The following is a 57068-nucleotide window of genomic DNA, read 5'->3' on the forward strand; positions in this document are numbered from 1 at the left end:
GCCCCGGCCGGAGGCCGCCGACGTCCCCGCCCCGGCCCGCTCCGCGCCGTCCGTGCCGCCGCTGCACCGGGCCGAGCCGGTCGACGTGCGGATCCCGGCCATCGACGTGCGGGCGCGGGTCGTCCCGGTGGGCGCCGACGCCGAGGGGCACCTGGAGGTGCCGCCGCTGGACCAGCCCACCGTGGCCGGCTGGTACCGGCACGGCGTCACCCCCGGCGAGACCGGCAACGCCGTGATCGTCGGGCACGTCGACTCCGCCGCCGGCCCCGCCGTCTTCTTCGACCTAGGCCGGCTGCGGACCGGCGACACCGTACGGGTCACCCGCGCCGACGCCAGCGTCGCCACGTTCGCCGTCGACGGCGTCGGGTCGTACCCGAAGGACCGCTTCCCCACCGACCTGGTCTACGGGCCCAGCGACGCGACCGGCCTGCGCCTGATCACCTGCGGCGGCCGGTTCGACCGCGACAGCGGCAACTACGTCGACAACGTCGTCGTCTTCGCCACCCGGGTGCCGTGACCCCGGATCCGCCGGAGCCGAGTACGGTGTCCGCGCGGATGCCGGCGAGGCGGAGGGGGACGGGTGGCTCGGCGGGTGAGGGAACGGGTGGGTCTGTCGGCCGTGTTCGACCGGCTGCTCGGCCGACCGGTGCCGGGACAGCGCGGGCCGGAGTCCCGACGGTCCAATCCGGACGCCGTGGTCGAGTGTGCCGTCTACGTCGCCGGGCGGCGCGAGCCGGGCCGCCCGCACTACGCCGACGCGTACGCCCGCAGCCGTCGTGGCCGCGACGCCTTCGTCTGGCTGGGTCTGCACGAACCGGGCCCGGCGGTGCTGGCGGCGGTAGGCCGCACCTTCGGGCTCGACGACCTGACCGTCGAGCAGGCGCTCGCCGACGGCCACCGGCCCACGGTGCGGCGCGACGGCGACGTGACCCTGCTGGTGCTGCGCACGGCCGGATACGTGTTGCACACCGAGCTGACCGACACCTCCGAGGTGATCGACACCGGTGACGTGATGGTGCTGCTCGGCGACCGTTTCGCCATCACGGTGCGGCACGGCGCCGCGGGCGCGCTCACCTCGGTCCGCGCCGAGGTGGAGCAGCGCCAGGCGGTGCTCGCGCAGGGCCCGTGGGCGGTGGCGTACGCGGTCTGCTCCCGGATGGTGGACCTCTACCTGGAAGTCGCCGGGCACGTCGAGCGGGACCTGGAACGCATCGAGGAGGCCGTGTTCGCCCGCGACCGCTCGGCCGACATCCAGCACATCTACCAGCTCAAGCGGGAGGTGGTGGAGTTCAAGCGGGCGGTGCAGCCCCTGCAGGTGCCGCTGCGTTCGCTGCTCGACCAGCGGCCCGACAACCCGCCGCGTGAGCTGCACCGGTGGTTCGTCGACGTGGACGCCCGGCTGACCCGGGCGGTGGACCGGGTCGCCGCGTACGACGACCTGCTGAACTCGATCCTGCAGTCCCGGCTGGCACAGCTCGCGGTGGACCAGAACAACGACATGCGCAAGATCGCCGCGTGGGCCGCCATCGCCGCGACCCAGACCGGCATCGCCGGGGTCTACGGCATGAACTTCGCCAACATGCCGGAGCTGGGCTGGCGCTACGGCTACCCCGCCGCGCTCGGTCTGATGGCGCTGACCGCCCTCAGCCTGTACCGCCTCTTCCGCCGCTCCGGCTGGCTCTGACCAGCCCGACCGCCCGATGGCAGGGCTGATCCGCGCCCGCCCGGCCGGGCCGATCCGTCCCCGTGCGGCCGGGCCGATCCGTCCCCGTGCGGCCGGGCCGATCCGTCCCCGTGCGGCGCGGTCAGTCCGTGCCGGGCGGGCCGTCACCGAGCGCGAGCGCGCGCAGCGGGACGGGCTTGACCGGCGCCTGCGCGGTGAACGCGCCGACCTCCTCCGGTCCCCGGCCCGTCAGCGTGGAGATGAGCTGGCAGAGGCCCGGCTGGCAGGACCGGCCCTGGCACAGGCCCATCCCGGCGCGGGTCACCAGCTTCACCGCGTTGGCGGTGCCCAGGTGCGGATTGGCGCCCAGCGCGCGGCGCACGTCGCCGGCCCGCACCTCCTCGCAGCGGCAGAGCACGGTGTCGTCGGTGACCAGGCTGCCCAGGGCCGCGCGGTCCGGCGCGAACCGGTCGAGCACCTGGGTGACGAACCGTCGCCGGCGGCGCAGTTCCCGGCGCACCGGGCCGGCCAGCGTCGCGGCCCGGCGCTCGTCGAGCAGCCCCAGGTCGCGCAGCACGCCGAGGGCGGCCAGCCGGCCCTCGACCGCCGCCTGCTCGGCGCCCGCGACGCCGGTCAGCTCGCCGGCCACCGCGATGCCCGGCACCGAGGTACGTAGCCACTCGTCGTGCCGGACCACCCAGCCGCCCGCGGGGGAATCCCAGGTCACCGCGCAGCCGGCCTGCCGGGCCAGCTCGACGGAGGGGACGAAGCCGTACCCCAGCGCCAGCACGTCGCAGGGCACGTCCCGGTCGGTGCCGGGGACCGGCTGCCCGTTGGGGCCGACCTCGGCGAGGGTCACCGTGCTCAGGTCCGGGTCACCCTCGGCGCGGCGGACCACCGTGGCGAACCGGACCGGCACCCCCGCCCGGCGCAGGACGCGCAGCGCGCCGACGCCCTCGGCGATCTTGCCTCCCGCACCCGCCACGGCGGCCAGCCCGGCCGGTCCGGGCACCAGGTCGCGGCGGCGTTGGATCAGCGCGACCTCGACCACCCGGGCGCCGGCCCGCACCAGCTGGGCGGCCACGACCAGCAGCAGCGGGTGGCCCCCGGCCAACACGAACCGGCCGCCCGGCAGCAGGCCCTGCGCCTTGACGAACGTCTGCACACCGCCCGCCGTGAGCACTCCCGGCAGGGTCCAGCCGGGAAACGGCACCGGCAGGTCGTACGCGCCGGCGGTGAGCAGCACCGCCCGGGGTTCGAGCAGGCGGACCCCGGCCGGGCCGTGCGTGGCGACCCGGTAGCGGCCCGGCGGGGGCTGCTCGCCCGCGTACCCGTCGAGGCCGGCCCGGGTGCCGAGGACGCCCCACACCGTGGTGTCGGCGAGCCACCGTACGCCGGGCGCGGCGGTGGCCTCGGCCAGCAGCGCCCGGCCGGCGGAGGAGGGTGCGGCCGGCGGGGTGAACCCGGCCGGCGGGCGGCGGTAGATCTGCCCGCCCGGCAGCTCCTGCTCGTCGACGACGGTGACGGCGGCGCCGTGCCGACCGAGGGTGGCGGCGGCGGCCAGGCCGGCCGGGCCGGCGCCGACCACCACCACGTCGGGCGCGCTCACCGGGGCACCGCCGTGCGCACCCGCATGTCGGCCCGTACCCGGATCAGGCAGGACCGCTGGCAGGGCACGTCGTCGACCGTGACGACGCACTCGAAGCAGATCCCCATGTTGCAGTAGGGCCCGCGCCGGACGCCGCCGCGCGTGACGCCGACGGCCCGCTCCCCGGCGGCGAGCAGCGCGGTGGCCAGCGACTCGCCCGGATGGGCGGACACCGGCCGCCCGTCCACCTCGATGGTGACCGGCGCGGGTCGCCGCATCGCGGTGCGCCGGGGCGCGGGCGCGGATGCCGACGGGCGGTGTTCAGACAAAGTTCAGCGCTCCGAAGCGGGCGGGTGAGTAGTCCTCGATCGACCGGTCGGCCTCGCCGGTCACGACCATGGCGGCGAGGAGCCGGGCGTAGGTGAGGCCGAGGGTGAAGGCCGAGCCGCCGGTGGCGACGTAGAGCCCCGGCCGGCGCGGGACCGCGCCGAGCAGCGGCAGGTGGTCCGGGGTGAGCGTGGTCATGCCCGTCCACGTCCGGATCACCGGCAGGTCGAACACGGCCGGGACCACCCGGGCGGCGTCGGCGTTGCCGACCAGCGACTCGTAGCGCAGCTCCGGGTTGGTCTCCAGGTCGACCCGGCCGGCCCGGCTGACCAGCTTGGCCGGCCAGCCGCCGCCGATGAGCACGTTGCCGTCCTCGGTCTGCTTCATCGACAGCCGCCGGCCGACGTGCTGGATCAGGTGCGGCAGGAACGGCCGGCCGCGGGCGGTGGCGCTCATCGTCAGCCCGACCGGGAAGACCGGCAGCCGGACGTCGGCCATCGCGGCCAACTCGGCGGTCCAGACCCCGCCGGCCAGCACCACCGTGTCGGCCAGGTGGGTCTCCCCGGCGGTGTCCCCCGGCCCGGTCCCGGTGCGCAGTTCCCAGTGCCGGCCGCGCCGGTGCAGCCCGGTGACCCGGCAACCGGTGCGCAGCACGGCGCCGTGGCGACCGGCGGCCCGGGCCAGCGCCGGGGTGACCAGCCGGGGGTTGGCCTTGCCCTCGCCGGGCACGTGGCCGGCGGCGAGCACGGTGTCCGCCAGGTACGGCGCGAACCGGCGCAGCTCCGCGCCGGAGAGCACGGTGACGTCGAGGCCGTACTCGCGCTCCAGGGCCGCCTTGCGGTCCAGCACGGCGATCTCCGCCGGGGTCTCGGCGAGCATCAGCCCGCCGGTGCGCGACACCCCGCACCGCTCGCCGAGCTCGTCCTCGATGCCCGCCCACGCCCGCACGGCGTCCAGGTGCAGCGGGAGCGCGCGGGCCGCCGCCCGGGCCGCGTCGTCGCCGTGCTCGACCATCCGGAACTCCAGCTGGAAGTGCAGGCTTCCCGCGTTCTGCCCCGAGGCGTGCCGGTTGACCTGGTCCTTCTCCACGAGCAGGACCCGGTTGCCGGCGCGGGCGAGGTGCCAGGCGGTCGCGCAGCCGAGCAGGCCGCCGCCGATGACCGCGGTGTCGTACGCGGTCACGGGAGCAGGTCGAGCTGGGTCATGGTGGCCCGGACGCGGTCCCGTTCGGCGGGGGTCAGCGGGAGCAGCGGCGCGCGGACGTGACCGGCCGGCACGCCGCGCAGGGTGAGCGCGTACTTCATGATCGCCTGGGCGTTGCCGAAGCGGGCGCCGTAGTCCGGGCCGAACCAGTCCTCCATGATCACCCGGTCGCGGGCGCCGAGGACCCGGGCCCGGTCGAGGTCCCCGGCGCGCAGGGCGCGGAAGAAGTCGGGGTGGTCGGCGCCGAGCACCGCGCCGGCCCCCATCAGCCCGTCGCCGCCGATCGTGGTCATCAGCTCGATGCCCACCTCGTTGGTGGGGATGCCGAAGTAGCGCACGCGGTGCCGCAGGGCCACCAGGCTCCGGACGAAGCCGCCGAAGTCGGGGGTGGAGTTCTTGACCGCCACCACCGTGTCCAGCGCGCTCAGCTCCACCAGCAGGTCGGCGTCCAGGTCGACGCCCGTGCCGCGGGGCCAGTTGTAGACGCAGAGCGGCAGGTCCACCGCCTCGGAGACGGCCCGGTAGAAGGCCACGACCTCGGCACGGGTGGGCACCACGTACGGCGGCGGGGTGAGCAGGATGCCGTGCAGGCCGGCGTCCCGGGCGGCCTCGGCGTGCCGGATCGCCTCCGCCGGCGTGTACGCGTTGCAACCGCCGAGCACCGTGAGCCGGTCGCCGACCCGTTCGGCGGCCGTCCGGAACAGCGCGGCGCGCTCGGATTCGGTCAGGCTGAACCACTCGCCCGTGGTCCCGCCGACGATCACCCCGTGCAGCCGCTCGGCGGCGAGCCAGTCCAGTTGTACGCGCCAGGCGGCGAGGTCCAGCTCGCCGGTGGCGGTGAACGGGGTGGTGACGGCCGGGAGGTAGCCGAACCAGTCGACGCTGTCACGGTCCACTGCGGGTCCTTTCGACGGGCGGCGTCGTACCGCCCACGTGCGCGACGCGGGCCGGGTGACGTGCCGGATGGGTCAGGGGGTCGGCGGGGTGACCGCGATGATGAGCCGGGCCCGCTGGTCGCTGGCGTTGCGGTAGAGGTGGGGCAGCCGGGAGTCGAAGGTGATCGCCTCGCCGGTCTTCAGCACGTACTTCTCGCCACCGATCTCGGCGACGACCTCGCCGGTGACGGCGATCGCGCACTCGGTCGAGGGGTGCGCCCACGGCTCGGTCGAGCTGGCGTCGCCGGGCGCCAGCTCGGCTTCGAGCACCTCCAGGTCGCCCCGCCCCGGCGTGAGCCGGTCGTAGGCGATCTGCCCGGGCGGAGCGGCGAGCCGGGACCGCGAGCCGGGCCGGCTGATGTGCACCAGCGGGGCGTCCGGCTCGGAGAACAGCGCCGCGATGGAGGTGTCGAAGACCTTGGCGAGCTTACGCAGGGTGGCCAGGCTGGGGTCCGTGGCGCCGTTCTCGATCTGGCTGAGCAGGGCGGGTGAGACGTCGGCCGCGGCCGCGAGCTGGCGCAGCGTGAGGGAGTGCTGCTGGCGCAGGTCACGGAGCTGGTCACCGAGCATGCGTCTTTCCTCGTTCCGAAAACAGGGTGGCTAGAAATGTTTGACGTGACTATACGCCGCTGTCTAGCATGGTCAAACATATGGTGAACGTGTTTGGCGCTACTAGACAAGCCGCGTCGAGGCACGAACCGGACGGCAGTTGCGTCCGGGTACATCCAACCCCATGACGGCACCACGGCGAAGACCGCGAAGCCGCCACGGTTGGCACCAGCGGCCCGACCTCGGCGTCCCGGCGTCGCCGGGCCCGACAGCCCCCAGAGCCCGTCCCGCGCGGGCCGGCCCATCACGAAGGTAGGAACAGCATGTCGGTGTCCCCTCGCCGGCTCCGCGTCGGAGCGATCGCTCTGGCGGCGCTGGCCATAGCCTCCAGCACCGCGTGCAGCGCGGGCGGCAGCGGAGGAAGCGGTAACGGCGGTTCGGCCAAGACCCTCACCGTCAACACCTCGTTCGTCCTCAAGACCCTCGACCCCGGCCGGATCTACGAGGCGACCGGCCTCACCGCCGTGCACTCGCTCTACGACACCCTGCTGACCTTCGAGGGCTCGGACGTCAGCAAGCCCGTCCCGGCGCTGGCCGAGTCGTACGAGGCCTCGCCCGACGCCAAGACCTTCACCTTCAAGCTGCGCGAGGGCGTGAAGTTCTCCGACGGCACCGCGCTGACCGCCGACGACGTGGTCTTCTCCCTCAACCGGCTGAAGAACGTCAAGGCCAGCCCGGCGGTCATGGTCAGCGGCCTGACCTTCGCCAAGAGCGACGAGCGGACCGTGGTGGTCACCTCGGCGACCGCCGACCCGAACATCCCCGTGGTGCTCGCGATGCCCTCGACCGGGGTGGTCAACTCGAAGGTCGCCAAGGAGCACGGCGCGACGGACGCCGCCGACGCCGCGAAGAGCGACACCGCGCAGCAGTACCTCGACACGAACTCCGTCGGCAGCGGCCCGTACGTGCTGAAGTCGTACGACCCGTCGGCGCAGGTGGTGCTGGAGGCCAACCCCAACTACTGGGGCACCAAGCCCGAGTTCAGCCGGGTCGTGCTGCGCAACATGGACGTGCAGACCCAGAAGCTGACCATGCAGCGGGCCGGCGGCTCCGAGATCGCGCTGGACATCTCCGGCAAGCTGCTGGAGGGGCTGCCGGGCAGCCTGAAGACCTCCGGCGTGCAGGACACCGTCTACTTCCTCTTCCTCAACGCCGACCCGGCCGTCTCTCCGGTGACCTCGAACGCGAAGTTCAACCAGGCGCTGCGCGCCTCCCTGGACTACGAGGGCCTCGCCGCGCTGTACGGCAAGGGCGCCGCCCCCGGCGCCGGCCTGGTGGCCCCCGCGTTCCCGGGCGCGCTGCCCGCCGCCGAGCAGTCGAAGCGTGACGTGGCGAAGGCCAAGGCGTTGCTCACCGAGGCGGGGCTGACCAACCCGACGGTCAAGTTCAACTACCCGGCCATCACCTACAAGGGGGTCGACCTGGGCACGGTCGCGACGAAGGTACAGGGCGACGCCGCCGAGGCCGGCATCAAGCTGGAGCTGACCCCGCAGCCGCTGACCACCTTCCTCGACGAGATGCGGACGGGCAAGATGGCCCTCGGGTTCACCCCGCAGAGCCTGAACTACCCGGTCGCCGACTCGCTGATCAACAACATGTCGCCCGGCCAGGCCACCGCGCTGCGCTCGGGCTGGACCGTCGAGCGGGCCGACCCGGCCGTCGTGGCCGCCGGCAAGAAGGTCACCGCGACCCTCGACCTGGCCGCCCGGGCCGACGCCATGCAGGAGTGGCAGCGGGCGATGAACGCCGCCTCGCCGTACGTCGTCCTGGCCAGCAACTCCTCCACCGTGGTGGCGAGCAGCGACCTGACCGGCACGGACTACACCGCCGCCGGCTGGCAGGTCGACCTCGCCGCGGTGGGCCGGGGGTAGTCACTCCATGACGACGACAGTCGACGACGCCGGGCCGGGCACGGTCACCACGACCGTGTCCCGGCCCCGGCCGCACCGGGCGCTGCTGTTCTTCCTGCTCAAGCGGGTGGCCATCACCGCCGGGCTGCTGCTGGGCGTCACCATCGTGACGTTCGGCCTGGTCACCGTGGTGCCCGGCGACCCGGTCACGGCCAACCTCTCCGACCAGGCGCTCAACGACCCCGCGACGGTCGCCGCGTTCCGCGAGAAGTGGGGCCTGGACCAGCCGCTGTACGTGCAGTACCTGCAGTATCTGGGCAACCTGTTCCAGGGCGACCTCGGCATCTCCCAGCAGACCGGCCGGACCGTGGCCGACGACCTGTTGCAGTACGTGCCGGCGACCATGGAGCTGGCCATCCCCACGATGGTGCTGGCGCTGCTCATCGGCACCGGGATCGGCATGCTCGCCGCCGTGCGCAACGGCCGGATCACCGACCAGCTGATCCGCGTGGGCGCGCTGCTCGGCCTGTCCACCCCGCCGTTCTGGCTGTCGCTCGTCGTGCTCTACGTCTTCTTCTACCAGCTCGGCCTGGCGCCCAGCGGCGGGCGGCTCTCGACCGACTTCAGCCCGCCGCCGACGGTGACCGGCATGTACACGGTCGACGCCGCCCTCGCCGGTCAGTGGGACGTGGCCTGGGACGCCGCCCAGCACCTGATCCTGCCGGTGCTGGTGCTGACCAGCCTCACCGTGGCGATGCTCGTTCGGTTCGTCCGCTCGTCCATGCTGGAGGTGCTCCAGCAGGACTACATCCGGGCCGCGTACGCCAAGGGCCTGCCCGCCCGGGTGGTGTTCCGCCGGCACCTGCTGCGGGCCGGTCTGGTCCCGGTGATCACGGTCTCCGGGCTGGCCTTCGCCTCGCTGCTCTCCGGCACGGTGCTGGTGGAGAACATCTTCGGCTGGCCGGGCCTGGGCCAGTACGCGTACCGCAGCGCGACGGCGCTGGACCTGCCGGCGATCCTCGGCGTCAGCCTCTTCGTGGCGCTGGTCTACACGCTGGTCAACCTCACCGTCGACCTGCTGTACGGACTCATCGACCCGAGGATCCGGCTGTCATGACCACACTCGCACCCGATCCCGTGGCGCCCGACCCGAAGGCGACCGACGCGCTGGCCCGGCGCCGGTTTCTGGGCCGGCTGCGCGGTCGCTCGACCGGGCGGCCGATCTGGCGGCAGCCGATCGCCGTGGCGGCCCTCGTCATCCTCGGCGGGTGGCTGCTGGTGGCGCTGTTCGCCCCGCTCGTCGCGCCGTACGACCCGTTGGCGCAGAGCCCCGACGCCTACGCGCCGCCGTCCGGCACGCACTGGTTCGGCACCGACTCGCTCGGCCGGGACGTGTTCAGCCGGGTGGTCCACGGCTCCCGCCTGTCGATCCCCCTCGCGCTCGCCATCGTCTCGCTCGCCCTGCTGATCGGCGGCCTGCTCGGCCTGGTCGCCGGCTACGTGGGCCGGTTCGTCGACGAGGCGCTGATGCGCCTGACGGACCTGGTCTTCGCGTTCCCGCAGATCATCCTGGCGATGGCCGTCACCGCCGCGTTCGGGCCCAGCACCCGCAACGCCGTCCTCGCGCTGGTCATCGTCTCCTGGCCGGTCTACGCCCGGGTCATCCGCAGCGCCGTGCTCACCATGCGCGGCGAGGACTACCTCAGCGCCGCCCGGCTGCTCGGCATCGGACCGCTCCGCGCGCTGCGCCGCGACGTCCTGCCCAACAGCGTGGGGCCGGCGATCGTGCTCGCCACCCTGGAGCTCGGCAACGCCGTGCTGCTGCTCTCCGCGCTGTCCTTCCTCGGCCTCGGCCCCCGCCCGCCGGCCGCCGAGTGGGGCTCCATGGTGGCGCTCGGCTCGCAGGACCTCTCCATGTGGTGGGTCAGCGTGTTCCCCGGCCTGGCCATCCTCACCGTGGTGATGGCCTTCAACGTGCTCGGCGACGCGCTGCGCGACCGGATCGACCCCCGCTACGCGAAGGGACGTTGAGAGATGCCACCCCTGCTCGAGGTCGACTCCCTGGCCGTCACCCTGCCCGGCCCCACGGGGCCGCTGCCGATCCTGCACGACGTGTCGTTCACCGTCGGCGAGGGCGAGATGGTCGGCATCGCCGGGGAGAGCGGCTGCGGCAAGAGCCTCACCGCGCAGACCCTGCTCGGGCTGCTGCCCAACGGCGCCAAGGTCACCGGGTCGGCCCGGTTCGCCGGCACCGAACTGCTGGGCCTGGACGCCAAGCGCTGGCAGAAGGTGCGCGGCGCCGGGATCGCGATGGTCTTCCAGGACCCGACCGCCGCGCTGCACCCGATGCTCACGGTCGGCCGGCAGCTGACCGAACACATGCAGGTCCACCTGGGCCTGGACCGGCGGGCGGCCGACCGGCGGGCGGTGGAACTGCTCGAGCAGGTCCGCATCCCCGACCCGCAGCGGGCGGTGCGGGCGTACCCGCACCAGTTCTCCGGCGGCATGCGGCAGCGGGCGGCCATCGCGATCGCCCTCGCCGCCCGCCCCCGGTTGCTGATCGCCGACGAGCCGACCACCGCGCTCGACGTGACGGTGCAGGCCGGCATCCTGGCGCTGCTGGACCAGCTGCGCGCCGAGACCGGGCTGGCCGTCGCCTTCATCACCCACGACCTCGGGGTGCTCAGCGCGCTCACCACCCGCGGGTACGTCTTCTACGCCGGGCGGGTGGTGGAGACCGGGCCCACCGGGGCGCTGCTCACCGCGCCGCGCCACCCGTACACGGCCGCGCTGCTGGGCGCCCGCCCGCACGGCACCCAGTCCGTCGGCACGCTGCGTCCCATCCCGGGCGGGCCGCCGGCGCCGGGGCAGGCCCCGCCCGGATGTCCGTTCCAACCCCGGTGCGGGTACGCCGAGCCGTCCTGCGGCACCGCGCCTCCCCCGCTGTCCCCCGCCGGCGCCGACCGGTCGGTGGCCTGCGTGGTCCGTCCGTACCTGGAGGTGGCGGCATGAGCGAGCCGGTCGGCTCGGGCAACCTGCTCGAGATCAGCGACGTCGAGGTGGAGTACAAGGCGCGTGGCCGGGGGCCGGTCCGGGCCGTGGCCGGGGTGAGCCTGGAGGTGGCGCCCGGCCAGATCGTCGGCCTGGTCGGCGAGTCCGGCTGCGGCAAGTCGTCGCTGGCCCGGGTGGCGGTCGGGCTGGCCGCGCCGAGCGCCGGGACGATCCGCTTCGCCGGCCGCCCGGTCACCCCGCTCGGCTGGCGGCGCCGGCCGACGCCGCAGGTCGGGCTCCAGATGGTCTTCCAGAATCCGTACGCGTCGCTGAACCCCCGGCGCACCATCGGCGCCCAGCTCCTCGACGGGGTGCCCGGCACGGTGACCGGCGCCGCCCGCCGGGCGCGGGTCGCCGACCTGCTGGACCGGGTCGGCATGCCGGCCGGGGCGGCGGAGCGGTACCCGCACCAGTTCTCCGGCGGCCAGCGGCAGCGCCTCGCGATCGCGCGGGCGCTCGCGCCGGAACCCCGGATGATCATCGCGGACGAGCCGGTCACCGCGCTGGACGCCTCGTCCCAGGCCCAGGTGGTCAACCTGCTCGTCGGGCTGGTCCGGGACCTGGACATGGGCATGCTGTTCATCTCGCACGACCTCTCCCTGGTGCACGAGATCGCCGACGTCACGGCGGTGATGTACCTCGGCCGGATCGTCGAGACCGCGCCCACCCGGCAGCTGTGGCGCTCGCCACGGCACCCGTACAGCCGGGCGTTGATCGACGCGGTGCCGCAGATCGGGCCGCACCCGCAGCTGCCCAGGACACTCGCCGGGGAGGTGCCCGACCCGGCGCACGCGCCGACGGGATGCCGGTTCCGGCCGCGCTGCCCGCACGCCTTCGCGCCGTGCGGCGAACACCCGCCCACGCTCGACCTCGGTGGCCGCAGCGCCGCCTGCTGGCTCAACGACCCCACGGTGGCGCCGTCCACCGTGCCCGCCGCGTAGAGGACTCCGCATGCACATCCCCACCGAACAGGTCCTGGTCAACCTCGCGCTCTACGACGGCGTGCGGGACGACGTCCAGCGCGACAGCGGCGTCTGGATCGGTGCCGACGGCACGATCCGCGCGGTCGGCCCGGTCGACGACGTCCTCGCCGAGGCCGGCGGCGCCCGGGTGGTCGACCTGCACGGCGACCACGTCATGCCCGGCCTGACCAACATGCACGTCCACCTCTCGCTCGGGCTGCCCGGCCACTTCGGCGACGAGGTGCACCGGTCGAACCTCGCCGAGCTGGTGCTGCTGATGGCCGACTCGGCGCGGCGGACCCTGCACTCCGGGGTCACCACCGCCCGGCTCGTCGGCGAGAGCCGGTACGCGGACTTCGCCCTGCGCAAGGGGATCGAGCGCGGCGCGGTGGACGGCCCGCGGATCTTCACCGCCGGGCACGCCCTCTGCTGCACCGGCGGGCACGGCTGGGAGGCCGACGCCCTGGAGGCCGACGGGGCGGACGGGTTCCGCCGGCTGACCCGGCAGCAGATCCGGGCCGGCGCCGACCTGATCAAGGTGTGCATCTCCGGTGGCATCGCCGGCGAGTTCGAGTCGATCGACACCCCGCAGCTGCTCGACGACGAGCTGGCGGCGGTGATCCGGGTGGCGCACGACTGGGGCCGCAAGGTGACCGCGCACGCCGGCCCGGCCGAGTCGGTGCGCCGCGCCGTGGAACTCGGACTGGACTGCGTCGAGCACGGCTACGAGCTGACCGACGAGGTGACCCGGCTGATGGCCGACCGCGGCGTCTGGTACGTCCCGACCATCGTGGTCAGCCGCTGCGAGCAGTTCTTCCGCGACGCCGGCGTGCCGGGCTGGCTGATGGACCGCGCCCTGTCGGCCGGTCCCCGGCACTGGGAGAGCCTCCAGCACGCCATCCGCAACGGGGTGCCGATCGCGCTGGGCAGCGACATGCCGCCGCACGCCGGCTACGACGAGACGACCGCGACCGTGCGGGAGCTGGAGTTCATGGTGGACGCCGGGATGCCCGTCGCCGACGCGCTGAAGTCCGCCACCATCCGCCCCGCGCAGTGGCTGGGCCAGGCCGACACGCTCGGCAGCGTCGAGGTGGGCAAGCACGCCGACCTGCTGGTCCTGCGCGACGATCCCACCCGCTCGGTGTCCGCGCTGCGCACCCTGCACGCGGTGCTCAAGGGTGGCGTCGCCTACCGCGACGACCACGGCCGCCTCGGCGTCACCCGATGACGACGATCACCGAGGTCGCCGACCGGTACCTCGCCGCGCTCGCCGAGCTGGACCCGCAGGCCGCCGAGGCGGCGGGGCGTACCCCCGACTCGCACTTCGCGGACCTCTCCCCCGACGGCTTCGCCGCCCGCGCGGATCTGGCCCGCGACACCGCCACGGCGGCGGCCGGCGCCAGCGCCGACGGCACGGCGCAGCGGGCGCTGGCCGGCGCGCTGCGCGACCGGCTGGCCAGCGAGGTCGACCTGTACGACGCGGGCTTCACCACCCGGCTGCTCGCCCCGCTGGCGACGCCGGTGCACCTGGTCCGGCAGGTCTTCGACAATCTGCCCCGTAGTAGCGCGGAGGACTGGGCGGTCGTCGCCGCGCACCTGCGCCGGGTGCCCGCGGCCCTCGGCCAGTACGCCGAGACGCTGCGCCGCTCGGCCGGGCGGGGGCACCTCGTCGCCCGCCGGCAGGTGCTGGCCGTCGCCGACCAGTGCACCGCCTGGGTCACCTCCGACGACTTCTACGGCCGGCTGGTGGCCGGAGGGCCGGATGGGACGCTGGCCGGGGAGCTGGCCGCCGGGGCGCGCTCGGCCGCCGCCGCGACGGCTGACTTCGCCGCGTTCCTGCGCACCGAGCTGGCCCCACGCGCCACCGACACCGACGGCGTCGGCCGCGACCTGTACGCCGTCACCGCGCGCAGCTTCCTCGGCGCGAGCGTCGACCTGGACGAGCTGTACGCGTACGGCTGGGAGGAGCTGGCCCGCACCGCCGCCGAGCAGCGCGCCGTCGCCGCCGAGCTGGGCCACCCCGACGTGGCGCGGGCGCGGGCCGCGCTGGACGCCGACCCCGCCGGCCGGGTGCCGGTCGGGCCCGACCTGGAGCGGTGGCTGCGGGAGCGCACCGAGCGGCTCACCGACGCCCTGGACGGCACGCACTTCGACATCCCGGCCGCCACCCGCCACGTGGTGTGCCGGATCAGCCCCGCCGCCTCCGGCGTCATGTACTACACCCCGCCCGACGCCGCGTTGACCCGCCCGGGCGGGATCTGGTGGTCGACGCCCCCGGGCGAGTCGACGGTGCCGGTGTGGCGGCACGTCGGGACGCTCTGCCACGAGGGGCTGCCCGGGCACCACCTCCAGCACGCGATCACCCTGACCACCGCCGAGCTGCACCCGTGGCAGCGGTCGCTGTGCCAGGTGCACGGCTACGCCGAGGGCTGGGCGCACTACGCCGAACGCCTCGCCGACGAGCTGGGCCTCTACGCCGGGCCCGCCGAGCGGCTCGGGATGCTCGACGGGCAGATGTGGCGGGCCGCCCGGGTGGTCATCGACCTCGGCCTGCACCTGGACGTGCCGGTCCCGGCCGGGACCGGCCTCACCGACGCGCGGCGGTGGACCCCCGAGCTGGCCGTGGACTTCCTGACCCGGGTCGCCGGGCTGGATCCGGCGACCGCGCGCTTCGAGGTCGACCGGTACCTCGGCTGGCCGGCGCAGGCGTTGGCCTTCAAGGTCGGGGCACGGCTCTGGCAGCAGGCCCGCCGGGAGGCCGAGCGGCGCGAGGGCGCGGGGTTCGACCGCAAGCGGTTCCACCACCGCGCCCTGCGGCTCGGCCCGATGGGGCTCGACCCGCTGCGCGCCCGCCTCGCCGAGCTCCCCTGATCCACCGTCACCCCCCGACACCCCCGTCCGCCCCGACCGGAAGCGAGCCCCGATGACCGTTGACGATCTCACCGCCGCCATCACCGACATGTACCGGTCGTTGGGCGACCGGGCGGCGTTCGACGCCCGGCTGCACCCCGACCTGACGATCTGGGAGTCCGACGCGCCCGACCTGCTGGACGGTCTGGCCGCCCTCGACGAGCTGCGGGACCGCCGGGCGGCGGCCCGGGGACCGGCCGCGCCCCCGACCTCGGTCGCCCCCGAGCAGTTCCGGGCCGAGGAGTGGGGCGACACCGGCCTGGTCCGCTACGTCCTGCGCGCCCGGTACGCGGCCGGGCAGCCTGACGACTGCTTCCGGGTGACGGACGTGCTGCGCCGCGACGAGCGGGGCTGGCGGATCGTGCACCACCACGCGGAGGCCCTCCGATGAGCGCCGAGGAACCGGTCACCGACCTGTACGACCTGCGGGTCGTGGTGGAGCGGATCGAGGGCCGCTCCGTCTGCGGCCTGCGGCCGGGTGACCACATCGACCTGACCGAGTCGAACCGGCTCAGCATCCCGACGGGCAAGCACTTCTGCCTGTACGCCCTCGCGGCGTGCCTGCCGCTGCTGCCGGCCAAGCAGCGGCCGCTGCCGCCGGAGGACTGGCTGGCCCGGGACAGTCACGTGGCCTGCCCGGACCCGGACGAGCGGGTCATCATGCGCATCGAACGGACCGCCCGGCGGCAGATTCCCACTGGAGACCTGACGTGAGCACCGACGACGGACGCCGACTGGTCGGCATCGGACTGCAGTCCGACAAGAGCGCCGACGAGTACGCCGCGCTGGCCGAACTCGCCGAACGGCACGGCTTCGACGTGCTGTCGGTCTTCGGCGACCTGATGTACCAGCCGCCGTTCTTCCCGCTGCTGGTGGCGGCGCGGCACACCCGGCGGATCCGGCTCGGGTCGGCCTGCCTCAACCCGTTCACCATGCACCCGGTGGAGATCGCGGGGCAGGTTGCGGCCCTGGACCTGGCCTCGGACGGGCGGGCCTACCTCGGGCTGGCCCGGGGCACCTGGCTCGACCAGGTCGGGGTGGCGCAGGCCCGGCCGCTGCGGCGGATCACCGAGACCGTCGACGTGGTCCGCCTGCTGCTCTCCCGCGACGACCGGGGCTATCAGGGCCGGGAGTTCACGGTGGCGCCCGGCACGGCCCTGCGCTACGCCCCGGTCCGCGCCGACGTGCCCGTCCTGGTGGGGACGTGGGGCCAGCAGACGGCCCGGTCGGCCGCCGCGTTCGCCGCGGAGATCAAGGTCGGCGGGTCGGCCAATCCGGCGATGGCCAAGACGATGCGCGCCTGGCTGGACGAGGCCACGCCCGCCAGCCGGGCCGGCGACCCGGTCGGCGTGGTGCTCGGCGCCGTGACCGTGGTGGACGAGGACGGCGCCCTGGCCCGTCGGGTGGCCCGTACGGAGGTGGCCATGTACCTCGCCGTGGTCGCCGCCCTCGACCCGAACGTCGACATCGACCCGGAGCTGCTGGCGCGCATCCAGCAGCACGTCGCCCGTCAGGAGCACGACCTCGCCGGCGCGCTGATCGGCGGGGACCTGCTCGACCTGTTCGCCTTCTCCGGCACCCCCGAGCACGTCGCGGCGCAGGCGGCGGCAGTGTTCGACGCCGGGGCGACCCGGGTGGAGTTCGGCACCCCGCACGGGTTGACCCCGGCCGGCGGCGTCGACCTGCTCGGCCGCCGGGTGCTGCCGCTGCTGCGGGGATGACGCCGTGGGGGGGGCGGGCGCGCACCGACCCGCCCCCCCCACGGGCCCACCGCCCACTTTCATCGACAGTCGATTTCTTTCGCTCCTAGATCCGACTCTTGCAATGACAAGTCCACTGCTGCACGATGACCCTCGATACCTTTCCGTGCCGGAGGGAGCAGGGCCATGGCGGTGTCACGCCGGAGACTCATCGGATCCCTCGCCGCGGGCTCGGCCCTCGCCGCCGTCGCCCCGACCGACCTGGTGTCGGCCCTGCGCGGCACGGCGTACGCGGCCAGCCCGCCGGGCGACGTCGTCGGCAAGGTCTCCGTCGGCTACCAGGGCTGGTTCAGCTGCCCCGGCGACGGCGCGCCCATCGGCGGCTGGTGGCACTGGAGCCGGGACCGGTTCCAGCCGCCCTCGCCGGCCAACACCACAATCGTCTCCTGGCCCGACATGCGGGAGTACGCCCGCGGCTACACCACCGCCTACCCGCCGCTGGGCAACGGCCAGCCGGCGCGGCTCTTCTCCTCGTACGACGAGCAGACCGTCGACACCCACTTCCGGTGGATGCGGGAGCACGGCTGCGACACCGCCGCCCTGCAACGGTTCAACCCGTTCGGCGACGAGGGGCCGACGCGCGACGCCATGACGGTCAAGGTCCGCGGCGCGGCCGAACGCCACGGCCGCAAGTTCTACGTCATGTACGACGTCACCGGCTGGACGGCGATGCAGTCGCAGATCAAGGAGGACTGGCTCAACCGGATGTCCGCGCACACCGCCTCCCCCGCGTACGCGCGGCAGAACGGCCGGCCGGTGGTCTGCGTCTGGGGGTTCGGCTTCAACGACGACGGCCGCCCCTTCGCCCCCGCCGCCTGCCTCGACGTCGTCAACTGGTTCAAGGCCCGGGGCTGCTACGTCATCGGCGGTGTGCCCACCTACTGGCGGCAGGGCGTCAACGACTCCCGGCCGGGCTTCTCCGAGGTCTACCACGCCTTCCACATGCTCTCGCCGTGGATGGTCGGCCGCACCGGCACCCTCGACGGGCTCGACTGGTTCCACACCAACGTCAACGTCCCCGACCTGGCCGACTGCGCCGCGCACGGCATCGACTACCAGCCCTGCGTGATGCCGGGCGACCTGTCGGCCGGGCACCGCCGCCACGGCGACTTCTACTGGCGGCACCTCTACAACATGACCCGGCTGGGCGCCCAGGGCCTCTACGTGTCGATGTTCGACGAGTTCAACGAGGGCAACCAGATCGCCAAGACCAGCGAGACGCAGGCGACCACGCCGGCGGGGGCGGGCATCCGCGCGCTGGACGAGGACGGCGTCGCCTGCTCCGCCGACTACTACCTGCGGATCACCGCCGACGGCGGCCGGATGTTCAAGGGCCAGCTCGCCCTGACCCCCGTACGGCCGACGCCGCCCGTCGTCGACGGCCCCCCGGCGCCCGGCGCTGACCTCGCCGCCGGCCGGCCGGCGTCGGCGAGCAGCCAGAACGGCGCGTTCGCCGCCGGCAATGCCGTCGACACCGATCCAAACAGCTACTGGGAGTCCACCAACGGCGCCTTCCCGCAGTGGTGGCAGGTCGACCTCGGCGCGGCGCACGCGGTGAACCGGGTCGTGCTGGCCCTGCCGAACGGCTGGGAGGCGCGCACCCAGACGCTGACGGTGCAGGGCAGCACCGACGGCGCGACCTTCCGCACGCTCGCCGGGCCGGCCGGGGTCCGGTTCGACCCGGCCACCGGCAACACCGCCACCCTCACCGTGCCGGCGAGCACCGCCCGGCACGTCCGGGTGACCGTCACCGGCAACACCGCCTGGCCCGCGGCCCAACTCGCCCGGGTCGGGGTGTACGCGGCGGCCGGCACCGACCTCGCCCGGGGCCGTCCGGTCGCGGAGAGCAGCCACGTCCAGACCTACGGCTGCGCCAACGCCGTCGACGGCGACGCCCACAGCTACTGGGAGAGCGCCGGCAACGCGTTCCCGCAGTGGATCTCCGTCGACCTCGGCGCGAGCATCCCGATCGGGAGGATCGTGCTGCGGCTCCCGCCCGCCGCCGCCTGGCAGCGGCGCACCCAGACGCTCGCGGTCGAGGTGAGCCCGGACGGCGCCGCGTGGCGCACCCTCGTCGCGCCGGCCGGCCGGGTCTTCGATCCAGCCACCGGCAACCAGGTGACGCTCACCGTCGCGGCGACGCCGGCGCGGCACGTGCGGGTCCACGTCAGCGGCAACACCGGCTGGCCGGGGGCGCAACTGTCCGCGCTCGAGGTCCACGCCGCGTAGCGGCGACGCGGGGCGCCACCGGCGTCGCGCACCATCCCCTCGGCGAGCGCGGGCGGGTCGCGGGACCCGCCGCCGTCGTCGCCGTCGAACCCCCGTCCCCAGGGAGAGTCCCCATGTCCCGGAACAGGATCCCGGTGCCCCGGTGGTCGTCGCGGCGAGCGTCGCGGCGCCCCTCGGCCGCGATCGGCGCCACCCTCGCGCTCGCGACCGCCCTCGGCGTCCTGGCCGGCGCGCCCGGCCCGGCCACCGCCTCCCCCGCCGGTGCGGCGCCCGTGGTGACCCGGGCGGGCCTCGATCCGCGACTGGTCGCCGGGCGCGGCGCCGACGTCGGCTTCGTCGAGCAGGAGGCGGAGAACGCGACCACCGACGGCGAGGTCATCGGCCCCGACCGCGCCGCCTACACGCTGCCGGCCGAGGCCTCCGGCCGCCGCGCGGTCCGGCTGACCCCCGGACGGTACGTCGAGTTCGTCCTGCCCCGGGCGGCCAACGCGATCACCGTGCGCTACAGCATCCCCGACGCCCCGGGTGGCGGCGGCATCACCGCCCCGCTGCACGTGGCGGTCAACGACCGCCGGGTCCGGACGATGACCCTCACGTCGCAGTACGCCTGGCTCTACAACCAGTACCCGTTCTCCAACGACCCGACCGCCGGGCTGCTGCACCCGGACTGGTGGATCACCGAGTGCTCGTGCGTGCCGGCGGCCACCACGCCGTACCCGAGCATCCCCACCCCGTTCCGGCCCAGCCACTTCTACGACGAGCAGCGGCTGCTGCTCGGCCGGACGTACCGGGCCGGCGACCGGATCCGGCTCACCGCCCCGGCCGGCAGCAACGCGGCGTGGACGGTGATCGACCTGCTCGACTCCGAGCTCGTCGGCCCGCCGCGCGTCCGGCTGCGCGCCGCGAACGTGCTGGCCTTCGGCGCCGACCCGACCGGCCGCCGTGACTCCGCCGCCGCCCTGGACCGGGCCATCGCCTTCGCGCGGCGGGCGGACGTGCCGGTCTACCTGCCGCCCGGCACGTACCAGGTCAACCGGCACATCATCGTCGACGAGGTGACGATCGAGGGCGCCGGTAGCTGGTACACGATCATCAAGGGGCGCGAGGTCGCGCTGCCCACGCCCGCGCCGGACGGCTCGGTGCACACCGGCGTGGGCTTCTACGGCCGCAGCGCCGCCGACGGCGGCAGCCGCAACGTGCACCTCTCCGGCTTCGCCGTCGAGGGCGACGTGCGCGAGCGCATCGACACCGACCAGGTCAACGCGATCGGTGGCGCGATGAGCGACTCCACCATCGACGGCCTGCACCTGCGCCACACCAAGGTGGGCATCTGGTTCGACGGGCCGATGTCCAACGTGCGGGTCACCAACACGATGATCGTCGACCAGATCGCCGACGGGCTCAACTTCCACACCGGCGTCACCGACTCGCTGGTCGCGCACACCTTCGTGCGCAACAGCGGCGACGACGGGCTCGCGATGTGGTCCGAGAAGGTGGGCAACGCCCGCAACACGTTCGACCACAACACCGTGCAGTCGCCGGTGCTGGCCAACGGTATCGCCCTCTACGGCGGCACCGACCTCACCGTGTCGCACAACCTGGTCGCCGACCCGGTGCGCGAGGGCAGCGCGATCCAGGTCGGGTCGCGCTTCGGCGCGGAGCCCTTCACCGGGCGGCTGCTGATCACCGGCAACACCACGGCCCGCGCCGGCACGTACGAGCTGAACTGGAAGATCGGGCTGGGGGCCATCTGGTTCTACGCGCTCGACCGGGACATCGACGCGACCGTCGACGTGATCGGCGACAGCTACCTCGACAACACGTACAACGCCATCATGCTGGTCAGCGACTGGCCGGTGAAGGACCTGCACTCGATCACCGGGGTGCGGTTCCAGGACATCCGGGTCGACGGCACGGGCACCTCCGTGCTGAGCGCCCGCTCGGCGGGCTCGGCGTCGTTGCGCAACGTCGACGCCCGCAACGTCGGCGCCGTCGGCGTCAACAACTGCGGGTCGTTCCACTTCCCCCCGACCGGCTCGGAGTTCACCCTGACCGATCTCGGCGGCAACGACGGCGGCTGGCTGGCCCCCTGGCAGCTGCCGAACACCATCACCTGTGACGACCGCCCGCCGGTCGTGCCGCCGCCACCGCCGTCGCCCTGGTGAGAGACGGTGCCGCGGGCGGCGCGCCGGTGCGGCGCGCCGCACCGGCGGTGTGACGTGTCAGTTGCCCGTCGCTATTGACGCCTGTTGATCTCTGTGTTATTCCACCGCCTTTACACATCACAATAAATGACGGAAACCTCCCCTTTCGGAGTCGCACACGGCCCGCGACGAAGGCGTGACACATTGCCTTTCGTCGTTGCATAATGGCCGCCGCACGCGCTGTCGGGCCACCGGTTCCCGACGCAGCGACGCTGACCGAAGGGGACAATTCCGTGAAGCGGGACCACTCACCTGTTCTTCCTGGCGACGGCGCCACGGACTACGCGCGCTACATGCGCACCGACGCGCTGCTCGACCTGCAACGGAGCCCGGCGGAGATGATCCACCGCGACGAGTTGCTCTTCCAGGTGGTGCACCAGTCCACCGAGCTGTGGCTGAAGCTCGCGGCCGCGGAGCTGACCGAGGCCGTCGCCCGGGTCCGCGCCGGCGAGCCGGCGGCGGCCGAGCCGCTGCTGACCCGGGCGACGCTGGGGGTACGGCTGGTCACCGACCAGTTGGAGATGTTCCGGCACCTCTCCCCGGCCGCCTTCGAGGCCATGCAACCCGCGCTGGGCAAGGGTTCCGGCGCCGAGTCCCCCGGCTGGCGGCGGGTCCAGGGGGCGAGCCGGCAGCTCGGCCGGGCGTTCACCGACCACCTCGCCGCGCGCGGCACCGCCCTGTCGGAGCTGCGCCGGGCGGACCCGACGGACCCCGTCCACCTGCTCGCCGAGGCGATGATGGAGTGGGACGAGCGGGTGTCGCTGTGGCGGGTGCGGCACTACCAGGCCGCCCTGCGCATCGGCGGCCACGCGCCCGACGGCGCGGAGGCGACGGTGCTCGCCAAACTCATCGGGCACCGGTTCTTCCCCGAACTGTGGCAGGCCCGCGTCAAGTCCGTCCACGGATGAAAGCGACCGTTTCCATGCCGACCGGTCCTGACAATCCCCACCCACCCCTTAATTCGTCAATCAACTCCCCGTATGCGGTTGACACGGGCCGAATGTCGAGGTGCGGTTCGTGCGTGAACTGACGAGTTGGTTGTCGGGTGCCGCCGACCCGGACAATTTTCCCTACTCCCCCGTACTGGCGGAGTTCCACCGGGTCGGCAAACACTTCGTCGAAAAGGAGCTCCTCGCTCTGCTGGATTCGGCCCGGGCCCGGGTGACCGCCCCGGCGGCCGGCCCGCCGTCGCCCGCCGCCCGGCTGCTGGGCGACTTCCTCGACGTCGCCCTCGACAAGTGGGACGGCCGGTACGACTACCGCAGCTACCTGGCGCTGCGCCTGCTCCGGCTGCCCTGCGGGGCGGACGACGGGCCGGGCGGGGACGACGACGGGCACGGCGACAAGGCGGCCGGCCACCCGGAGGACGCGCGTCGCGACCGCGACCGGCTCCTCGTCCGCCTGGTCGCCGACGCGCTGGCGTTCGAGCTGGCCGCGGGGTCCGACGCCACCGACCTGCTGCCCGAGGACCGCCCGAGCCGGGAGGTGGTGGCCAAGCGCCAGCGGCTCGGCGTGCGGGCCGCCGCCCCCGCCCTCGCCCGCCTCGGCCTCGCCGGACAGGCCCACGACCGGGAGCCGGCCGCCGTGCTGCGGGCCCTCGTCGCCGACGGGGATCCCGCCGTCGGGCTGGCCCTGCGGCTGAGCATGCTGCCGGTCTACGTGTCGCACGACGAGTACCTCTTCATCCGGGTGCTCCAGGCGTACGAGTGCCTCTTCGCGGGGCTCGTCGAGGAACTGCGCGCCACGATCGTCGCCCTCCGTGCCGGTCACGCGCGGCCGGCGGCCGACCGGCTGGCGTACGCCCGCGCGCAGCTCACCGCCGCCGGGCCGCTGTTCTCGCTGCTGGCCACCATGCAGCCGGCTGCCTTCCGGACGTTCCGGCAGTACACCGAGGGGGCCAGCGCGATCCAGTCCCGCTCCTACAAGCTGATGGAGTCGCTCTGCCGCACCCCGGAGGGGACGCGGCTGGAGTCGCCCGCCTACCAGCAGGTGCCGGAGGTACGCGACCGGGTGCAGGCCGGGCAACCGTCGGTGGACGAGGCGTTCCGGGCGGCCGTACGCGAGGGCCTGCTCACCGGCGCGGACGCCGAGCTGGTGGCAGGGGCGATGCGCACGTTCGCCGCGGCCGTGCTGCAGTGGCGACGCACGCACCACCGGCTGGCCACCCGGATGCTCGGCCCCCGCCCGGGCACCGGCTACACGGAGGGCACGCCCTACCTGGCCGCCGTCCGGTCCATTCCGGTCTTCAGCTCCGTCACCCACGATCCGGGTCCCTCGTCGCGGACCGACCCGACCGGAGGCAGCCCCGAGTGAACCCGCCCGATTCGGCACCCGGCCCCGACACGCCCGAGTGCCTCGACGCCACCGCCCAGGCCGCCCTGCGCGCCGAGTTTCCGCTGCTGGAGAACTGCGTCTACCTGAACAACAACTCCACCGGGGCGGTGCCGAGGGGCGCCGAACACGTGCTCACCGGCTACTGGGAGACGCTGCGCGGCTGGCGCGACGACGTCTGGCACGACTGGCACGTCGGCCTCGACCGGTACGCCGACTCGGTCGCCGCCCTCATCGGCGCGCCCCCGGGCAGCGTGGTCACCGACGCGAACCTGAGCACGCTGCTCGCCCGGGTCGCGTCCTGCTTCGACTACCGCGCGCCGCGCGACCGGGTCGTCACCACCGACCTGGAGTACCCGACCGTGCCGTTCATCTTCAACGCGTTCCGTCGCTACGGCGCCCGCCTCCACGTCGTCGGGTCGGGCGGTCCCCGCTTCGACGAGGACGCCCTCGACGCGCGGATCGACGAGCGGACGCTGCTGGTGTGCGTCCCACACGCCAGCTTCTCCTCCGGCGCCACCATCGACCTGCCCCGGCTGGTACGCCGGGCCCACGACGTCGGCGCCCTCGTGGTCGTCGACGCCTTCCAGACCGTCGGGGTCGTGCCGCTGGACGTGACGGCGCTCGGCGTCGACGTCGTGCTCGGCGGCGCGCACAAGTGGCTGTGCGGGGTCGCCACCGCCTTCCTCTACGTCCGCCCGGACCTGGCGACCCGGCTCGAACCGGCCGCCACCGGCTGGCAGGCCGGCGACCGGGCGCTGACCTTCCAGCCGTCGACCGGCTGGGCCGCCGACGCCCGGCGGTTCGCCGGCGGAACGCCGTTCCCCCTCACCTCGCTGGTCTCCCAGGTCGGCCTGGACCTGCTGGCCGGGGTGGGTGCCGCCGCGATCCGGCGGCACTCGCTCGCCTGCACGTCCCGGGTCATCCAGCGGGCGACGGCGGCCGGCATCGGCGTGGTCAGCCCGGTCGAGCCGCACCGGCGCGGCGGCGTGGTGTGCCTCGACGTCGCCGACGGCGAGGCGGTCAAGCGGCGACTGCTCGCGCGGGACATGGTCTGCAGCTGGCGGGGCTACCTGCGGGTCGGCCCGCACGTCTACAACACCCTCGAGGAGATCGACGCGTTCATGGACGCACTGGAAGAGGAGCTGGACCGGTGAACGTCACCCTGTCACCGCGGGCGCTGATGAGCCTGCTCGCCAACGGGCCCAAGGCCATGGACGTGCTGGAGACCGCGCTCGGCATGGGGCTGCTCGACGCGCTGGAGCCGGGGCCGGTCCGCCTCGACGAGCTCGCCGGGCGGTTCGCCGTACGGCCCCTGCGGCTCTACAAGTTCCTCGACTGCCTGGAGAGCCTCGGCTTCGTCGCCCGCAGCGAGCCGGGCGACGACATCGCCTCGGCCACGTACCGGGCGGCGCCCGGGCTGCGCGACGCCGTCGCGGCGGTGGTCGGCCCGGACGCCATCGAGCGGGACCGGGACCGCTACCCCTGGCGGCGGCTGCACGGCCGGCTGGGCGAGAGCCTGCGCGGCGAGGTCAGCATGGGCGACGACGACTTCGCCTGGCCGCCGAAGACCGACGAGCAGACCGCCGACTTCGAGCGCAGCATGGCCGTCGGGCTCGGCCCGGTGATCGAGGCGGTGCACCGCAACGCCGACCGGCTGTGGCCGGGGCGCAGACGCCTGCTCGACGTCGGCGGCGGGGACGGCACGCTCGCGGCGCACGTCCTCGACGACGCCCCGGGGCTGCGGGTCGACGTGTACAACCTGCCGGCGGTGGCGCCGCTGGTGCAGGCCACCCGGGCCCGCAGGGGGCACGTGGACCGGCTGGGGTTCGTCGGCGGCGACTTCCTCGCCGAGCCGCTGCCGTCGGGCTACGACGCGCTGGCGTTCGTCCGGGTGCTGCACGACTGGCCGAACGAGGTCGCCCGCCGGCTCGTCGAGAAGGCGTACGCGGCCCTGGAGCCGGGCGGGATGCTGCTGATCTGCGAGGAGTTCCGCACCCCGGACCGGCTGGCGATGCAGTTCTTCTGGAGCTACTTCCTCATCGGGGTCGACACCTGCGTGAGCCGGCTTCGGGAGGTCGAGTTCTACACCGGCCTGCTCAAGGAGGTCGGCTTCGAGCGGGTGGCGGTGCTGCCCGGCGGCTGGGAGCTGGTCTGCGCGTACAAGCCGACGACCGGGACGTGACGCGACCGCGCGGCGGCGGGTGCCGCCCCCGCGCCGCGACGGCCCCGGCGTTTGACCGCCGGGGCCGGGGGAAGACCGTGCGCCCAGGGCCGATTCCCGAGGAGCGACGATGGCGGACGCAGGACGGGCCAGGAAGGCCACCGGGGCGCGCAAGGCCCCGATGAAGCGGGCGGCGGCGGCCAAGAAGGTGGCGACGGCCACGAAGCGGGCCACCGGGGCGACCGCGGCCAAGTCCCCGGGCGAGAAGCCCACCACGACGACCGCCCGCGTGGCCCGGAAGAAGGACACCTCGGCCACGGCGGCCCCGGCCCGCGCCCGCAAGGCGCCGGCCACGGCCGCGCCGGCGAAGAAGGCGCCCGCGAAGAAGGCGGCGAAGGCCGCCGCGACCCGCGCCGGCGCGGCGTCGAAGACCCCGGCGCGCACGGCGACGACCATGGAGTCGTTCGGCACCCGACGGGCGCCCCGGACGAGCGCCGGCTGACCCGGGTCCGCGCCGCCCGGGGCGAGGTCGGCGGGTCCACCCGGCCGGGCTGTCCCGGTCGATCGCCCGGCCCGCGCGATGGTTGGCGGATCCGTCCGGTCGATCGCCCCGCCCGGCACCCGCACCGAGGTCCGGGCGCCGGCTGCGGCGGGCCGTCGGCCAGAATGGGCGAATGGCGAAGCGAACCCGTCGGCGGGCGGTCGACGGCCCCGACCGGCCCTGCCCCTGCGGCGCCGGCCAGCCGTACGCCGGATGCTGCGGGCGGCTGCACCGGGGCGAGGCGGACGCGGCGACCGCCGAGGCGCTGATGCGCTCGCGGTACAGCGCCTTCGCCGTCGGCGACACCGCGTACCTGCTGCGCAGCTGGCACTCCTCGACCCGGCCGCGCCGGCTCGAGCTCGACCCCGGCCAGCGCTGGACGGGCCTGGAGATCGTCGACACCGACCGGGGCGGGCTGTTCGACGCCACCGGCACCGTCGAGTTCCGGGCCCACCACCGCGCCGGCGGCCAGCCGGGGACGCAGACCGAGCGCAGCCGGTTCGTCCGCGAGGACGGCCGCTGGGTCTACCTCGACGCGCTGCCCGGCTGACGCCCGGTCGCGGCGCCGGGGCACCGCGACCGGGACGCGCTCAGCCGTTGGCGGCGACGCCGCTGGCCAGGCCGAGCCGGTCGACCGCCGCCGAGACGAGCTCCTCCGGCGTCAGCGACACGTCGAGCACCAGCACCGCCTCGTCCGGGTGGGGCCGTTCCAGGGTGGCCAGCTGCGATTCCAGCAGGCTCGCCGGCATGTAGTGCCCGGCGCGCCGGGCCATCCGCTCCCGGATCACCTCGGCCGGCCCGTCCAGGTGGACGAACTCGACGCTCGGCGGCCCCTGGCGCAGCACGTCGCGGTAGGACCGCCGCAGCGCCGAGCAGGCCAGCACCGTCGACACGCCCTCGGCGGCGCGGGCGGCCATCCAGCCGGCCAGCTCGCGCAGCCAGGGCAGGCGGGCGGCGTCGTCCAGCGGCACGCCGGCGCGCATCCGCGCCACGTGCTCCGGCGTGTGGAACTCGTCCGCCTCGGCGAAGGTCAGGCCGGTCGCGGCGGCGACGCCCACGGCCACGGTGGTCTTGCCGGCCCCGGACACCCCCATCACGACGACGTGCCGCGTCGGGGACGCGCCCTCACCAGTCATGGACCGTGCCGTCCTGGAGGCGGTTGAACGGCAGGTACGCCGGCACGTACGGGAACTTCGCCGCGGCCTCCTCGTCCAGCTCGACGCCGAGCCCGGGCTGCTCCCCCGGGTGCAGGTAGCCGTCGGTGAAGGTGAACGACTGCCGGAACACCTCGTTGGTGAGCGCCCCGTGCTGCATGTACTCCTGGATGCCGAAGTTGTGGATGGCCAGGTCCAGGTGCAGGGCGGCGGCCATGCCGACCGGCGAGATGTCGGTCGGGCCGTGGATGCCGGACTTGATCTGGTACTGGGCGGCGAAGTCGAGCAGCTTGCGCATGGCCGTGATGCCGCCGGTGTGGGTGACGGCGGAGCGGACGTAGTCGATGAGCTGCTCGCGGATGAGCGTCTGGTAGTCCCAGACGGTGTTGAAGACCTCGCCGATCGCCAGCGGCGTGGTGGTGTGCTGGCGGACCAGCCGTAGCGCCTCCTGGTTCTCCGCCGGGGTGCAGTCCTCCAGCCAGAACAGGTCGTACGGCTCCAGCGCCTTGCCCAGCTTGGCGGCCTGGATCGGCGTCATCCGGTGGTGGCCGTCGTGCAGCAGCGGCAACTCCGGGCCGAACTCGTTGCGGACCGCCTCGAACACGCCGGGCAGGTGCCGCAGGTAGGAGCGGGTGTCCCAGTCCTCCTCGGCCGGCAGCGGGGTGCGCTGCGCCGGCTCGTAGTCGTAGCGCTTGCCGTCGGCGCTGGGCTGGGTGGCGACCCCGTAGACGGCGTTGATGCCCGGCACCGAGGTCTGCACCCGGATCGAGCGGTAGCCCTGCTCGAGGTGCCGGCGGATCGAGTCGAACAGCTCCGGCAGGTCCCGGCCGGAGGCGTGGCCGTAGGCCATGATGCCGGTGCGCGACGCCCCGCCCAGCAGCTGGTACAGCGGCATGCCGGCGGCCTTGGCCTTGATGTCCCACAGGGCCACGTCGACCGCCGCGATGGCGGCCATGGTGACCGGCCCGCGACGCCAGTACGCCGAGCGGTAGAGGAACTGCCAGGCGTCCTCGATGCGGTGCGCGTCCCGGCCGATCAGCAGCGGAACGACGTGGTCGCGCAGGTACGAGGCGACCGAGAGTTCCCGTCCGTTGAGGGTGCCGTCGCCCAGGCCGGTGACGCCGTCCTCCGTGGTGATCTTCAGGGTGACGAAGTTGCGGTCAGGGCTGGAGACGATGACGTCAGCGGCGACGATCTTCACGGGGTGCCTTTCTTCTTCGGGGTGCTCGGCGGTCAGCGGAGGACGTCTCCGGCCTCGTGGCCGTCGAGGAGGGACAGTTCGGCGCGGCGCGGCAGCCCTTCCCAGTCGCCGGGGCTGGAGACCGCGAAGGCGCCGAGGGTCGCGGCGCGGCGCAGCCGGCCAGCCAGGTCGAGCCCGTCGAACCAGCCGGACAGGTAGCCGGCGGTGAACGCGTCCCCGGCGCCGACGGCGTCGACGGCGGTCACGGTCAGCGCCTCGGCGTGCCGGACCCCGTCGCGGGTGTGCGCGCGGGCGCCGTCGGCGCCCAGCTTGACCAGGACGGTGTCCACGCCGCGGCGCAGCAGGTCCGCCACGACGGTGGACTCGTCGGCCCCGGGGTCGCCGACGAGGTCCAGTTCGTCGGCGGAGGCGACGACGATCGAGGCGTGCCCCGCCAGCGGGGTGAGCACCTCGCGGGCGGTGTCGCGGGACCAGAGGCGGTCGCGGTGGTTGACGTCGAGGCAGACCGGGATGCGCGCGGCGACGGCGGCCTCGGCCGCCCAGCGGGTGGCCGCGCGGGCGGTGTCGGAGAGCGCCGGGGTGATCCCGCTCAGGTGCAGCACCCGCGCGCCGGCGGCCAGCGGCGCCCGCAGGTCGTCGACGTCGAGGGCGGAGCCGGCCGACCCGGCCCGGTGGTACCGCACCCGGGTCAGGTCGGCGGTGCGCCGCTCCAGGAACATCAGCCCGGTCGGCCGGTCCGGGTCCCGGGTCACGCCGTCGACGGCGACGCCCTCGGCGCGCAGCTGCCGCAGCACGTACTCGCCAAGCTCGTCGGCGCCGAGGCGGCCGACCCAGGCGGGGGGGGGGGGGGGGGGGGGGGGCGGTGGCCCAGCCGGGCCACCGCGACGGCCACGTTGGACTCGGCGCCGGCCAGGTGCATGGTCAGCGGCCCCCCGGCGGCGAGCGGGCCGGCCGAGCGCAGCGACACCAGGGCCTCGCCGACGGTGAGCAGGTCCGGTGCGGTCATGATCCGGCCGACTCCCGCACGGCGGCGAGGTAGGTGCGCGCCCGCGCCCGCAGGGCGTCCAGGTCGCCGCCGGAGGCGGCGTCGCCGACCAGGGGACCGCCCAGGCCGACCGCGATCGCGCCGGCCCGGAAGTAGCCGGGCACGTCGTCCAGGCCGACGCCGCCGACCGCGACGAACGGGATGTCCGGGAAGGGGTCGCGCACCGCCCTGAGGTACGCGGGCCCGCCGACCGACGCCGGGAAGAGCTTGACCGCCGACGCCCCCATCCGCACCGCGGTGTACGCCTCGGTCGGGGTGAGCGCCCCGGCGGCGACCGGGAGGCCGCGGCGCGCCGCCTCGGCGATCGACTCCACCACGGCCGGCGTCACCACGAACTGCGCGCCCGCGGCGGCCACGTCCGCGACGTCGGCGGTGGTGAGCACCGTGCCGGCCCCGACCAGCGAGCCGGCGGGGGCCGCCGCGCGCAGCGCCTCGATCGCCCGCGCGGCGTCCGGCGTGGTGAGGGCCACCTCGACGACGCGTACGCCCTCCTGGAGCAGCGCGGTGCCGGCGGCGATCGCGGCGGCGGTGTCGGTGCCGCGGATGATCGCGAGGATGCGGGCGGCGGTGAGGTCGGCGGTGAGGTTGACGGTCATGTGATCACCATTCCGCGTAGGAGCCGTCGCGGTGCCGCCACGTGGGGCTGCGCCACGCGTGTCCGCGCTTGTCCGCCGCGCGTACGGCGTCTTCGTCGATCTCGATGCCGAGGCCGGGTGCCGTGAGCCGCTCGACGTACCCGTCGACGAACGTCAGCGGGGTCTTGTCGAGGCAGTAGTCGAGCACCTCGGCGCCGAGGTTGTAGTGGATGCCGATGCTCTGTTCCTGGATCAGGTAGTTCGGCGTGGCGAAGCCGACCTGGAGGCAGGCGGCGAGCGCGATCGGCCCGAGCGGGCAGTGCGGGGCGAGCTGCACGTCGTACACCTCGGCCAGTGCGGCGATCTTGCGGACCTCGGTGATGCCGCCGGCGTGTGAGAGGTCCGGCTGGGCGACGGCGATGCCGGCCTGGAGCACCGGCAGGAACTCCTGCCGGTTGTAGAGCCGCTCCCCCGTCGAGACCGGCGTGGTGGTGGAGCGGACGAACTCGCCGATGAGGTGCGAGTTCTCCGGCACCACCGGCTCCTCCAGGAAGAACGGCCGGTACGGCTCGAGCAGCGGGGCGACCCGGCGGGCGGTGGCGAGGGTGAACCGGCCGTGGAAGTCGACCGCCACGTCCCGCTCGTCGCCGAGCACCTCGCGGGCGGCGGCGACCCGCCGCACCACGCCGTCGATCTCGGCGACGGACGCGACGGCGCTCATCCGACCGGAGGCGTTCATCTTCACCGCGGTCAGGCCGGTGGCGACGGCGGCGGCGATCTGGTCGCGTACCTCGCTGGGCTCGTCGCCGCCGACCCAGCCGTAGACCCGGATCCGGTCGCGGACCGGGCCGCCGAGCAGCTGGTGCACCGGCGCGCCGAAGTGCTTGCCGGCGATGTCCCACAGCGCCTGGTCGAGCCCGGCGACGGCGCTGGCCAGGATCGGCCCGCCCCGGTAGAAGGAGCCCTTGGTCATGACCTGCCAGTGGTCCTCGATGCGCAGCGCGTCCCGGCCGACGAGCAGTTCGCTGAGCTGCTCGACGGCGGTGCGGACGGTCTCGGAGCGGCCCTCGCAGGTCGCCTCGCCCCAGCCGACGATCCCGGAGGACGTCTCGACCCGGACGAACAGCCAGCGCGGCGCGACGAGGAAGGTCTCCACCCGTTCGATCGTGGTCATGGTGTCCTCAGCCCTTCGTGGCGCCGGCGGTGAGGCCGGAGACGACGTACTTCTGCACGAACAGGGCGATCAGCATGATCGGCAGGGTGACCACGGTGGCCGCCGCCATCAGGCCGCCCCAGTCGATGCTGGCGTAGCCGACGAAGTCGAAGATCGCCACCGGGAGCGTCTTGGTGTCGGCCCCGGAGAGCACGAGGGCGAACATGAAGTTGTTCCAGGAGAAGATGAACGACAGGATGCCGGCGGTGGCGATGCCGGGCACCGACAGCGGCAGGGTGATCCGCCGGAACGCGCCGATGTGGGTCAGCCCGTCGACGAGCGCCGCCTCCTCCAGCTCGGTCGGCAGGCCGTCGAAGTAGCCCATCATGATGTAGACGATCAACGGCAGCGACACGAACATGTGACTGAGGATCAGCACGGTGAACCCGCCGACCATCTGCAGGTTCGAGAAGACGTAGTACCAGGGCACCAGGAGCGAGACGCCGGGGATGACCCGGGCCATGAGCACGACGAGCGCGGACTTCTTCATGTTGAAGCGGCTCATCGAGTACGCGGCGGGCACCCCGAGCAGGAGCGAGAGCACGGTGGCGGCGAGCGCCACCCAGAGGCTGTTGCCGATGAACTGGACGTAGTTGGCCTGCTGGAGCACGTTGGAGTAGTTGTCCAGCGTCGGGGAGAAGACGAACGCCTTCTCGGTGTCGTAGATGTCGACGTTCGTCTTCAACGAGGCGGCGACCATCCAGACCAGCGGCGCGATCAGCGACAGCACCACGAGGACGAGGGCCACCGTCCGGAAGATCTTGTACGGTCTGCGCAGCTTCATCGGTCCATGCCCTTCTTGCGGTAGGTCAGGGCCCACATCACCCCGATGATGATCAGGAAGAAGATGATGAGGACGGTCGATGAGACGCCGTAGTCGTTGTAGTCGAAGCTGAGCCCGTAGGCGTACACGTTCAGGGTCTCCACCTCGTGGAACGACCCGCCGCCGCGCCCCTTGGTGGCGTAGAGGATGTCGAAGGTCTTCAGGGCGTCGATGCCGCGCAGCAGGATCGCGACGATCACGGTCGGCATCAGCAGCGGCAGGGTGACGTGCCGGAACCGCTGCCAGGTGCTGGCGCCGTCGATCAGCGCCGCCTCCTGCGGCTCGTCGGAGAGCGACGTCAGGCCGGCGAGCAGGATCAGCACGACCATCGGCGTCCACTGCCAGATGTCGATGAACATGGTCGTCGGCAGGGCCGAGCCCTGCCCGGAGAGCCAGGGCTGGGGGCCGATGCCGACCCAGCCGAGCACCTGGTTCGCCATCCCGATGTTGGGATCGAAGATCAGCCGCCACATCATGCCGACCGCGACCGGGGTGGCCACCAGCGGCAGGAGGATCGCGACCCGGACCCACTTCTCACCGCGGAACGGCCGCCACAGCAGCAGGGCGATCGCCATGCCGAGGACGACCTCGAAGAAGAGGACGACGCCGGTGAAGAGCGCGGTGCGCCACACGGCCGGCCAGAACCGGTCGGTGTCGCCGAGCACGTCGAGGTAGTTCTGGAAGCCGATGAACTCGCTCTCGGCGCGGACCGAGCCCTCGGCGTCGGTCAGGCTGAGGTACCCGGTCCACGCCACCGGGAAGACGATCAGCACGGCGACGAACAACATGGCGGGCGCCGCGAAGAGCCACTTGCGATGCTCGTTGGCCCAGCGCGACCAGGCCGAGGTCTCCGGGGACGCCGGACGCGCCTCGGGCGATCTTTTGACTGGTGTGGTGACGGTCGACATGGGGTCTCCGGGTGGGTCAGGGCCAGCGTCCCGACGCGGGGTGGCGGAGCCGGTCGGCTCCGCCACCTGCGCTTCGGGCTACTTCGCCTCGTCGTCGAGGAACTTCTGGAACGCCTCGTTGGCCGCGTCCGCCGAGGCGGCCGCGTCCTTGCCGGTGATCGCGTCGACGATCGGCTGACCGACGATCTCCCGCGCCTGGGCGACCTTCTCGACCAGCGGCCGGTCGTGGCCCACGCCGTTGGCGGTGCTGACCGTGGTGGCCTCGGCGAGGTCCTTCGGGTAGGTCGCCGCGCCCTCCGGGTTGTTCCAAACGGAGGTACGGGCGCTGGGCACGCCGGCCTTCTGCTGCGCCAGCGCCTGCTCCTTGCCGGCCGCCCACTGGATGAACTTCCAGGCGTTGTCCTGGTTCTTCGACGCCTCGTTCACGCCGAGCGCCCAGGACGGGATGTTGTATGGCTTCGAGCCGGCCGGGCCGGCCGGGAAGGCCGCGAACCCGACGGTCTCGGAGACCTTCGACTTGGCCGGGTCGGTGGCGTTCTTGTAGAGCGAGTTGGCCTCGGTGTAGAAGGCCGCCTTGCCCTGGGTGAAGATCGCCATCGCCTCGGACCAGCTCATGTCGGTGCTGATGTTCTCCGGGCCGTGCTCGCGCAGCAGCCCGCCGTAGTAGGCGTACGCCTGCTTGGCCGGCTCGCTGTTGATCGAGGCCTTGCCGCTGCCGTCGACGAAGTCGCCGCCGAAGCTGTAGAGGAAGCTGGAGAACTGGGTGACGGCGGCGGCCTTGCCGGTGCGGGACACGAAGCCCGCGACGCCCGGGTTGTCCGCCTCGACCTTCGCCGCCTGCGCCTTGAGCTCGTCGAGGGTCTTGGGCGGGGCGGTGAAGCCGGACTTCTCCAGCAGGTCCTTGCGGTAGTAGAGGACCTCCTGCTCGGTGATGATCGGCACGCCGACCACCTTGTCCTCGTACGTGGTCGCCTGCACCGGTCCGGACTGGAAGTCGCCGATCTCGAACGCGCTGTCCGACTTGCTCTTCTCGGTCAGGTCGGCGAGGTACTTGTTCTTGGCGAACAGCTTCCCCTCCTGCAGCGGCCGGTACATCATCACGTCCAGGTCCGTGGACCCGGCGTTCAGCTTGACGTTGTACTGGTCGGAGAGCTGGTCCTCACCGAGCTGGGTGACCTCCACCTTCAGGCCCGACTGCTTCTCGAACTCCGGCAGCGCCTTCTTGATGTTCTCCGTCCAGACGTGGTTCACCAGCGTCACGCGAACGGTGTTCGAGCCGCCGGCGTCGTCCCCGCCGCCACCACAGGCGGACAGGCCGAGGGCGACGACCATCGCCAGGGAAGACCCGATAACTGATCGACGTCTCACGTCCATCTCTCCTTATGCCGTGGCCGTGGCCGCCGCCCGGACGGGTGGGCCGCCACCTCGCGGTTTACATCCGCTTAACATCGGGATGCTAGGCCGAAAAAGCAGACTTATACAAGGGGTAGACCCAACTGATATGCTCCGTCGCGTGGAATCGACCTCTCCGGGGGCTGTGGCCGCCCAGCACGCCCCTGTCGAGGCTGGCCTGCACGCACGCGTCCTCGACCGCCTCGGCACGGCCATCTGCGACGGCGAACTCGCACCCGGGTCGGTCCTCAACATCGACGACCTGGTCGACCGCTACGCCGTGTCCCGCTCGGTCGTCCGCGAGGTGCTGCGCGTGCTCGCCTCGATCGGATTCATCGAGACCCGCCGCCGCGTCGGGGTCATGATCCGGCCGTCGGAGGACTGGAACGTCTTCGATCCGCAGGTGATCCGCTGGCGGCTCGCCTCGGCGGGCCGCATCGTCCAGCTCCGCTCGATCACCGAGCTGCGGACCGCCGTCGAGCCGCACGCCGCCTGGCTGGCCGCCAACCGGGTCGGCCACGACGCCGCGAGCGACCTGGTGGGGCTCGCGGCGAAGATGTGGGCCGCCGGCAAGGCCGGCGACGAGGAGCGCTTCCTCCAGCTCGACATAGAATTCCACCGCCGGATCCTGGTCGCCTCGGGCAACGAGATGTTCGTCCGGCTCCAGGACCTGATCGCGGAGGTGCTCACCGGCCGGCACCAGCACCACCTGATGCCGCACCACCCGCACGAGCAGGCCCTCCAGTTGCACGCCGAGGTGGCCCAGGCGATCCAGCGGCGCGACGGCGAGCGCGCCCGGCGGGCGATGGTGCAGCTCATGGAGCAGGCCTTCGACGAGATGAGCTCGATCTGGGAGCAGACCGGCGAGACCGCCGACGCCTGACCGCTCAAGGCGTTGCTGGAGAGCGAAGAGCTGACCGGCGACGGGCCCGGCGGCGGTCGCGCGGACCGCCGCCGGGCCCTCGTCAGCCGGTGTGCCCGGCGCCCGCCCGCGCCGGCCGGCCGGCGCGGCTCGCCAGGAGCAGCGCCATGATCAGGTACGGCACCGCGGCCACCGCGAACGCGACCCCGTTGCCGGCCCCGGTGGCGAGCAGGCCGTACCCGCCGTAGACCGCGATGATCGTGACGTCGGTGGCCATCCCGGCCAGCGAGGTGACGGTGGCCCGGCTGCCCCCGGTGATCCGGGCCTGCAACCGCGCGTCGGCGAGGACGGTGGCGAGCTGGAAGCCGCAGAACGCGACCGCGACCAGCGCGAAGCCAGCCGGCCGGGCGAACAGCGCCCCCGCGGCCAAGGCCACGGCCGACAGCGCCAGCAAGCCGGCGTACCCGCGGGCGGTCAACCGCTCCCCCGCCGGGGCCAGCAGACCGCCCACCGCCACCCCGATCCAGGTGAGCAGGAGCAGCAGCGGCACGGTCGCCTCGCCGACGCCGGTGTCGCGGGCCAGCAGCGGGGTGTACTCGTCCAGGGCGCCCCAGACCGCCGCGACGACCGCGGCCAGCAGCACCGCCGCGCGCACGGCCCGGTCGGCGCGGACCTCGGCCAACCCGGCGCGCAGGCTCGCCCACCAGCCGAGGTCCTCCTCGTCGTCCGCGCCGGCGTCGGGCCCGCCCCGGTCCGACCCCACGCCGCCGACGGCGTCGAGGTGCACTGGCCGGCCGGACTCGACCGGGACCTCACCGCCTCGCTCGGCCACGACGGGTGCCGTGTCGGGCGCGGGCCGGCGGTGTTCCGGGAAGCGGGTGGCGACGGCGGCGGCGAGCAGGCAGGCCAGCACGCTCGCCGCACCGATGGCCGGGTAGCCGCCGACGGCGAACACGGAACCGGCCAGCAGGATCGAGGCGAGGACGGCGAGCGTCTCGGCCGTCTTCGCCCGGCCGATGAGGCGGGCGTAGCGGCCGGCGGCGCCGAGGCGGTCGAGTTCGGTGAAGACCAGCGCCTCCAGCGCGCCCGAGGCGAGCGCCCCGGCGGCGCCCCAGAGCACGAAGCCGATCGCGAAGGCGGGGTACGAGGGCACGAGCACCCAGAGGGCGAAACCCGCGGCGGCGACGACCGGCGCGAGGCTGAGCAGCAGCCGCCGGGAGAACGCGTCGGCGAACGCGCCGGAGGGCACCTCCAGCAGGATGCTGGCGGCCGACCAGATCACGAACAGCGACGAGATCTGCCACACCGTCAGGCCGGTGTCGCTGAACAGCAGCGCGTACAGCGGATAGAGCAGGACGAGTTCGCTGAGGAACGCGTACCCGTAGAGGGTGGCCGCCAGCCGGCGGACGCGCGCGTCGGGCACGCGCGGAGGGTGGACAGTCATGGGACCTTCCTGTGGGGACGAAGCGGACGCCGGACGAACGGCGACCGCGGCGGCCCACGGCAGTGGCCCCTAGCGGTGGATCAACATCGCCACGTCATGTCGGCGATGGTAGCCGGACCGGCCCGGGCGGTCACGCCCTTCGCCGGACACACGCCGGGGTGGGATCCGATGCGGATCCCACCCCGGCGGCGGTGTGCTCAGCGGCGGCGCTGCTCGCCGTCGAGCGGCGGGATGACCATGGTCGCCTCGCTGTCCTCGCGGGCCGGGACGGTGGCGCCGCCCGAGGTGACCTGGGTGGCGTCCGGGTCGCCCTGGCGCGGCACCGGCACGGTCGGGTCGGCGTCGACGCGCGGGCCGGAGACCACCTGGGTGGCGTCCGGGTCCGCGTCGACGCGCGGGCCGGGAACCACCTGCGTGGCGTCCGGGTCACCGCCGTCCACCGGGCCACCGTGCGTGGCCCGGGCCGCGAGGTGGGCCTCGCTGTCGCGGCGTCCGGCCTGGTAGGCGCGGGCGTGCGTGGCGATCAGCTGCGACTCCCGCTCGGCCCGGCTCAGCCACGACTCCCAGCGGCTCTGCATGGGACGGACCAGGCCGCCGCCCACCCCGACGACGAGGATGCCGCCGACGGTGGCCAGCACCGCGACCAGCACCGGAGTGGTGACCGCGGTGGCCACGCCGATCTGGTCGAGCGCGGCGATGACGCCCAGGCCGAGGATGAACACGGAGGCGATGGTGGCCAGGAGCCGGCCGTACGACAGCCCGCCCAGGGCACCGCTGATGATGTCCTTCACCGCGTTGGCGATGGCCGCGGCGACCACGACGATGACGATCGCGACGAAGGCGCGGGGCAGCCAGGCGATCACGCCCGCGATCAGGTCGGAGATCGGGTTGGGGCCCCAGATGCCGAAGGCCAGCTGGAGGGTCACCAGCAGCACTCCGTAGTAGGCGAGCTTGGCGACGATGTCACTGGCGTCGTACCGGGAGCGGGCCAGGGCCCGACGGATCCCGCCGCGTTCCACGGCACGGTCGAAGCCGACCCGCTCCAGGACCTTGTCCACGATCTTGAGCACGGCCTTGGCGATCAGCCAGCCGGCCACCAGGATCGCCACGAAGGCGAGGGCCTTGGGCAGGAACAGCATCACCGACCGGAGGGCGTCCCCCACCGCGTCGCCGAAGTTGTCTCTCATCGGAATTCCTCCACACGGCATCCGGGTTCGTCCGGCCCGACCTACCCCCGGCGGCGATCGGGGAAACACCCGCCTCAGCGGCGCCGGCAGTCGTAGGAGACCGGGGTCTGGGCCTGCACCGGGGCCGGTGAGGTGATGTTGACCGTGGCCGTCTCGGTCGTGCTGCCCACGCCGCTGAAGGCCCAGCGCAGCGTCAACTCGACGGTGCGCTGGCCGCGCCCGACCCGCTCGGTCAGCAGGTTGCCGGGCGCGCTGCCGGTGCGCAGCCACTGGTAGCGGAGCTCCCCCGCCCGGCCGTTGGTCGACACCGTGGCCACCACGTCGACGGTGACGTCGCACCGGTCGCCCGCCGGCCGGGGAACCGCCACGCTCACCCCGGTCACCTCCAGCGGGCTGATCCGCTGCCAGAGGTAGAGACCGACGGCGGCGAGCAGCGCGACGGTCAGGAGCGTGGAGAGCACCGAGGTCACCACCCGCCACGCCGACCGCCGCCGCGGCGGTGCCGGCGCGGGCCACGGGGGCGCCGGCGGCGGGGTCGTCGGCACGCCCGGCCCGTACCGCACCTCCCGCTGCGCAGCGGCGGAGCCCCCGGTGGGGCCGCCGAAGAACGCCCCCGGGCCGGGCCCGGTACCGGTCACCCACCCGGCTCCCCCGGCCGTCGCGCCGGTGGTCCGCTCCCCCGGTACGGACTGCGCCGCCGGCCATGGCCCGGTCCGCCCGCCCACGGTGCGCTGCGGCGTCGTCGGCTCGCCGTGGGCCAGGTGCACGGTCGCCTCGTCGCGGGCCAGGCGCACCGTCGGCTCCCCGGCCGCGAGGTGGGTGGTCGGCTCCTCCGCCGCCAGACGCACCGTCGCGTCGCCCGAGGCCAGGCGCGCGGTCGGCTCGGTCGCCGCCAGGTACACGGTCGCGTCACCCGAGGCCAGGCGCGCGGTCGGCTCGGTCGCCGCCAGGTACACGGTCGCGTCGCCCGAGGCCAGGCGCGCGGTCGGTTCGGTCGACGGCTGCGGCTGGCGGGCGTCGAGGCGGGCGGTCGCGGCGTCGTCGTCCGGCTGCCGGTGGGTGGGCAGCGCCTCGGTGGGGTCGTTCGGCTGGGTCACGGCGGCCCGCCCTCCGTCGTCGTGGTCGGCATCCGGTTTCCGGGCTCAGCCCGGGGTGCAGAACGGGTACAGCGTCACGTGGACCGGCGAGCCCTCGGGCGAGGCGTTGCCGGCCTCGTCCACGGCGACGACACGGACCGGGATCCGGGTGCTGGCCGCCGGCCGGGGCAGGTCGCCCAGGACGCCCCGGAACGACCCGCGCCCACCGGAGGTCATGGCCACCTCGCTGGTGCGGCCGTCCAGGGTGTACCGGAAGCTCACCCTCAGCTTCCCGGCCGCCGTACGGTCGTCGGAGACGACGGCGGAGATCGTGCTGGACGTCGGCCCGTACGGGCAGCCCCCGGGTTCGAGTTCGGCCGGGGCGGCCGCGACCCGGCCGACGGAGGGCGCGACGGTGTCCGCCGGCGCGGCGCTGGTGCTGGTCGACGCGGTCGGCGGGGCGGGGGCGGACGTCGTGGGCGCGCCCGTGTCGGCCGGGTCCGGTGCCGCCGTCGTCGCGGTCGGGGCGACCGGCGGGGTCGGCGTGGGCGTCGCGGCGGCCGTCGGGGTGGGCGGCGCGGCGGCCGACGGGGACGGCGCGCCCGTCGGCTCCGTCGGCGAATCGGGTGCCACCGTCCGGGCGGCGGGCAGCGGCTCGTCGCTGCCGACGTAGCTGAGCCCGGCGCCACCGAGCAGCAGCGCCGCCGCCAGCCCGCCGCCGACCAGCGCCGCGCGGGCGCGGCCGGACCGCGACCACGTCCACCGGCCCGGCTCCTCGCCGAACGCGGTGCTGGCGAGGCTGGTGGCCCCGCCGGTGCCGTCCGGGAACGGGAAGAGGGCGGCGAGCAGGGCCGCCCGCCGGGCCAGCTCGCGCAGGCCGCGCTCCTCCCACCGCGGCCCGTACGCCTCGGCGGCGACCCGCTCCAGCACGGCGAGGAAGACCTGGGCGGGCTGCGGCCGCTCGGCCGGTTGCTTGGCCATGCCGTGGCGCAGCAGGTCGTGCACCGGCTCGGGGGCCGGGTCGGTGGGGACCGGCGCGCGGGCGTGCTGCTGGCGCAGGGTGAGCAGGTCCCGCCCGTCGAAGGGCGGCCGGCCGGTGAGGCACTCGTAGAAGGTGGCGGTGGCCGCGTAGATGTCGCAGGCCGGGCTTGCCGGCGCGCCCGTCCACTGCTCGGGCGCCATGTAGCGGGGAGTGCCGGTGACGCTGACGCCCGAGCTCTCGCCCACCGGCATGGCGATGCCGAAATCCGCCAGCTTGCTGGTGCCCTCGGCGGTGACCAGGACGTTCTCCGGCTTGTAGTCGCGGTGCACCACGCCGCGGGCGTGCGCCGCGCCGAGCCCGGCCAGCGAGCCCTTGAGGACGCAGAGCGCCGACTCCGGGGTCGTCGCTCCGTGCGCGCGCAGCATCTGCCGCAGGGACACGCCGTTGACCAGCTCCATGACGATCGCCGCGCCGCCGGGCGACTCGACGTACTCGTAGAGGCGGGAGACGTGCGGGTCGTCGATCCCGGCGAGCAGCCGGGCCTCGGCGCGGAACGCGGTGCGGAACGCCGGATCGTCGCCGATCCCGCCGGTGAGGTACTTGATCGCGACCGGTGTGCCCGTCGCGTCGTGCACGGCGAGGTCCACCCGGCCGGACGCGCCGGCGCCGAGCTGCCGCACCGGGCGGTAGCCGGAGACCTGCCAGCCCGTCACGCGTCCACCTCCCCGGCTGCGGGGGCGGTGGGGCCGCCTCCGGGGGTCATTGTGGTCGCGGGAGCCGGCGCGGCCATCGGCGCAACGGCTGCTTCCGGCCCCCGGACGTCCGGGACGTCCCGGCGGGTGGCGGCATCGTCGGTTACGGACACACGCCACTGGTAGCACCCGCCGGCAAGCGCGCCGCGTGCGCGCTCCCGCCCCGCCGACTGCACTAAGGTGCAGGCCGTGGGCAGCGAGGCGACTCCCGAGGCGGCGACCCGTCGGCCGATGACGACCCGTCGATGGCTCACTGTCCTGTTGCTGACGATGACCGCCCTGGTCCTGCTCGGCGGCGGCGCCGGCGCCGCCGCGTTGCGGCACACCGCCGCGGTCTCCAACGACCTCGCCGACCGGGTCGCCCCGGCCCGTACGGCGGTCGGCCAGCTCGACAGCGGCCTGCTCGCCCAGGCGGCGGCCGTACGCGGCCACGTCGTCACCGGCGACCCGCGGTTCCTCGAGTCGTACCGGCAGGGCGTCGAGAGCGAACGCGCGACCATGTCCCGGCTGCGCGGCCTGCTCGCCGACGAGCCGGAGGCGCTGGGCGACCTGGACCGGGCGCAGCGGCTGGCCGACCGCTGGCGCACGGAGTTCGCCGAGCGCCTGGTCGCCTCCCGGCAGGCCGGCGGGACGCCGGAGGAGCTGGCGCCGCTGGTGACCGGGGACGCGGAGACCTTCACGGCGGTCCGCGCCGAGCTGACCGGGCTGGTCGGCCGCCTGGACGGGATCCGGGACGCCGGCCGGAACGACCTCGACGGCGCGCGGGCGCTGCGGGACCTGACCTTCGTGGCGATCCTGGCGGCCCTGCTGCTGTGCGGGATCGTCGGATCCGTGCTGGTGCGCACGAGGATCCTGCGGCCCCTGGACCGGCTGGGCGCCTCGGTGCGGCGGGTGGCCGGCGGCGACTTCCGGCACCGGCTGCGGCCCGACGGCCCGGCCGACATCGCCCGGCTGACCAGCGACGTGGAGACGATGCGCCGCGCGGTGGTGGAGGCGTGGGAGCGCAGCCAGCACGACCGGGACGCGCTGGAGCAGCAGGCGGCCGAGCTACGCCGCTCCAACGAGGACCTGGAGCAGTTCGCGTACGTCGCGTCGCACGACCTGCAGGAGCCGCTGCGCAAGGTGGCGTCGTTCTGCCAGATGCTGGAGCGCCGCTACGCCGACCAGCTCGACGACCGGGCCCGGCAGTACATCGGCTTCGCCGTCGACGGGGCGAGCCGGATGCAGGAGCTGATCAGCGATCTGCTCACCTTCTCGCGGATCGGCCGGGTCTACGGCGACCTGCGGGAGGTCGACCTGGCCGAGGTGTTCGCGCAGGCCGAGGCGAACCTGTCCCGGGCGGTGGAGGAGTCCGGCGCGACGATCACCCGCGACCCGCTGCCCACCGTACGGGGCGAGCCGACCCTGCTGACCATGCTCTGGCAGAACCTGCTGGGCAACGCGGTCAAGTTCCGCAGCCCCGAGAGGGCGCCGCTGGTGCGGGTGACGGTGACGGACACCGGGGAGGGGTGGTCCTTCGCGGTGGAGGACAACGGCATCGGCATCGACCCCCGGTACGCCGAGAAGATCTTCGTCATCTTCCAGCGCCTGCACCCCCGGGGCGCGTACCCGGGCACCGGCATCGGGCTCGCGGTGTGCAAGAAGGTCGTCGAGTTCCACGGCGGGACGCTGGGCCTGGACGAGGCGTACCGCGACGGGACGCGCTTCGTGTTCACGATGCCGCGGGCGTCGACGGCGGTCGTACCCGGGCAGCCGGGCGAACCGGCGGCGGAGTCGGCGGTCACGGCCTGAGCCTTCCCGCCGCCCCCGCTCAGGCCCCCGGGTGCCGGTGGCCGTCGCCGGTCACCGGCGCGGCGGGTTCCGGCGGCCCGGCGGGCGGGCCCTCGGCCGGCGGCTGCGCGTCGCGGGTGAACTTGTCGAAGAAGCGCAGCAGCTCCACCGGGAACGGCATCACCAGGGTGCTGTTCTTCTCCGCCGCCACGTCCACCACCGTCTGCAGCAGCCGCAGCTGGTAGGCCCCCGGCGTGCTCGCCATCGCCCGCGACGCGTCGGCGAGGCGGCGGGACGCCTGGTACTCGCCGTCGGCGGCGATCACCCGGGCGCGGCGTTCGCGTTCCGCCTCGGCCTGGCGGGACATCGACCGTTTCATCCCCTCGGGCAGCGCGACGTCCTTGACCTCCACCCGCTCGATCAGCAGCCCCCACGGCTCCTCCGTGGGCGCGTCGATGACCGCCTTCAGCTCGGCGTTGACCCGGTCCCGGTCACCCAGCACGGTGTCCAGGTCGGCCTTGCCGATCACCGAACGCAGGGCGGTCTGCGCCACCTGGAGCACGGCCGAGGGGTAGTCCCGGACGTTGACCAGCGCCTTCACCGGGTCGACGACCCGGTAGTAGACCACCGCGTCGACGGTGAGGGTGACGTTGTCCCGGGTGATCGCCCCCTGCGGGGGCACACCGATCACGGTGGTCTGCATGCTGACCCGGACCATCCGGTCGGCGACGGGAACGATCAGCCGCAGGCCGGGCTCCCGCACCGGCGTCAGCACCCGGCCGAAGCGGAACACGACGCCGCGCTGGTACTGCTGCACCAGCCGGACGCTCAGCGCGCCGACGAGCGCCAGGAGCGCGACCACGATCACCACGCCGACCACGACCGCTTCCACGGCACCCCCGATCCGTTCGGCTCCCCGCCGCCGCCCCTTTCCCGCTGCGCCGGGAAGTAGTCCCCGGCGCAGCGGGTGCCGGCCCTTCGATCAGCCCGCCGCGCCGCCGCGATCGTGCGTGCGGGCGGCCACCAGCGCGATCCCGCACGCCGCGGCGGCGCTCAGCGGGGCGATCAGGAAGCCGACGCTCACCTGCCCCGCCGCGTCGAGCAGCGCCCCGGCCGCCGCCGCGCCACCCGCGCTGCCGACCGAGAACGCCGTCGCCGCCCAGGCGAACGCCTCCGCCACCGTGCCGGCGGGCGCCACGTCGTCGATCGCCACGAAGGCGATCGTGAGCAGCGCCGGAAGCGCGAGTCCGCTGGCCGCCATCAGCGCCAGCATCACGGCCGGGGCCGGGGTGAGCAGCAACGGCAGGTAGCCGACGGCGAAGACCCCGACGGCGCGCGGCAGGGTGGCGTACCGGCGCAGCCCGCCGAAGCGCACGTAGAGCAGGCCGCCGACCAGCGCCCCGGTGGCCTGCGCGGCGAGCAGCCAGCCCGCCCAGGAACGGGCCCCGGCCGACTCGGCGTACCCGGTCGCGGCGACGGTCACGCTGCCCACCGCCGCGCCGACCAGCAGCAGTGCGGCCAGGATCAGCCGCAGCCGGCCGGCCCGCAGCGGCCCGGCCCAGTGCCGTACCGCCGGCTCCCCGCGCCAGCGTCGGACCGCGTCGGTCGTGGCGAACCACGCGGTGCCGGCGGCCTGGAAGAGCGCGGCGGCGGCCAGACCGCCGGCCGGGCCGGCCAGGCCCACGGCGGCGAGCGTGACCACCGGGCCGAGGATGAAGATCGCCTCCTGCACGGCGATGTCCAGGGTGTACGCGGTCTGCACCCGGTGCGCGGGGAGGAGGTCGCGCCAGAGCACCCGCAGGCACGACTCGAAGGGCGGTGCCCCCGCCCCGGCCAGGGCGGCGGCGAGCACGGTCACCGGCAGGTTCACGTGCGCGGCGGTGAGCGCGAAGCCGATCGTCGAGGCCGCCACGGCCAGCCACAGCACCGGCGGCTGCCGCCAGCGCTCCGCCATCCGGGCGAGCATCGGCTGGCCCACCGCGGTGCCGGCGGTGAACGCGCCGACCAGCAGGCCCGCGACGGTCAGGGTCATCGTCTCGCGGGCGAACACCAGCAGGGCCAACGGGGCCGCGCCCAGCGGAATCCGGCCGAGCAGGCTGGCCGCCAGGACCCGGGCGGTCTGCGGTGCCCGGAGCACGGCGAGAGCGGAGGTGTCGGTGGGGTCGGGGTCGGTGGGTCGTCCGCCGGCGGGTGGACGCTCGGCGGGCGGTACGAGTTCGGTGTCGTCGGGCATGGGCATGACGGATCGCTCCCGGATCGTGGCGGAGGTGGACCGGAGGACGGCGCGGCACCGGGCCGGTCAGGGAGCGAAGTCGGAGCGTTCGTGGTCGTTACCGTACAGCGGCAGGTCCGGGGTGATCCAGCGGCCGTAGGCGGCGGCGACGGCGTCGAGCGGGATCACGTGGACAGTCTAGGCCGAGCCAGCGGGACCGGATTGGACCTCGCCGCGCCACCACCCGTGCTCCCTACGATGGCGGCCCAGGACCCGCCGCGCCGCCGGGAGGACGTCATGCGGGAGCGCTTCGCCGACCTGTCCACGCCGCTGATCGCCGACGCCTGCGTACGTCTCGGCGTGCCCCCGCGCGTGGCGCCGGCCGGGATCCGGGCGGTCGTGCCCGGTCACCGCCTCGTGGGCCGGGCGCTGCCGGTGCGCCACCACGGCAGCGTGGACGTGTTCCTGGAGGCGTACGGCAGCGCCGCCGCCGGCGACGTCCTCGTCATCGACAACGGCGGCCGGAGCGACGAGGCGTGCGTCGGGGACCTGGCGGTGCTGGAGGGCGTCGCGGCCGGGATCGCCGGCCTCGTCGTCTGGGGGCTGCACCGCGACACCCCGGAGCTGGTGGAGATCGGCCTGCCCGTCTTCAGCTACGGCAGCCTGCCGGCGGGCCCGGCCCGCCTGGACCCGCGGGAGCCGGAGACGCTCACCAGCGCCCGGGTCGGGCCGCACCTGGTGACCGCCGACGACGTCGTCGTCGCCGACGACGACGGGGTGCTGTTCCTGCCCGCCAAAAGGGCTTCCGAGCTGTTCGCGGTGGCGGAGCGCATCGGGACCGTCGAGCGGGTCCAGGCGCGGCGGATCCGCGCCGGGGAGACGCTGCGGGAGCAGACCGCCTTCGCCGACTACCTGGCCCGCCGCGCCGTGGACCCCGACCACACCTTCCGGCAGCACCTGCGGCAGGTCGGCGGGGCGATCGAGGAGTGACCGGGGACCGCCCGGGCCGGCGCGTGAGGGTGGTCATAGCGGCTGGACGGCGCACCGTGGCGGGCTGCTAGCCTCGTCGGCAGGTCATGAGCGCCAGCGTCAAGCCCCGGCTCGCTGGCCGGCAACCCTCGTCCGCGCAGGGGTGCCCCGGGTGAGGACCAGGCACCGGAGCGGCTCCGGTGCAAGCGCGGCCTGGTTCCCAGGTCGTCACCGACCGAGGAGAGCCATGTCCTTCCCCATCTGCGCCCCACCGGCGGTTCCCGCCGTGGCACCGCCGTCGCCGGCGCTGACCCGCCGCCGCCACATCGACACGATGCGGGTCTGCGCCACCTCCTGTCGCCCCGGCGACGCGCGCTAGGCGCGCCACCCCCTTCTTTCCAGGACCCATCCCAGCGGTACGCCCAGCGGGCGCACCGCCGGCGCCGCACGCCCGTGCCCGCCGCCGGAACACCTCATCGGAGACACCTGTGCGAATCCTTTCCTCCCTCACCCGGGCCGCCGCCCTCGGCGTCGCCGCCGTCCTCGCCGCCACCAGCCTGACCGCCTGCGGCGACGACGCGGCCGGCGCGGCCGACAACCCGTACGGCCTGCTCCAGCCGGGCGTGCTGCGCGCCGGCACGCTCACCGACGCCCCGCCGAACGTCTACCTCAAGGACGGCAGGTTCACCGGCTTCGACAACGACCTGCTCACCGCGGTCGCCGCGAAGGTCGGCCTGAAGGTGGAGTTCGTCGGCACGGACTTCTCCGCCCTGCTCTCCCAGGTCAACAACCGCAAGTTCGACGTCGGCAGCTCCTCGATCACCATCACCGAGGCGCGGAAGAAGACGGTCGACTTCGGCAACGGCTACGATTTCGGCCACTTCGGACTCGACGTGCCGGCCGGCTCGTCGATCAGCGGATTCGACCAGCTCGCCGGCAAGCGGGTCGTGGTCGTGCAGGGCACCGTCCAGGACGACTACGCCACCGGCGAGGGGCTCGACCCGGTCCGGGTGCCGGACTACAACGGCGCGATCAACCAGCTCAAGGCCGGTACGGCCGACGCCTGGATCGCCCCCGCCGAGATCGGCGACAAGTCGGCCGCCGACAGCGGCGGCAAGATCACCGTGGCGGCCAAGCTGCTCAGCCCGGCCCCCACGGCGTACGCGTTCGCCAAGGGCAACGACAAGCTGCGCGAGGCGCTGGACAAGGGCCTCGACGAGGTGATCGCGGACGGCACGTGGAGCCGCCTGCAGGCCCAGTACTACCCGGGCCGCCCGATCCCGGCCGACTTCAAGCCGGGCAGCGGCACGGTTGCGGTGCCGTCGGCGTCGGCCACCTCCTGAGACGTACGGACGACGAGCGAGCGGGGCGGTAGGAGGAACGATGGATCCGTTGAGCACCCTGTGGGAGACCTTCTTCGACGCGGACTCCATGCGCGAGGCGCTGCCCGAGATGGTGACGGTGGGGCTGCCCAACACGCTGATCCTGGCGATCTCCGCCGCCCTGCTCGGCTCGGTGCTGGGCATGGCGCTGGCCGTCGCGGGCATCTCGCGTACCCGATGGTTGCGGTGGCCGGCGCGGGTCTACACCGACGTGTTCCGTGGCCTGCCCGCCGCGGCGACGATCCTGCTCATCGGGGTCGGCCTGGCGCCGCTGGGCATGCGGGTGTGGGGGCCCAACCCGTACCCCCTGGGCATCTTGGCGCTGTCGCTGATCGCGGCGGCCTACATCGGCGAGATCTTCCGCTCCGGCATCCAGTCGGTGGAGGCCGCGCAGCTGGAGGGGGCCCGGGCGCTGGGCCTGTCCTGGGGCGAGGCGATGCGCCTGGTGATCGTGCCGCAGGGGATCCGGCGGGTGCTGCCGGCCTGGGTGAACCAGCTGATCGCGCTGATCAAGGACTCCAGCCTGGTCTACTTCCTCGGGCTGCTGGCCAGCCAGCGGGAGCTGTTCCGGATCGGGCAGGACTACGCGGCGAACACCGGCAACCAGTCGGCGCTGCTGCTGGCCGGGCTGTTCTACCTGACGCTGACGGTCCCGCTGACGCACGTCGTCAACTGGATCGACCGGCGGCTGCGGCACGGCCGGCAGGCCACCGCGCCCGGTGACGACGACGACCTCGACCTGGCGCTGCCGGGCGCGGCGGGAGGGAACCAGCGATGAGCATCGACACGACGACCTCGGTGAGCCTGCGCGTCCGCGACGTGCACCTGGCCTTCGGGTCGCACCGGGTGCTGCGCGGGGTGGACCTGGACGTGGCGCGCGGGGCGACGGCCTGCGTGATCGGGCCGTCCGGGTCGGGCAAGTCCACCCTGCTGCGCACGATCAACCGGCTGATCGAGCCCGACCGCGGCGACGTGCTGCTGGACGGGCGCAGCGTGCTAAGCGACGACCCGGACGCCCTGCGGCAGCGGATCGGCATGGTCTTCCAGCAGTTCAACCTCTTTCCGCACATGAGCGTGCTGCGCAACGTCACCCTCGCGCTGCGCCGCATCCGCAAGCTCGGCGAGGACGAGGCGGTGGCCCTCGCCCGCGAGCACCTGGAGCTGGTGGGGCTCGCGGCCAAGGCCGACGCCCGCCCGGCGCACCTGTCCGGCGGGCAGCAGCAGCGGGTCGCGATCGCCCGCGCGCTGGCGTTGCGCCCGCAGGTGATGCTCTTCGACGAGGCGACCTCCGCCCTGGACCCGGAGCTGGTCAAGGGCGTGCTCGGGCTGATGGCGGAGCTGTCCGCCAGCGGCATGACGATGGTCGTGGTCACCCACGAGATGGGTTTCGCCCGCGAGGTCGCCGACACCGTCGCGTTCATGGATCGCGGCGTGGTGCTGGAGGCCGGCGAGCCGGCCGCGATCTTCGAGCGGGCGGAGCACCCCCGCCTGCGCCGCTTCCTCTCCCAGGTGCTCTAGCGCCGGCGCCCTTCAGTCGGGCGCACGGGCGGCCAGAGCGGGGTGCGTCTCGTCCTCACGCGTGGGACAGGCTCCGCAGTTCCCCGGTGAGCTGGTCGAGGTACTCGGGCGGCCCGGCTTCGGCGAACCACAGCCAGAGTTCGGCGGCGTGGATCGGAAACCAGGCCCGGACCATGGCGGGGTCGGCTCCGTACCCCTCGACGAGGGCGTCGAACGACCGCGGGTCCTTGCGTGCCGCGCCCCAGGCTGCCCGCGACAGTTCTCGGAGCGGATCGCCGAGGTGGGCCGCTTCCCAGTCGAGGACCGCCGTGATGGCGCCGTTCGCGGCGAGGAGGTTTCCGTCGGTCCAGTCGCCGTGACAGAACACCGTGCGACCGGCCGGTGGAACGGCGAGTGGAAGCGGGGGGCCTCCGGCGTCGCGGTAGCGGCGAATGATCAGCGCATCGTCCGGCGCGGCCGGCAGCCCGTCGGGCGGCCGCAGTTCGTGGAGCCGACGCAGCAGGGTCGCCGAGGCACGGAGCCCGCCGAGTCGCACCTCGGCGTCACCGCTGTCCAGTCGCTCGCCCGGCATGAGCGTCATGAGGATCGAGCCCGGCCCGACCTCGACGAGCTCGGGCACCGGCAGGCCCGTGTCGGCGAGTGCCCGCAGGGCGAGCACCTCCGTGTCGTGGCGGGCGGGTTCCGTCATCCGTTTCTCGATCAGCTGGCGCCCCTGGTGCTGCACCAGCCGCACGTGCCCGACCGCTCCCTGCCGCATCCCGCCATCCTGCCAGGCGCGCGAGGTGACATCGCGGTGCCGCTGAGCAGGCGCCCCAATCTCAACTGAGCGGCACCGGCTCTGGCGCGCCGTCGAGTCTTGGCAATATTCTCCACATCACACGCGACGCCTGGAGTTCCTTTTCACGGGGCCGCCCCGCCCCCACCTCCGGCCGCAGAGGAGATGCCATGCACGTCGAGAATTCCGCAGTGGACCGTCGAACCCTGCTGCGGGCCGGCCTCGGCGCCGCCACGGTCGCGGTCGTCGGCAGCCAACTCGCTCTCCCGGGCGCCGCGCACGCGGACCCCGCCGCCGACCTGGACTGGATCTACAGCTGCGACGAGTGGGGCGCCCGCCCGCCGGCGGACCCGCTGGCGGTCAGCGCCATCCCCACCAACAAGATCATCGTGCACCACATGGCGTTCCCGAACGTCACCGACTACTCCGAGGCGCAGGCGGTCAAGCTGGCCCGCGACTGCCAGAACCTGCACATGGACGGCAACGGCTGGTCCGACACCGGCCAGCACTTCACCATCAGCCGGGGCGGCTACGTGATGGAGGGCCGCCGGGGCAGCCTGGAGCGGTTGCGGGCGGGCGACCGGCAGATGATCTCGGCGCACTGCCCCGGCGAGAACGGCCGGGCCATCGGCATCGAGAACGAGGGCACCTACGTCACCGAGACGCCGCCGGAGGCCCTGCTGGACTCGCTGGTCACGCTCTGCGCGACCATCTGCCGGCGGTACGGGCTGCACGCCCACGACATCTTCGGCCACTGGGACTTCCGCACCACGCAGTGCCCCGGAGCGGCCTTCTACGGGCAGTTCCCCGCCCTGCGCCGCCGGGTCTTCGAGGCGCTCGGCACCGACCTCGGCGACGTGCCGGCCCGCCGCTGGCCGGACCTGTGGCGCTTCGTCGGCTCCCCCTCCGTCCGGGTGGTGCAGTACCTGCTGGCCCACCGCGGCTACACCGTGCCGGTCAACAGCGTCTTCGACGCCGCCACCGTCGCCGCGGTGCAGGACTGGCAGCACCGCAACGGCATTCCGGTCGACGTGGACGCCACCCTCACCGCCCCCACCTGGGAGACCCTGGTGCCGGAGCTGGGCGGCGACGCCACCGGCCTGCCGGTCACCGCCGTGCAGTTCCTGCTGAACTTCCGCGGCCACCCCGGGGTCACCGTCACCGGCGAGTACGACCACCCGACCAGGACGGCCGTCAAGGACGTGCAGCGGACCCACGGCCTGCCGGCCCACGGCAAGCTGGACGTCGACACCTGGTGCGCGCTCGTCGGCGGCGTCGTACGCCGGTCGTTCCGCCACTGACCGCCGCCGCCGGCCCGTCGGGGGCGCACTGCCCGACGGGCCGGCGGGACGCGGTCGTACCTCGCCCCCGCCAGGCTCCTGATCTGCGACGATGAGGCTGTCACGACCGGAGGAGGGTGCTGTGGCGTCTCGACTCAACCCGTACTTCAGCTTTCCGGGCAACGCGCGGGAGGCGATGGAGTTCTACCAGCGCGTGTTCGGCGGTGCGCTGTCGATGGACACCTTCGGCACGTACGGCACCGACGACCCCGCGCTCACCGACAAGATCATGCACGCGATGCTGGAGACCGACCAGGGCTTCACGCTGATGGCCTCGGACACCACGCCGGGCATGGAGCACGACCCCGGCAACAACGTCTCCGTGAGCCTCAGCGGCGACGACGCCGCCGAGCTGCGCGGATTCTGGGCCAGGCTCGCCGAGGGCGGCACCGTGACGATGCCGCTGGAGAAGCAGGTGTGGGGCGACGAGTTCGGCATGTGCGTCGACCGCTACGGCATCGCCTGGATGGTGAACATCGGCCAGCCGCAGGGCTGACAGGTGTAGCGGTGGCGGCAGCGGGTAGGGACCGCTGTCCACGGGCCGGGGCGGCACCCCACGGTGCGCCCCTGGCCCGCAGCCGCCGGCCAGGGGGTGCACCCGATGCTGTCGACGCCCGCGCACCCGCAGCCCGGCCGCCCCGCCCGGCGCGCCCGCCGTGGTCCGAGCACGCCCCGGCCGCGATGACCCGGGTCCGGAACCTGCGCGTCCGCCCCGACCTGCTCTACGTGGCGAGCGGCTGGAGCACCCTGGTCACCGACGTCCGCGGCCGGATCACCGGCGCCGACCCGCAGGGCTTCTTCGCCCGCAACACCCGGGTGCTCAGCACGGAACGGCTCAGCGTGGACGGCCGCGAGCCGGTCCCGTTCAGCACGGCCAACGTGGCGGGGCACGCCCAGCTGTCGTACGCCGCCCTCGGCGACGGCGAGACGCTGCCCTCCCGCGCGGCCTACCTGCTGGTGGAGCGCTTCGTCGGCGAGGGGCTGCGCACCCGGCTGACCGTGGTCAGCTACGCGGCCGTGCCGCTGGACCTGCGGTTGCGGATCCACCTCGGCGCCGACTTCGCCGACACCAGCGAGGCCGAGACCGGCCGCCGGGTGCAGTCCGGCGCCGTCGACACGAGCTGGGACGACCGGCAGCGGGAGCTGCGCCTCACCTACCGGTGCGACGGCCTCGACCGGGCGGTGGCGATCGGCGTACGGGCCGACATGCCCGTCCGGTACGCCGACGCCGCCCTGGCGGTCGACGTCGCGGTGCCGCCCGGGGAGTCCCGCCGGGTGGAGCTCGTCGTCGAACCCGTCTTCGACGGGCGGCGCCTCGCCGCGCCGCCGCCGACCTTCGCCGAGCCGGGCGACGCCGCCGCGCGCGCCCGCGGCACCCTGGCCCGCGAGTTCGCGCGCCTGGGCAGCAGCAACTTCGACGTCACCGCCGCCTGGCGGTGCGCGGTCGACGACCTCTCCGTGCTGCCGCTGGGCGAACCGGACTGGCCGACGGCACCCATGGCCGGCCTGCCGATCTACCAGGAGATCTTCGGTCGCGACACGATGACCGCCTCGTGGCAGGCGCTGCTCGCCGGGCCGACGATGCTGGCCGACAGCCTGCGGCTCAACGCCCGCCACCTCGGGCGGCGCATCGACGACTGGCGCGACGAGGAACCCGGCAAACCGTTGCACGAGGCCCGGCGGGGCCCGGTGTCCGCGCTCGGGCTCGACCCGTTCGCCGGCTACCACGGCGACTGGTCCACCGCGCCGGACTTCCTGGTCTTCCTCGGCCAGTACCTGGCCTGGACCGGGGACCTCGACACGGTGCGGGACCTGCTGCCGACCGCGCGGCGCGTGCTGGGCTGGATCGACCGGTACGGCGACCTCGACCGGGACGGCTTCCTGGAGTACCACCGCCGGTCCCCCGCCGGCCTGAAGAACCAGGGATGGAAGGACTCGGACACCGCCATCGTCGACGAGCACGGCGAGGTGGTGCCGAACCCGATCGCGACCAGCGAGTTGCAGGCGTACTGGTACGCGGCGCTGCGGCACGCCGCGGTGGTCTTCGCCGCGGCCGGTCACCCCGCCTTCGGCGCCGGGCTGGTCCGCCGGGCCGCCGCCCTGCGGCGCCGCTTCCACCGCGCCTACTGGATGCCCGACCACGGCTGCCACGCTTTGGCGCTGGGGCCGGACAAGCGGCAGGTGCGCTCGGTCAACTCCAACGACGGTCACCTGCTGGCCACCGGGATCGTGCCCGCCCGGCTCGCGCCGCTGGTCGCCGACCGGCTGCTCGCCCCCGACATGTTCAGCGGCTGGGGCGTGCGCACCCTGTCCTCGGCGCACCCGGCGTACAACCCGTTCAGCTACCACCGGGGCAGCGTGTGGCCGGTCGAGGCGGGCACGATCGGCCTGGGGCTGGCCCGGTACGGCTGCTGGGAGCACCTGCACCGGCTCGCGGAGGGGATGTTCTCGGCGGCGGCGCTCTTCACGGAACACCGCCTGCCGGAGGTGCTCAGCGGGCTGCCCCGCGACGCCGCCCACCCGCACCCCGGCGTCTACCCGGACTCCTGTTCCCCGCAGGCCTGGTCCGCCAGCGCGGTCGTCGCCCTGATCCAGGCGCTGTTGGCACTGCGCCCGGCCGCGCCGCTGCGGACGATCTTCGTCGACCCGCACCTGCCGGAGTGGCTGCCGGACCTCGTGCTCGAGGGCGTGCGGGTCGGCGGTCGCACCATCGACCTGACCGTACGACGCGGGCGCGGCGGGCGCACGTCGCTGCGCGCCCGCGGCGACCGGATCGCGGTGGTCCGCCGGCCCACCCTCCAGGCCCGGGCCACCCGCCGCCGGTCCTGACCAGCTGGCCCGGATCGTCGGGACCCCACGGGCGGCGGGCGGCGGCGCAGCACGGCAGGCGGCGCACGCGGCCGACAGGGCTAGGATCCTGTCGTGGCCGACCAGGGGCTCATCCGGGACGACGAACGGTTGCGCCGCATCGAGGCGGTGACCGACGCGACGCTGTCCCGCCTCGACGCGGCCGATCTCTTCGACGAGCTCCTCGACCGCGTCCGGGACCTGCTCGACGTCGACACGGCGGCGATCCTCATGCTGGACACGCACGCGCAGCAGCTCGTGGCCACCGCGGCCAAAGGGCTGGAGGAGGAGGTCCGGCAGGGTTTCCGCGTCTCCGTCGGCCGCGGGTTCGCCGGCCGGATCGCCCTGACCCGGCAGCCGGTGATCGTCGACGACGTCACCCCCGACGCCGTGGTCAACCCGATCCTGCTGGCGATGGGGCTGCGCTCGCTGCTCGGCGTGCCGATGTTCGCCCGGGGCGAGCTGATCGGCGTGCTGCACGTCGGCACGCTGGTTCGACGCCGGTTCACCACCGACGACGTCCGCCTGCTGGAGCTGGTCGCCGACCGGGCCAGCCTGGCCAGCCTCACCCGGTCCCACAACCTCGACCACAACGCCGCCCTCGCCCTGCAACGCAGCCTGCTGCCCACCCAGCTGCCCAGCGTGGCGGGCCTGGACCTGGCCGCCCGGTACGTGCCCGGGCACGTCGCCGGGATCGGCGGCGACTGGTACGACGTGTTCCTCCTGCCCTCGGGCTGGCTGGGCCTGGTGATCGGCGACGTGTCGGGCCACGGCCTGCAGTCGGCCGTGATCATGGGGCGCGTCCGCAGCGCGCTACGCGCCTACGCGCTGGTCTGTGACGACCCGGCGGAGGCGTTGACGCTCCTCGACCGCAAGGTCGGCCACTTCGAGGCCGGCAACCTCACCACGGCGCTCTACGCCATGGTCTCCCCCGATCGGACCCGCATCCGGCTCTCCGCCGCCGGGCACCTGCGCCCCGTCCTCGCCGTGCCGGGCCGGCCGGGCGCACCCGTGGAGGTCCACATCGATCCCCCGCTCGGCACGGGTCGCCGGCCACCGCCCCGGCAACGCGCGGAGGTGGACTTCCCGCCGGGCGCGGTGCTCGTCTGCTTCACCGACGGCCTCGTCGAACGCCGCCACGAGGTCATCGACGTCGGCCTCGACCAACTGGCCGACGTGGTCCGGCCGGCGCCGGCCGAGCAGGTCTGCGCCACGGTCATGGGCGCCCTCGGCGCCGAGCAGCCGACCGACGACATCGCCATGCTGGTCGTCCACCGCCTCCCGGCGCCGCGCTGATCGGCACGCCGTCCGGGTCGCCGAGGCGGCCGGGGATCGCCGGCCCGTTTGGCGGGAGGCGATCGCGGAAAGAGTGGCGGGCATGAAGTGGGCCAGCCGAGCCGTACCCGCCGCCGTCGCCGCCGTCGCGGCCCTCGCCGCGCGTGACCTGATCCAGCGCGACCACGCGTTGCTGCGTACCTTCCCGGTCCTCGGCCGGGCCCGGTACCTGCTGGAGTCCATCGGGCCGGAGTTGCGCCAGTACATCGTCGCGGGCAACAACGAGGAGCGGCCGTTCACCCGCGACCAGCGCCGCTGGGTGTACGCGTCGGCGAAGCAGCAGAACAACTACTTCGGCTTCGGCACTGACAACGACATCGAGTTCACCCCCGGATATCCGATCATCAAACACCGCACCTTCGGTCGGGCCGTCCCGCCGTCGACGCCGGGGGCCGGGCACGACGTGCGGCTGCCGTGCGCCAAGGTGCTCGGCGCCGCGCGGGGCCGCGCCCACGCGTTCCGGCCCGAGTCGGTGGTCAACATCTCCGGGATGAGCTTCGGGTCCCTGTCCGGCAACGCCGTCGAGGCGCTCAACCGGGGCGCGGCCCTGGCCGGCTGCCTGCAGAACACCGGCGAGGGCGGGCTGTCGCCGTACCATCGCAAGGGCGGTGACCTGGTCTTCCAGATCGGCACCGCGTACTTCGGCTGCCGCGACGAACGCGGCCGGTTCAGCCTCGACCGGCTCAAGGACCTGGTCGCCGGCGCGCCGGTGCGGGCGCTGGAGATCAAGCTCAGCCAGGGCGCGAAGCCCAGCCTCGGCGGCCTGCTGCCGGCGGCCAAGGTCTCCGCGGAGATCGCCGCGACCCGGGGCATCCCGCAGGGGCGCGACTGCGTCAGCCCGTCCCGGCACGCCGAGTTCTCCGACTGCGACAGCCTGCTCGACTGGGTGGAGCTGCTCGCCGCCGAGACCGGCCTGCCGGTCGGCATCAAGTCCGCGGTGGGCGACCTCGGCTTCTGGGAGGAGCTGACCACCCTGATGCGCGACACCGGCCGCGGGGTCGACTTCGTCACCGTCGACGGCGGCGAGGGCGGCACCGGCGCCGCGCCGCTGATCTTCACGGACTCGGTGTCGCTGCCGTTCCAGCAGGGTTTCGCCCGGGTCTACAAGGTCTTCGCCGAGCGCGACCTGCACGAGCAGGTGGTGTTCGTCGGCGCCGGCAAGCTCGGCCTGCCCGACAACGCGGTGGTGGCGTTCGCGCTCGGCTGCGACATGGTCAACGTCGGCCGGGAGGCGATGCTGGCGATCGGCTGCATCCAGGCGCAGAAGTGCCACACCGACACCTGCCCCACCGGCGTCGCCACCCAGAACCCGTGGCTCGCCCGCGGCGTGGACCCGGGCTCGAAGTCGGTGCGCGCCGCCAACTACATCCGGACGCTGCGCCGGGACCTGGTCAAGGTCGCCGAGGCGTGCGGCGTCGAACACCCGGGCCTGATCGACACCGACTCGATCGAGGTCCTCGACGGCCGGACGGCCTCCCACCCCCTGCACGAGGTGTACGGCTACCGCCCCGAGTGGGGACTGCCGTCCGCCGCCGACCGGGCGCGAATCGTCCGGCTGATGACGGCGGAGGCCCCGCAGGGCGGCACCGCCCCACCGTCGCCGACCGCGATGTCCTGACCTCGCTCCCCGCTCGGTTCCCGCCCGGGTCCCGCGACGCCACGCTGCTGCCGCACGGCCTGGGCGCACGAGTTGGCGCGCCTAGCATCGTCGGAATGTCGATCACCTCTCGGCGGTGCCGGGTCCTGCTGCTCGCCGCGGCCACCCTCTTCCTGGTCGTCGCCCTCGTCGTCCGGGCGGCGGCCGACGGCGGCCTGGAACAGCACTCCGGCACCGCGCTGTACGCGTCCATGGTCTGGGCCGGTGTGCTGTTCCTCCGGCCGCGCCTGTCGCCGCCGGCGGCCGGCGCGATCGCGATCGCCTTCTGCTGGGCGGTCGAGGTGTCGCAGCTGACCGGGGTACCGGCGGCCCTGTCGGCGCG

Annotated in this window: 53 protein-coding genes and 1 riboswitch (1 of these 54 running past the window's edge); of the genes, 33 read left to right on the forward strand and 20 right to left on the reverse strand. The window is 74.1% G+C overall.

Features of this window, described 5'->3' with window-relative positions; all coding sequences use genetic code 11:
- Both ACSNN9_RS04850 and ACSNN9_RS04855 read left to right on the forward strand, forming a co-directional pair.
- On the forward strand, window positions 1-517 hold a 517-nt coding region (locus ACSNN9_RS04850), incomplete at its 5' end, for a class F sortase (RefSeq protein WP_436671406.1).
- Window positions 518-592: 75 nt separating this feature from the next.
- The gene (locus tag ACSNN9_RS04855) at window positions 593-1684 is read left to right on the forward strand and encodes a magnesium and cobalt transport protein CorA (protein WP_436671407.1); all 1092 of its coding nucleotides are present in this window, start codon (window positions 593-595) and stop codon (window positions 1682-1684) included.
- Between the two features lie 121 nt (window positions 1685-1805).
- Here ACSNN9_RS04855 and ACSNN9_RS04860 read toward each other — a convergent pair whose 3' ends face one another.
- From ACSNN9_RS04860 to ACSNN9_RS04880, 5 genes are all read right to left on the reverse strand, one after another.
- Complete coding sequence (locus tag ACSNN9_RS04860; RefSeq protein WP_436671408.1) at window positions 1806-3272, reverse strand: NAD(P)/FAD-dependent oxidoreductase; 1467 nt, start codon at window positions 3270-3272, stop codon at window positions 1806-1808.
- Window positions 3269-3529 carry a (2Fe-2S)-binding protein gene (locus tag ACSNN9_RS04865; protein ID WP_436671409.1) on the reverse strand — a complete coding sequence of 87 codons (261 nt, stop codon included), beginning with the start codon at window positions 3527-3529 and terminating at the stop codon, window positions 3269-3271. Before ACSNN9_RS04865 ends, ACSNN9_RS04860 begins: the two co-directional genes overlap by 4 nt.
- 43 nt (window positions 3530-3572) lie before the next feature.
- The gene (locus ACSNN9_RS04870; protein ID WP_436671410.1) at window positions 3573-4760 is read right to left on the reverse strand and encodes an NAD(P)/FAD-dependent oxidoreductase; all 1188 of its coding nucleotides are present in this window, start codon (window positions 4758-4760) and stop codon (window positions 3573-3575) included.
- Window positions 4757-5677, reverse strand: coding sequence for a dihydrodipicolinate synthase family protein (locus ACSNN9_RS04875; RefSeq protein ID WP_436671411.1), 921 nt, complete (start codon window positions 5675-5677; stop codon window positions 4757-4759). Before ACSNN9_RS04875 ends, ACSNN9_RS04870 begins: the two co-directional genes overlap by 4 nt.
- A gap of 72 nt (window positions 5678-5749) precedes the next feature.
- The gene (locus ACSNN9_RS04880) at window positions 5750-6286 is read right to left on the reverse strand and encodes a helix-turn-helix domain-containing protein (protein WP_089000224.1); all 537 of its coding nucleotides are present in this window, start codon (window positions 6284-6286) and stop codon (window positions 5750-5752) included.
- Window positions 6287-6588: 302 nt separating this feature from the next.
- On the opposite strand from ACSNN9_RS04880, the gene ACSNN9_RS04885 reads away from it, so the two are divergent.
- The 18 genes from ACSNN9_RS04885 to ACSNN9_RS04970 all read left to right on the forward strand — a co-directional run bounded on the left by ACSNN9_RS04885 (window position 6589) and on the right by ACSNN9_RS04970 (window position 26877).
- Window positions 6589-8196, forward strand: a complete 1608-nt coding sequence (locus ACSNN9_RS04885; protein WP_436671412.1) for an ABC transporter substrate-binding protein — start codon at window positions 6589-6591, stop codon at window positions 8194-8196.
- 7 nt (window positions 8197-8203) lie between these two features.
- Window positions 8204-9292: an ABC transporter permease gene (locus tag ACSNN9_RS04890; RefSeq protein ID WP_357879426.1), complete on the forward strand. Its 1089-nt coding sequence runs from the start codon at window positions 8204-8206 to the stop codon at window positions 9290-9292.
- Window positions 9289-10206, forward strand: a complete 918-nt coding sequence (locus ACSNN9_RS04895) for an ABC transporter permease (protein WP_436671413.1) — start codon at window positions 9289-9291, stop codon at window positions 10204-10206. The genes ACSNN9_RS04890 and ACSNN9_RS04895 overlap by 4 nt, the downstream gene beginning before the upstream one ends.
- A 3-nt stretch (window positions 10207-10209) precedes the next feature.
- Window positions 10210-11187, forward strand: a complete 978-nt coding sequence (locus tag ACSNN9_RS04900) for an ABC transporter ATP-binding protein (RefSeq protein ID WP_436671414.1) — start codon at window positions 10210-10212, stop codon at window positions 11185-11187.
- Entirely contained in the window at window positions 11184-12167 is a 984-nt protein-coding gene (locus tag ACSNN9_RS04905) for an ABC transporter ATP-binding protein (protein WP_436671415.1), read from the forward strand. The genes ACSNN9_RS04900 and ACSNN9_RS04905 overlap by 4 nt, the downstream gene beginning before the upstream one ends.
- 10 nt (window positions 12168-12177) lie before the next feature.
- Window positions 12178-13416, forward strand: coding sequence for an amidohydrolase family protein (locus ACSNN9_RS04910; RefSeq protein ID WP_436671416.1), 1239 nt, complete (start codon window positions 12178-12180; stop codon window positions 13414-13416).
- Window positions 13413-15059: a DUF885 domain-containing protein gene (locus ACSNN9_RS04915; RefSeq protein WP_436671417.1), complete on the forward strand. Its 1647-nt coding sequence runs from the start codon at window positions 13413-13415 to the stop codon at window positions 15057-15059. The genes ACSNN9_RS04910 and ACSNN9_RS04915 overlap by 4 nt, the downstream gene beginning before the upstream one ends.
- Window positions 15060-15111: 52 nt before the next feature.
- Entirely contained in the window at window positions 15112-15489 is a 378-nt protein-coding gene (locus ACSNN9_RS04920) for a nuclear transport factor 2 family protein (RefSeq protein ID WP_436671418.1), read from the forward strand.
- Window positions 15486-15812: a TIGR04076 family protein gene (locus ACSNN9_RS04925; protein WP_436671419.1), complete on the forward strand. Its 327-nt coding sequence runs from the start codon at window positions 15486-15488 to the stop codon at window positions 15810-15812. The genes ACSNN9_RS04920 and ACSNN9_RS04925 overlap by 4 nt, the downstream gene beginning before the upstream one ends.
- Window positions 15809-16819 carry an LLM class flavin-dependent oxidoreductase gene (locus ACSNN9_RS04930; protein ID WP_436671420.1) on the forward strand — a complete coding sequence of 337 codons (1011 nt, stop codon included), beginning with the start codon at window positions 15809-15811 and terminating at the stop codon, window positions 16817-16819. Before ACSNN9_RS04925 ends, ACSNN9_RS04930 begins: the two co-directional genes overlap by 4 nt.
- A 165-nt stretch (window positions 16820-16984) precedes the next feature.
- Window positions 16985-19087 carry a galactose-binding domain-containing protein gene (locus ACSNN9_RS04935; RefSeq protein WP_436671421.1) on the forward strand — a complete coding sequence of 701 codons (2103 nt, stop codon included), beginning with the start codon at window positions 16985-16987 and terminating at the stop codon, window positions 19085-19087.
- 113 nt (window positions 19088-19200) lie between these two features.
- On the forward strand, window positions 19201-21252 hold the full coding sequence (locus ACSNN9_RS04940; RefSeq protein ID WP_436671422.1) for a glycosyl hydrolase family 28-related protein: 2052 nt from the start codon (window positions 19201-19203) through the stop codon (window positions 21250-21252).
- Window positions 21253-21524: 272 nt separating this feature from the next.
- Window positions 21525-22199, forward strand: coding sequence for a tryptophan 2,3-dioxygenase family protein (locus ACSNN9_RS04945; RefSeq protein ID WP_436671423.1), 675 nt, complete (start codon window positions 21525-21527; stop codon window positions 22197-22199).
- 100 nt (window positions 22200-22299) lie between these two features.
- Window positions 22300-23604: a tryptophan 2,3-dioxygenase family protein gene (locus ACSNN9_RS04950; protein ID WP_436671424.1), complete on the forward strand. Its 1305-nt coding sequence runs from the start codon at window positions 22300-22302 to the stop codon at window positions 23602-23604.
- Window positions 23601-24779 (forward strand): aminotransferase class V-fold PLP-dependent enzyme, encoded by a 1179-nt coding sequence (locus ACSNN9_RS04955; RefSeq protein ID WP_436671425.1) that lies wholly within the window; start codon window positions 23601-23603, stop codon window positions 24777-24779. The genes ACSNN9_RS04950 and ACSNN9_RS04955 overlap by 4 nt, the downstream gene beginning before the upstream one ends.
- On the forward strand, window positions 24776-25807 hold the full coding sequence (locus ACSNN9_RS04960; protein ID WP_436671426.1) for a methyltransferase: 1032 nt from the start codon (window positions 24776-24778) through the stop codon (window positions 25805-25807). Before ACSNN9_RS04955 ends, ACSNN9_RS04960 begins: the two co-directional genes overlap by 4 nt.
- A gap of 109 nt (window positions 25808-25916) precedes the next feature.
- Window positions 25917-26288 (forward strand): hypothetical protein, encoded by a 372-nt coding sequence (locus ACSNN9_RS04965; RefSeq protein WP_436671427.1) that lies wholly within the window; start codon window positions 25917-25919, stop codon window positions 26286-26288.
- Between the two features lie 172 nt (window positions 26289-26460).
- Window positions 26461-26877, forward strand: a complete 417-nt coding sequence (locus tag ACSNN9_RS04970) for a YchJ family protein (protein WP_436671428.1) — start codon at window positions 26461-26463, stop codon at window positions 26875-26877.
- A gap of 40 nt (window positions 26878-26917) precedes the next feature.
- Here ACSNN9_RS04970 and ACSNN9_RS04975 read toward each other — a convergent pair whose 3' ends face one another.
- From ACSNN9_RS04975 to ACSNN9_RS05010, 8 genes are all read right to left on the reverse strand, one after another.
- Window positions 26918-27463 carry a gluconokinase gene (locus ACSNN9_RS04975; RefSeq protein ID WP_436671429.1) on the reverse strand — a complete coding sequence of 182 codons (546 nt, stop codon included), beginning with the start codon at window positions 27461-27463 and terminating at the stop codon, window positions 26918-26920.
- Complete coding sequence (manD, locus tag ACSNN9_RS04980) at window positions 27453-28718, reverse strand: D-mannonate dehydratase ManD (RefSeq protein WP_436671471.1); 1266 nt, start codon at window positions 28716-28718, stop codon at window positions 27453-27455. Before manD ends, ACSNN9_RS04975 begins: the two co-directional genes overlap by 11 nt.
- Window positions 28715-29476, reverse strand: coding sequence for a sugar kinase (locus ACSNN9_RS04985; protein ID WP_436671430.1), 762 nt, complete (start codon window positions 29474-29476; stop codon window positions 28715-28717). The genes manD and ACSNN9_RS04985 overlap by 4 nt, the downstream gene beginning before the upstream one ends.
- Before the next feature lie 208 nt (window positions 29477-29684).
- Entirely contained in the window at window positions 29685-30323 is a 639-nt protein-coding gene (locus ACSNN9_RS04990) for a bifunctional 4-hydroxy-2-oxoglutarate aldolase/2-dehydro-3-deoxy-phosphogluconate aldolase (RefSeq protein ID WP_436671431.1), read from the reverse strand.
- A gap of 4 nt (window positions 30324-30327) precedes the next feature.
- On the reverse strand, window positions 30328-31476 hold the full coding sequence (dgoD, locus tag ACSNN9_RS04995) for a galactonate dehydratase (RefSeq protein WP_366644133.1): 1149 nt from the start codon (window positions 31474-31476) through the stop codon (window positions 30328-30330).
- Window positions 31477-31483: 7 nt separating this feature from the next.
- On the reverse strand, window positions 31484-32299 hold the full coding sequence (locus ACSNN9_RS05000) for a carbohydrate ABC transporter permease (RefSeq protein WP_358094052.1): 816 nt from the start codon (window positions 32297-32299) through the stop codon (window positions 31484-31486).
- Window positions 32296-33246, reverse strand: coding sequence for a carbohydrate ABC transporter permease (locus ACSNN9_RS05005; RefSeq protein ID WP_357881740.1), 951 nt, complete (start codon window positions 33244-33246; stop codon window positions 32296-32298). The genes ACSNN9_RS05000 and ACSNN9_RS05005 overlap by 4 nt, the downstream gene beginning before the upstream one ends.
- Before the next feature lie 78 nt (window positions 33247-33324).
- A complete protein-coding gene (locus ACSNN9_RS05010) occupies window positions 33325-34614 on the reverse strand; it encodes an ABC transporter substrate-binding protein (RefSeq protein ID WP_436671432.1) in 1290 nt (429 codons plus the stop codon).
- A 145-nt stretch (window positions 34615-34759) separates the two neighbouring features.
- On the opposite strand from ACSNN9_RS05010, the gene ACSNN9_RS05015 reads away from it, so the two are divergent.
- Window positions 34760-35521, forward strand: a complete 762-nt coding sequence (locus tag ACSNN9_RS05015) for a FadR/GntR family transcriptional regulator (protein ID WP_436671433.1) — start codon at window positions 34760-34762, stop codon at window positions 35519-35521.
- Window positions 35522-35603: 82 nt separating this feature from the next.
- Here ACSNN9_RS05015 and ACSNN9_RS05020 read toward each other — a convergent pair whose 3' ends face one another.
- From ACSNN9_RS05020 to ACSNN9_RS05035, 4 genes are all read right to left on the reverse strand, one after another.
- The gene (locus tag ACSNN9_RS05020) at window positions 35604-36944 is read right to left on the reverse strand and encodes an MFS transporter (RefSeq protein WP_436671434.1); all 1341 of its coding nucleotides are present in this window, start codon (window positions 36942-36944) and stop codon (window positions 35604-35606) included.
- 197 nt (window positions 36945-37141) lie between these two features.
- Window positions 37142-38131, reverse strand: coding sequence for a mechanosensitive ion channel family protein (locus ACSNN9_RS05025; protein WP_436671435.1), 990 nt, complete (start codon window positions 38129-38131; stop codon window positions 37142-37144).
- A gap of 74 nt (window positions 38132-38205) precedes the next feature.
- Complete coding sequence (locus tag ACSNN9_RS05030; RefSeq protein WP_436671436.1) at window positions 38206-39228, reverse strand: hypothetical protein; 1023 nt, start codon at window positions 39226-39228, stop codon at window positions 38206-38208.
- Between the two features lie 45 nt (window positions 39229-39273).
- Complete coding sequence (locus ACSNN9_RS05035; protein ID WP_436671437.1) at window positions 39274-40902, reverse strand: serine/threonine-protein kinase; 1629 nt, start codon at window positions 40900-40902, stop codon at window positions 39274-39276.
- Window positions 40903-41130: 228 nt separating this feature from the next.
- On the opposite strand from ACSNN9_RS05035, the gene ACSNN9_RS05040 reads away from it, so the two are divergent.
- Window positions 41131-42732: a sensor histidine kinase gene (locus tag ACSNN9_RS05040; RefSeq protein WP_436671438.1), complete on the forward strand. Its 1602-nt coding sequence runs from the start codon at window positions 41131-41133 to the stop codon at window positions 42730-42732.
- A 19-nt stretch (window positions 42733-42751) separates the two neighbouring features.
- Here the strand turns inward: ACSNN9_RS05040 and ACSNN9_RS05045 are convergent, their stop codons facing one another.
- On the reverse strand, window positions 42752-43603 hold the full coding sequence (locus tag ACSNN9_RS05045; protein WP_436671439.1) for an SPFH domain-containing protein: 852 nt from the start codon (window positions 43601-43603) through the stop codon (window positions 42752-42754).
- Between the two features lie 90 nt (window positions 43604-43693).
- Window positions 43694-44950, reverse strand: coding sequence for an MFS transporter (locus tag ACSNN9_RS05050; RefSeq protein WP_436671440.1), 1257 nt, complete (start codon window positions 44948-44950; stop codon window positions 43694-43696).
- A 231-nt stretch (window positions 44951-45181) separates the two neighbouring features.
- Between ACSNN9_RS05050 and ACSNN9_RS05055 the strand changes: the two genes are divergently transcribed.
- From ACSNN9_RS05055 to ACSNN9_RS05075, 5 genes are all read left to right on the forward strand, one after another.
- Complete coding sequence (locus ACSNN9_RS05055) at window positions 45182-45913, forward strand: RraA family protein (RefSeq protein ID WP_436671441.1); 732 nt, start codon at window positions 45182-45184, stop codon at window positions 45911-45913.
- 82 nt (window positions 45914-45995) lie between these two features.
- Window positions 45996-46107, forward strand: a riboswitch (SAM riboswitch).
- Between the two features lie 32 nt (window positions 46108-46139).
- Complete coding sequence (locus ACSNN9_RS05060) at window positions 46140-46271, forward strand: hypothetical protein (RefSeq protein WP_436671442.1); 132 nt, start codon at window positions 46140-46142, stop codon at window positions 46269-46271.
- Window positions 46272-46380: 109 nt separating this feature from the next.
- Window positions 46381-47235: an ABC transporter substrate-binding protein gene (locus tag ACSNN9_RS05065; protein WP_436671443.1), complete on the forward strand. Its 855-nt coding sequence runs from the start codon at window positions 46381-46383 to the stop codon at window positions 47233-47235.
- Window positions 47236-47275: 40 nt separating this feature from the next.
- Window positions 47276-48052, forward strand: coding sequence for an amino acid ABC transporter permease (locus tag ACSNN9_RS05070; RefSeq protein WP_436671444.1), 777 nt, complete (start codon window positions 47276-47278; stop codon window positions 48050-48052).
- A 2-nt stretch (window positions 48053-48054) separates the two neighbouring features.
- A complete protein-coding gene (locus ACSNN9_RS05075; RefSeq protein WP_436671472.1) occupies window positions 48055-48792 on the forward strand; it encodes an amino acid ABC transporter ATP-binding protein in 738 nt (245 codons plus the stop codon).
- A 55-nt stretch (window positions 48793-48847) separates the two neighbouring features.
- On the opposite strand, the gene ACSNN9_RS05080 is transcribed toward ACSNN9_RS05075, so the two are convergent.
- Window positions 48848-49549 carry a phosphotransferase family protein gene (locus ACSNN9_RS05080; protein WP_436671445.1) on the reverse strand — a complete coding sequence of 234 codons (702 nt, stop codon included), beginning with the start codon at window positions 49547-49549 and terminating at the stop codon, window positions 48848-48850.
- A gap of 209 nt (window positions 49550-49758) precedes the next feature.
- Between ACSNN9_RS05080 and ACSNN9_RS05085 the strand changes: the two genes are divergently transcribed.
- From ACSNN9_RS05085 to ACSNN9_RS05110, 6 genes are all read left to right on the forward strand, one after another.
- Complete coding sequence (locus tag ACSNN9_RS05085) at window positions 49759-50868, forward strand: peptidoglycan recognition protein family protein (protein WP_436671446.1); 1110 nt, start codon at window positions 49759-49761, stop codon at window positions 50866-50868.
- A 121-nt stretch (window positions 50869-50989) separates the two neighbouring features.
- Window positions 50990-51403 (forward strand): VOC family protein, encoded by a 414-nt coding sequence (locus tag ACSNN9_RS05090; protein ID WP_436671447.1) that lies wholly within the window; start codon window positions 50990-50992, stop codon window positions 51401-51403.
- 185 nt (window positions 51404-51588) lie between these two features.
- Complete coding sequence (locus ACSNN9_RS05095; protein WP_436671448.1) at window positions 51589-53736, forward strand: amylo-alpha-1,6-glucosidase; 2148 nt, start codon at window positions 51589-51591, stop codon at window positions 53734-53736.
- A gap of 93 nt (window positions 53737-53829) precedes the next feature.
- Window positions 53830-55050, forward strand: coding sequence for a PP2C family protein-serine/threonine phosphatase (locus ACSNN9_RS05100; RefSeq protein WP_436671449.1), 1221 nt, complete (start codon window positions 53830-53832; stop codon window positions 55048-55050).
- 82 nt (window positions 55051-55132) lie between these two features.
- Window positions 55133-56707, forward strand: coding sequence for an FMN-binding glutamate synthase family protein (locus ACSNN9_RS05105; RefSeq protein ID WP_436671450.1), 1575 nt, complete (start codon window positions 55133-55135; stop codon window positions 56705-56707).
- A gap of 95 nt (window positions 56708-56802) precedes the next feature.
- Window positions 56803-57068, forward strand: the 5' portion of a protein-coding gene (locus tag ACSNN9_RS05110) for a DUF2809 domain-containing protein (protein WP_436671451.1). It continues 139 nt past the right edge of the window; only the first 266 of its 405 coding nucleotides appear in the window; it begins with the start codon at window positions 56803-56805; its stop codon lies beyond the right edge, outside the window.

This window comes from Micromonospora sp. URMC 107 (genome assembly GCF_051386315.1).
Lineage (GTDB): Bacteria > Actinomycetota > Actinomycetes > Mycobacteriales > Micromonosporaceae > Micromonospora.

Excerpts from the sequence above, each read along its gene's own strand:
- ACSNN9_RS04865 (WP_436671409.1), bottom strand. The coding sequence starts at position 3,529 with ATGCGGCGACCCGCGCCGGTCACCATCGAGGTGGACGGGCGGCCGGTG.
- ACSNN9_RS04880 (WP_089000224.1), bottom strand. The coding sequence starts at position 6,286 with ATGCTCGGTGACCAGCTCCGTGACCTGCGCCAGCAGCACTCCCTCACG.
- ACSNN9_RS04885 (WP_436671412.1), top strand. The coding sequence starts at position 6,589 with ATGTCGGTGTCCCCTCGCCGGCTCCGCGTCGGAGCGATCGCTCTGGCG.
- ACSNN9_RS04890 (WP_357879426.1), top strand. The coding sequence starts at position 8,204 with ATGACGACGACAGTCGACGACGCCGGGCCGGGCACGGTCACCACGACC.
- ACSNN9_RS04895 (WP_436671413.1), top strand. The coding sequence starts at position 9,289 with ATGACCACACTCGCACCCGATCCCGTGGCGCCCGACCCGAAGGCGACC.
- ACSNN9_RS04900 (WP_436671414.1), top strand. The coding sequence starts at position 10,210 with ATGCCACCCCTGCTCGAGGTCGACTCCCTGGCCGTCACCCTGCCCGGC.
- ACSNN9_RS04905 (WP_436671415.1), top strand. The coding sequence starts at position 11,184 with ATGAGCGAGCCGGTCGGCTCGGGCAACCTGCTCGAGATCAGCGACGTC.
- ACSNN9_RS04910 (WP_436671416.1), top strand. The coding sequence starts at position 12,178 with ATGCACATCCCCACCGAACAGGTCCTGGTCAACCTCGCGCTCTACGAC.
- ACSNN9_RS04915 (WP_436671417.1), top strand. The coding sequence starts at position 13,413 with ATGACGACGATCACCGAGGTCGCCGACCGGTACCTCGCCGCGCTCGCC.
- ACSNN9_RS04920 (WP_436671418.1), top strand. The coding sequence starts at position 15,112 with ATGACCGTTGACGATCTCACCGCCGCCATCACCGACATGTACCGGTCG.
- ACSNN9_RS04925 (WP_436671419.1), top strand. The coding sequence starts at position 15,486 with ATGAGCGCCGAGGAACCGGTCACCGACCTGTACGACCTGCGGGTCGTG.
- ACSNN9_RS04935 (WP_436671421.1), top strand. The coding sequence starts at position 16,985 with ATGGCGGTGTCACGCCGGAGACTCATCGGATCCCTCGCCGCGGGCTCG.
- ACSNN9_RS04940 (WP_436671422.1), top strand. The coding sequence starts at position 19,201 with ATGTCCCGGAACAGGATCCCGGTGCCCCGGTGGTCGTCGCGGCGAGCG.
- ACSNN9_RS04965 (WP_436671427.1), top strand. The coding sequence starts at position 25,917 with ATGGCGGACGCAGGACGGGCCAGGAAGGCCACCGGGGCGCGCAAGGCC.
- ACSNN9_RS04970 (WP_436671428.1), top strand. The coding sequence starts at position 26,461 with ATGGCGAAGCGAACCCGTCGGCGGGCGGTCGACGGCCCCGACCGGCCC.
- ACSNN9_RS04975 (WP_436671429.1), bottom strand. The coding sequence starts at position 27,463 with ATGACTGGTGAGGGCGCGTCCCCGACGCGGCACGTCGTCGTGATGGGG.
- ACSNN9_RS04990 (WP_436671431.1), bottom strand. The coding sequence starts at position 30,323 with ATGACCGTCAACCTCACCGCCGACCTCACCGCCGCCCGCATCCTCGCG.
- dgoD (WP_366644133.1), bottom strand. The coding sequence starts at position 31,476 with ATGACCACGATCGAACGGGTGGAGACCTTCCTCGTCGCGCCGCGCTGG.
- ACSNN9_RS05000 (WP_358094052.1), bottom strand. The coding sequence starts at position 32,299 with ATGAAGCTGCGCAGACCGTACAAGATCTTCCGGACGGTGGCCCTCGTC.
- ACSNN9_RS05005 (WP_357881740.1), bottom strand. The coding sequence starts at position 33,246 with ATGTCGACCGTCACCACACCAGTCAAAAGATCGCCCGAGGCGCGTCCG.
- ACSNN9_RS05020 (WP_436671434.1), bottom strand. The coding sequence starts at position 36,944 with ATGACTGTCCACCCTCCGCGCGTGCCCGACGCGCGCGTCCGCCGGCTG.
- ACSNN9_RS05025 (WP_436671435.1), bottom strand. The coding sequence starts at position 38,131 with ATGAGAGACAACTTCGGCGACGCGGTGGGGGACGCCCTCCGGTCGGTG.
- ACSNN9_RS05050 (WP_436671440.1), bottom strand. The coding sequence starts at position 44,950 with ATGCCCATGCCCGACGACACCGAACTCGTACCGCCCGCCGAGCGTCCA.
- ACSNN9_RS05055 (WP_436671441.1), top strand. The coding sequence starts at position 45,182 with ATGGCGGCCCAGGACCCGCCGCGCCGCCGGGAGGACGTCATGCGGGAG.
- ACSNN9_RS05060 (WP_436671442.1), top strand. The coding sequence starts at position 46,140 with ATGTCCTTCCCCATCTGCGCCCCACCGGCGGTTCCCGCCGTGGCACCG.
- ACSNN9_RS05070 (WP_436671444.1), top strand. The coding sequence starts at position 47,276 with ATGGATCCGTTGAGCACCCTGTGGGAGACCTTCTTCGACGCGGACTCC.
- ACSNN9_RS05080 (WP_436671445.1), bottom strand. The coding sequence starts at position 49,549 with ATGCGGCAGGGAGCGGTCGGGCACGTGCGGCTGGTGCAGCACCAGGGG.
- ACSNN9_RS05095 (WP_436671448.1), top strand. The coding sequence starts at position 51,589 with ATGACCCGGGTCCGGAACCTGCGCGTCCGCCCCGACCTGCTCTACGTG.
- ACSNN9_RS05105 (WP_436671450.1), top strand. The coding sequence starts at position 55,133 with ATGAAGTGGGCCAGCCGAGCCGTACCCGCCGCCGTCGCCGCCGTCGCG.